Raw genomic sequence first — 57671 nt, forward strand, 5'->3', positions numbered from 1 at the left:
AGTGAGCTTGAGTTCGATCGTAGATCTGTCGCGGCGGCACTGAGACCATCGAGTCTCAGGCCGACCACGTGGCTGATTGAGGGCGCCACTACTCGTTGACGCCTAGCGCTCGGAAACGCTCTGCGGATCGGTCCTCGGCCCGACGGTATGCTTCGGCAGCTCTCTTCACCTGAGTTCCTAGTGCATCCAACTCCTCGGAGATTCCGTTCACGATGTCTTGCTGTTCGTGCGCGTAGCGTGCCAACCCGCGTCCCATGTCGCCACCCCGCATCGCCGTCGCACCATCCGACATCGTCGAGTCGACTCGCAGTTTGGCCAAATCGTCGGAGATCTTCCAGAACTCCCGCCCGGCCCGCTCGACGTCGCCGGGCTCGACCGTCACCTCGTCCGCCATGCGGCAAATTGTATCTCAGCTTGCATCCATCCAACCGCACTCGAATGCCAAGAAGACCGGCCGCATCACCTCGGGGTGACACGGCCGGTCTGTTGGCATAGGCGTTCTAGCGACGCAGGCCGAGGCGCTCGATCAGCGAGCGGTAGCGCTCGACGTCGACCTTGGCGACGTACTTGAGCAGGCGGCGGCGACGGCCGACGAGCAGCAGCAGGCCGCGGCGGCTGTGGTGGTCGTGCTTGTGCTGCTTGAGGTGCTCGGTGAGGTCTTCGATGCGCTTGGTCAGCAGGGCGACCTGCGCCTCGGGCGAACCGGTGTCGCTCTCGTGCAGGCCGTACTCGGCCAGGATGGTCTTCTTCTCGTCAGCGGTCAGCGACATGGCTGCGCTCCTTCGTGTTTTCAGTACCGTGTCCAAGGTCCTCCACCAGGAGGCGAGGTGCGCCACCACGGACTGCAGCAGCACCGAGGGGCCAATCTACCAGCGCCGCAGGTCGCGACCCAAATCCGGCAGCCGCGGGCGCCCCCTTACGATTTGTCCATGCGCACGATCCTTCAGCTCATCGCCGGCACCGTCATCGGCGTCTTCCTGCTCGTCATCGGCATCGGACTGCTCGCCAACGACGGTGCCCCCGACTGCGGCGGGCGGAAGATGAGCCGCGACGACACGTGCGTCACCACCAAGCGAGGTAAGTCGACTACGCGCACCTACGACCAGCAGAAATCCTCCGACCGCGGTGCGGGCATCGGAATGGTCGTGGTCGGCGGCCTGATGGCGCTGGGATCGGGCGGCTTCCTCATCGCCGGAGTCGTCGGCAGCCGTCGGAACAAGAACGCCGCCGGGGTCGCGGCATATCCGATGACGACCGATCCGCAGGCATACGGCCAGCACGGATATGCGCCGCAGCCCAGCTACGCCGCGCCACCCCGTCAGGCTCCGCAGGGTTACGCACCGCAGCCGGGCTTCCCCGCGCCCGCCGGTTTCACCCCGCAGCCGGGCTACGCGCCGCCGCCCGGACCATCCCAGGGCTACGGTTCGCCGCAAGGGTACGGCCCGCCACCTGGAGGCCAGCCGCCATTCGGGCCGCCGAATGGCCAGCAGCCTCCGCCCGGCCCGTTCTCGCCGCACACCCGCGGCCAGTGATGTCGAAGATCAGCCGCTGACCGAAACGCCGCTTCCGCCCGACAGCGAGATCCACACCACGAGAGTGGCTATCGCCGCCACCAGAACGCCTGCGCCGATCGCCGCGCCGAGGGCGAGACGCGAACGCGAACGCGAACCGCCACCAGCGGCCAGGGTTCCACCGATGCCGACGCCCACGGCAGCAACGCCCACGACGATGAGCAAGGGCAGAGCCGGCATGAGCGAGGAGATCTCCGACAGCGGTGTCGACGCGCCGAGCTGTCGAGAATCGAAGATCAAATGCGACCGGCCAACGACGGCCGCGAATGCCGCGACGAGAACGCCGGCGCCGGAACCGCAGGTGAGGATCAGTCCGGTCGACCGTCCGCCGATCGCGGCGATCCCGCCCGTGAGCATCACCAGTCCGAGGACAATGATCGCCCACCCCAGGCCGGGCGTGAGGTAGACGCCGTTGAAGTACCAGCCGATACCCGCCGGTTTGATGCCACCCAGGCCGATCGTCGCGAAGTCGAGCCAGGGCACGACGCTCAGCACCACCGCGACGACCCCGAGAATGATCGACGCGAACCCGCAGATGACTTGCGCGAGACGCGGACCCGCCACCGCGGCTACTCCGCGTCCCTGGCGAGGATCACCCGTGTCCGGTCCACGTCGTCGGCGATGGCCTTGATGAGGTCGTCGACCGAATCGAAATGCTCCATCGGCCGGATGCGCTCCACGAAATCGACCGCGACGTGCTGCCCGTAGAGGTCAGCCTCCGTGTCGAGGACAAAGGCCTCGACGGTGCGGGCGCGGCCGGAGAACGTCGGGTTGGTGCCGACCGAGACGGCGGCCTGGTACCGCTTGCCGTGCTTGACCTTGCCCACTTTCGCGCCGGGGCCAATCACCGTGAACCAGCAGGCGTAGACACCGTCGGCCGGGATCGCGGCATACATCGGCGGCGCGACGTTGGCCGTCGGGAAGCCGAGTTCGCGCCCTCGTCCGTCGCCTCGGACCACGACGCCCTCGACCCGATGCGGCCGGCCCAGCGCCTCGGCCGCCGACGTCACGTCGCCAGCGGCGACGCAGGAACGGATATAGGTCGACGAAAAGGTGACGGCGTGCTCGCCGAACAGCGAGATGGCCTGAACCTCGAAGCCGAACCGGGTTCCGAATTCGCGCAGCTTCTCCACGTTGCCCGCGGCCTTGTGCCCGAAGGTGAAGTTGTCGCCGACGACGACGTCGGCCGCATGCAGCGTCTCCACCAGAATGCTGTGGGCGAAGTCCTTGGGCGAACGCGAGGCGAGGGCCGGGGTGAACGGCATGACGCAGAAGACGTCGATGCCCATCTGCTCCGCCAATTCGGCGCGTCGCGTCAGGGTCGTCAGCTGCGGCGGGTGCGTTCCCGGCCGGACGACCTCGGCCGGGTGCGGATCGAATGTCATGAGCACCGACGGCAGGCCGCGTTCGGCGGCCGCCGTCGTCGCCGCTTTGATCAGCTGTGCGTGACCGCGGTGTACTCCGTCGAATACACCGATCGTGACCACACAGCGCCCCCAGTCAGCGGGGATGTCATCGAGACCTCGCCATCGCAACACTCCGTTCACCTTACTCGCCGTGTGGAAGCGAGAACCGGCGCCGCGGCATCACTAGACTGAACGCCATGCCACGCGGGAACGAACGGTCCGAGCTGACGTCGGTCGCCCAGGACTATCTGAAGGTCATCTGGACCGCACGAGAGTGGGGCGAGGTGAAAGTGACGACGTCGATGATCGCCGAGCGGCTCGAAGTCTCGCCGTCGACCGCGTCCGAGGGGATCCGCAAGCTCGCCGAGCAGGGACTGCTGGAGCACGAGAAGTACGGCGCCATCACCTTGACCGAAGAAGGCAGCCGGGCCGCGGTCGGAATGGTGCGCCGCCACCGGCTGCTCGAGACCTATCTCGTCTCCGAACTCGGATACAGGTGGGACGAGGTGCACGACGAGGCGGAGGTGCTCGAACACGCGGTCAGCGATCGGTTGATGGAGCGCATCGACGCGAAACTGGGTCACCCGCACCGGGATCCGCACGGGGACCCGATCCCCTCGCAGGACGGTGAGATCGCCAGCCCGGAGGTGTGTCTGTTGGCCGACCTCGCCGACGGTCAATCCGGCGTCATCGCCCGGATCTCCGACACCGACCCGGCGATGCTGCGCTACTTCGACGAGGTCGGCATCGCGCTGGACCGGTCGGTCCGCATCGCGGACAAGCGTCCCTTCGCCGGCACCACCACGATCAGCGTCGACGACGGGGAGCCGACCATCACGCTCGGCGACATCGCGACCCGCGCCATCTACGTCGCGACGAGCTGAACCGAACGCCGGGAGTGCGGCGACCGGGCCTCAGCCCCACGCGACACTAGTGATCCTGTTCCCCGATGCGGTGGACGTGGATGAGATTGGTGGAGCCGACCGTCGCGGGCGGCGCGCCCGCGACGATGACGACGGTGTCGCCCTGCGCCATCCGCCCGCTTTCGAGCAGGATCCGGTCCACCTCGTTGATCATGTCGTCGGTGTTGGCCACCCGCCCCACGATGAAGGTCTCGGTCCCCCAGCTCAACGCCAGCTGGTTGCGGATCTCCGGGATCGGTGTGAACGCGAGCAGCGGAAGCGCCGAATGAAGCCGTGCCAGACGTCGCACGGTGTCACCGGATTGGGTGAACGCGACCAAGGCCTTCACCGCTAGCCGCTCGCCGATGTCGCGCGCCGCGTAGGAGATCACGCCGCGCCGAGTACGGGGCAGGTGATCCAGCGGAGGCACCGAGCGCGGGCCCAACTCGACGGCGCGACAAATCCGGTTCATCGTCGCCACGGCTTGCACCGGGTACTTTCCCACCGACGTCTCGCCGGACAGCATGACCGCGTCGGCACCGTCGAGCACCGCGTTGGCGACATCGGAGGCCTCGGCGCGCGTCGGCCGGGAGTTCTCGATCATCGACTCCAGCATCTGCGTCGCGACGATGACGGGCTTGGCGTTCTCTCTGGCCATCTGGATCGCCCGCTTCTGCACCAGCGGAACCTCCTCCAGCGGCAGTTCGACGCCGAGATCGCCGCGGGCGACCATGATCGCGTCGAAGGCGAGCACGACCGCCTCAAGATTCTCGACCGCCTCCGGCTTCTCCAGCTTGGCGATGACGGGAACGTGGCGGCCGACGCGGTCCATCACCTCGTGGACCAGCTCGATGTCGGAGGGACTGCGCACGAACGACAGCGCCACGAGGTCCACACCGAGATTCAGCGCGAATTCGAGGTCGGCGATGTCCTTCTCCGACAGCGCGGGGACGGACACGTTCATCCCCGGCATGGACAGGCCCTTGTTGTTGCTGACCGGGCCGCCCTCGGTAACCGTGCAGACGACGTCCGAACCGTCGATGTCGGTGACCACGAGCCCGACCTTGCCGTCGTCGACGAGGAGCCGGTCCCCGACCTGGGCGTCACGCGCAAGCTGCTTGTAGGTGGTGCCGCAGCGGTCGTGGTCGCCGATCACATCATCGACGGTGATGCGGACGGTCTCGCCGGTGTTCCACACCGCTCGGCCATCGCCGCCGAACTTGCCGAGGCGAATCTTCGGCCCCTGCAGATCGGCGAGAATGCCCACGGCTTTGCCCGTGTCGGCCGCGACCTCACGCACGAAGCCGTACATCGCCGCGTGATCGTCGTGCGTGCCGTGGCTGAAGTTCAAGCGCGCGACGTCCATGCCGCTGTCGACCAGCGACTGGATCTTCTCGACGGAGGCGGTCGCGGGGCCCATGGTGCAGACGATCTTCGTTCGACGGTTCACGCAGCCCAGAGTAGACCGCTCCGCACCGGCGCCTCGCCGACACCTCGCCGCGACGATGAGCTGTCACAAACCATTCACACCGGTGTCACGCGGCGCGGGCTCATGCCTTGTCGGAATCCACCGGATCGTCGTCTTCGGTCGTCTCGGGCGTTGCCTCGTCCTTCGGCTCCACCGCCTCGTCGGCGTCGGCCTCCGGTTCTTCGCCGTCTTCGACGGAGGTGTCATCGACGGAGGTGTCGTCGACGCCGGTGTCATCGAGGTCGGCATCGTCCGCGACGGCCGGCTCGTCGGGCTCAGCCGGCTCGTCCGGCTTCTCCTCGGTGGGCTCGTCGGACTCGGCCGCCTTATCCTCGACCTCGGCTTCGGCTGAATCGATGTCAGCGGTGTCGCCTTCGCCCGCGTTGTCGTCGCTATCAGCGCTCTCGGCCCCGTCACTTTCATCGGCGCCATCGGCGCTGTCAGTGTCCTCGGCTTCGACGGTCTCGTCAGCCGAGCTGTCGTCAGCCGACGTGTCGTCGGGTTCTGCCTCGGTATCGGCGGCCGGGTCCGCGTCGACGTGCTTCACGATGTTGGGCCGGTCGTCGGCGTCGGCGATGTCGTCACCCGACGCCTTCGCCTCCGACTCCGCGACGTCGTCCGTCGCATCGGGCTCGTCGCTTCCCGCGTCGGCCTCGACGACTTCGGCGAGCCTGTCCAGCGAGGCCAGCAGCGACTCGGAGGTGGTGCCGCGGGCCCGCTCGATGCGCTTCGTCTCGTCGCTGGACAGACGTGTCCAGTCGTAGGTGTGGGTCACGCTCGTCGTTTCCTCGTCGACCGGCTTGAGTTCCCACCGCCACAGATGGCCGGGCGGCGCCTTGTCGACCTCCGACGGCAGCCACGCGATGACACGGTCCTCGACGAACTCGACGACCTTGTTGTCGCGGACACGGCCGCTGGTGTTCGTCATCCGGAACGAATCGCCGACAGCGGTCACGCGCTGCCCCTCGTCGGCCTCCTGCAGGTTCTCGTTCCCGTCGAAGCGCGGCTGCTGTGCGGGATCTGCGATGAGGTCGAAGATCGCCGAGGCCGGCGCAGCGATCTCCCGCGTCGCACTGACGATCCGAACGGCATCCTCGTCGACGTCTGCCGGTACGACCGAAGGCACGCTCGGCGCGGATTCGGGCACACTCGGCGCGGATTCGGGCACACTCGGCGCGGATTCGGGCACACTCGGCGCGGATTCGGGCACGGTCGGCGTGGATCCGGGCACACTCGGCGCGGAATCGGGCACAGTCGGCGCGGAATCGGGCACGGTCGGCGAATCGTCGGCCCACGGGTCGACGTAGCCGACCTTGCCCTCGGCGGCCAGCACCTCGGCGCGCTTCGGCCAGTACATCGAAAGACCCAGTTCTCGTCCGCGCGGCGCGGCGAGGAAGTACGCCAGTGCGCACGCGAACACCACGACCGCGACGATCGAGTTGACGCGAATACCCATCCCGAACGGTTCCGAGGCGGGGTCGTCGCGGACCAGCTCGATGAAGAAGCGGCCGAAGCAGTAGCCCATCACGTAGAGGGCGAACAGCCGTCCGTGGCCGATCCGGAAGTAACGGTCCACCGCCACGAGCACCAGCACGAAGAAGACGTTCCACAGCAGTTCGTAGAGGAACGTCGGATGAACCGGGTCCGGGTGCAGGACGCTGGGATTGCCGGTGGAGACACCGGCCAGATTGTCGAGCTGGCCCGACGAGTTGACGCGCTCGAAGATCTGCAGACCCCACGGCAGGTCGGTCGGGCGCCCGAACACCTCCTGGTTGAAGTAGTTGCCGAGGCGGCCGATGGCCTGGGCGAGCAGGATCGGCGGCGCGATCGCATCGCCGAAGGCGGGCAGCTTGATCCCGTAGCGGCGGCAGCCGATCCACGCACCGACGGCCCCCAGGGCCACAGCACCCCAGATGCCGAGGCCGCCGTCCCAGATCTTCAGCGCGTCGAGCGGCCCGCGCGTCGGGTCCAGGTCGGTGAAGTAGTACCGCCAGTCGGTCATCACGTGATAGGCGCGGCCGCCGATCAGACCGAACGGTACCGCCCAGATCGCGACGTCGAGCACCTCGCCGGGCTGACCGCCACGAGCGATCCACCGCCGCGATCCCCACCAGAGGGCGACGAAGATCCCGATGAGGATGCACAGCGCATACGCGCGGATCGGGAAGGGGCCGACTTGCCATACGCCTTGCGGCGGACTGGGAATGAGGGCGAGAACCTGCGCGGTCGACACAACAGTCACGGCCCAACCCTACCCAACGGGCCGAATCGCACAGGCCCGGACGCTCGGTGCGATCGCAACCGGCGCCCGATGGAACCTCAGTACTCCTTGCGGACGCCTTCGGCGAGTTCGGCCACCAGGCCGGACAACTCGTCGGGACCCTCGGCGGCAGCGGTGACCAGGGCCGACCCGACGATCACGCCGTCGGCGTAGGCGGCGATCTCGGCGGCCTGCTTGCCGTTGCGCACGCCGAGGCCCACTCCGATCGGGATGTCGGAGTACTCGCGCACGCGCGCACACAACTCCGGCGCCATGTTCGAGACGGCGTCGCGCGCTCCGGTCACGCCCATCGTCGACGCCGCGTAGACGAAGCCGCGCGACGCGTCGACGGTGAGTGCGATCCGCTCCGGCGTCGACGACGGCGCGACGAGGTAGATGCGGTCGAGGCCGTGGGCGTCGGAGGCCGCGTGCCACGCCGCGCCCTCCTCGGGAATCAGGTTGGGGGTGATCACTCCAGCTCCGCCCGCGTTGGCGAGGTCGCGGGCGAAGTTCTCCACCCCGTAGGCGAGGATCGGGTTCCAGTAGCTCATCACCACGGCTTGGCCGCCCGCCTTCACGACGGCCTCGCAGGCGGCGAAGGCGTCACGCACGCGGACGCCGTTCCGCAGCGCTGTGTCCGCGGCGGCCTGGATGGTGGGTCCGTCCATCACCGGATCGGAGTACGGCACGCCCACCTCGACGATGTCGCAGCCCGATTCGACCATGATCCGCATCGACTCGAGCGACTCGGCGACGGTGGGGTACCCGACCGGCAGGTAGCCGATGAGCGCCGCCCGGTCCTCCCGACGGCAGGCCGCGAAGGTTTCGGTCAGCTTCGAGGGCGGGGCGCTGTGGCGCGTGGTCGTCATGCGTCCTGCCCTTGCGGACGGTCGAATAGGCCGAACCATTTGCCAGCGGTGTCGACGTCCTTGTCGCCGCGACCGGACAGGTTGACGACGATGATCGAGCCCTCCCCCAGTTCCTTGCCGAGCTTGAGCGCCCCGGCGACGGCGTGGGCCGATTCGATGGCCGGGATGATGCCCTCGCGCCGCGACAGCAGACTGAGCGCGTCCATCGCCTCGGTGTCGGTGATCGGACGGTACTCGGCCCGGCCGATGTCCTTCAGGTAGGCGTGTTCGGGACCGACGCCGGGATAGTCGAGGCCGGCCGAGATCGAATGGGATTCGATCGTCTGCCCGTCCTCGTCCTGCAGCAGGTACGAATAGGCCCCTTGGAAGGCGCCCGGCGTGCCGCCGGTGAACGTCGCGGCGTGCCGACCGGTCTCGACGCCGTCGCCGGCGGCCTCGAAGCCCACCAGGCGCACCGATTCGTCGTCAAGGAAGGGGTGGAAGATGCCGATCGCGTTGGATCCGCCGCCGACGCAGGCGACCACGGCGTCCGGCAGGCGCCCGGCGTGTTCGAGGATCTGGGCACGAGCCTCCAGTCCGACGACGCGCTGCAGGTCGCGGACCATCATCGGAAACGGGTGGGGTCCCGCCGCGGTGCCGAAGCAGTAGTAGGTGTTGTGCGCGTTGGTGACCCAGTCGCGCATGGCCTCGTTGATGGCGTCCTTCAACGTGGCCGACCCGTTGTCGACGGCGATCACCGTCGCGCCCAGCAACCGCATCCGCGCCACGTTGAGGGCCTGACGGTCGGTGTCGACGCGGCCCATGTAGATGACGCATTCGAGGCCGAGCAGGGCGCAGGCCGTCGCGGTCGCGACTCCGTGCTGACCGGCACCCGTCTCGGCGATGACCCGGGTCTTGCCCATCCGCTGCGCGAGCAGCGCCTGCCCCAGCACGTTGTTGATCTTGTGGGAACCGGTGTGGTTGAGATCCTCGCGCTTGAGGAAGATCCTTGCGCCGCCGGCGAACTCACTCAGGCGCGCCGCCTCGTACAGCGGCGACGGCCGACCCGTGTAGTCGCGCTGGAGCCGGTCCAGCTCGGCGAGGTAGTCGTCGTCGCTGCGCATCTTCTCGTAGGTCACGGTGACCTCATCGATCACGGCCATCAGCGCCTCGGGGACGTGACGCCCGCCGTAGTCGCCGAAATGTCCGCCGGCGTCCGGCTCGATCGACGTGCGGCTCGCGACGCCCGCGCTAGCGGAAGGATACGACGACGCGCCCGGGGCGTTCGCGGATGCCATCGCTATCGAACGGGCTTGGGGCACGACGGATGGGTACCCGCGGTGACCAGTTCGGCAACGGCGGCACGCGGGTCACCGCTGGTGACCAGCCCCTCCCCGACGAGCACCGCGTCGGCGCCCGCGCCGGCATAGGCGAGCAGGTCAGCGGTGCCGCGGATGCCCGACTCGGCGATCTTGATGACCTCGGTCGGCAGTCCGGGCGCGATGCGGGCGAACGAATCCCGGTCGACTTCCAGCGTTTTGAGGTTCCGCGCGTTGATGCCGACGACCTTGGCACCGGCTTGGAGGGCCCGGTCGGCCTCTTCCTCGGTGTGCGCCTCGACGAGGGCCATCATGCCCAACGATTCGGTGCGGTCGAGCAGCGATTCGAGAACGTTCTGCTCCAGGGCGGCGACGATCAGCAAGATGACGTCGGCGCCGTGGGCGCGCGCCTCGTGGATCTGGTAGGGCCCGACGATGAAGTCCTTGCGGAGGATCGGCAAATCGACGGCGGCGCGGACGGCGTCCAGGTCGGCCAGCGATCCGCGGAATCGGCGCTCCTCGGTCAGCACGCTGATGATCCGGGCGCCGCCGTCCTCGTAGATCCGGGCCAGTTCGGCCGGATCGGCGATGTCGGCCAGTTCGCCGCGCGAGGGGCTCGCCCGCTTGACCTCGGCGATGACGCCGATTCCGGGCTGGCGCAGGGCCGCCATGGCGTCGCGCGGCGGCGCGGCGGCTTCCGACGCCCGCTTGATCGCCGCGTAGTCGACGACCGCTTCGCGGGCGGCGACATCGGCTTTGACGCCCTCGATGATCGAATCGAGCACTGTCTGCTCTCCCACTGGCGTCTCACCTCCTCGCTGGCGTTCCCGGGTTGATTTGCCTGATGTGTCACAGGGTAGCCGCGCCGCCCTGTGAGGAATCTGCGGGGTAGGTTCGCGACCCGTCCCGGCGTCGCGCCACCGCCTCGCTACTCGGTCGGGTCGACACCGCCGTCGAGACTGTCCCACAGGGTGCGCTCGTTGCCGTCGGCGCGTTCACCGGCCGCTTCCGCGCGCTTGCGACGCTCGTGTTCGGCGAAGACCTGGCGTTCCAGTTCCTCGCGCCTGGCCGCCGGCGACTGATACCTCGACGACATCCCGGCGCCCCGGGCGGCCCGCAGCGCGAACACGGCCGCCACGGCAAGCAGCGCGGCGGCGACGAGGATGACGACCGGGACCCACGGGTTCGTCGTGGTCAGCAGCACCCGGTACCGCGGCGACAAGTCGATCGCACGGGCCGCGTAGTCACTGCTGGGCGTGCTGCTGAGCAACGAAATCGCGGGGATCGCGATCACGACCGCGCCCAGCGCGAGCAGGATCGCGAACACCCGCAGAGCCCACCCGCGCAACGACCACACCACCGCGATGGATGCGAGCAGCGCCAGCGCGACGGGGGTCAGCCAAGGACTCCAGTCGGAACCCTTGACGGTGAAGGAGCGCATCGGCGAGAGTCCGTCCTCGGCTTCGACTCGCGCCCAGGGCAGCAGCGAGGACGCCCACAAGACGATCGCGGCCCCGGCCAGGAGCAGCGACGCGACGATCTTGCCGAACGTCTGGCGCCGACGGCGGGCCGCTTCGGCGGCTTCGGTTTCGTCGCTCATGTCCGCTCCTCGTTCAGCGGGCGCATCGTCTCCGCGGCCGCGACGGCGTTGAGCACCGCCGTCGCCTTGTTGCGCGCCTCGTTGTACTCGTATTCGGCTTGGCTGTCGGCGACGACGCCGCCGCCGGCCTGCACGTAGGCCTTGCCGTCGGTGAGCAGCGCCGTGCGGATCGCGATCGCCGTGTCGGCGTCGCCGGCGAAATCCAGGTAGCCGACGACGCCGCCGTACAGCCCGCGACGGGTGATCTCGTGCTCCTCGATCAGTTCCATCGCCCGCACCTTCGGAGCACCGGTCAGGGTTCCGGCCGGGAAGCAGGCGGTCACCGCGTCCAGCGCCGACTTGTCCTCGCGGAGTCGGCCCGACACCGTGGACACCAGGTGCATGACGTGGCTGTAGCGCTCGAGGTGGCGGTAGTCGCTGACCTTGACCGTGCCCGGCTCGCAGACCCGGCCGAGATCGTTGCGGCCCAGGTCGACCAGCATGAGGTGCTCGGAGTTCTCCTTCTCGTCGGCCAGCAGGTCCTTGCCGAGCAGGACGTCCTCCTCCTCGGTCGCGCCCCGCCAGCGGGTGCCGGCGATCGGATGGGTGGTCGCCACCCGATCGGTGACGGTGACCAGCGCTTCGGGCGAGCTGCCGACGATCGTCACCGGGTGCTCGCCCGATCCGACGGTGTCGGGCATCCGCAGCAGGTACATGTACGGGCTGGGGTTGGAGGCGCGCAGGACGCGGTAGACGTCGAGCGGGTCGGCGTCGGTATCCATCTCGAACCGCATGGACGGCACCACCTGGAACGCCTCGCCCGCCTCGATGTCGCCGACGAGCGTCTCGACGATCTCGCGGTAGTCGTCGAGGGTGCGCTGCGAGGCGTAGTCCGGCGCCGGACGGTCGAAGACGGCAACGGTCGATGCCGTGGGCGCGGCCAGCGCCGCCGTCATCCGGTCGAGCCGGGCGACGGCGTCGGCGTAGGCCTCGTCGACGCGCTCGTCGCTGCCGTTCCAGTTCACCGCGTTCGCGATGAGCGTGATGGTGCCCTCGTGGTGGTCCACCGCGGCCAGATCCGTGGCCAGCATCAGGAACAGATCGGGCAGTCCCAGATCGTCGACGGTGGTCTCCGGGAGCCGCTCCAGCCGTCGCACCATGTCGTAGGCCATGAACCCGACGAACCCGCCGGTGAGCGGCGGCATGTTCGGCAGCGGGTCGGTGGCCAGCAATTCCAGGGAGGCGGCGAGCGCCGCCAGCGGATCCCCGCCCGTGGGCGCACCCGCGGGCGTCGCGCCCCACCAACTCGCCTCCCCGTCGACGACGGTCAGTGCCGCGGGGGAACCGGCCCCGATGAACGACCAGCGCGACCAGGATCGACCGTTCTCCGCCGACTCCAGCAAGAAGGTCCCGGGACGGTCGCCGGCGAGCTTGGCGTAGGCCGAGAGCGGTGTCTCGCCGTCGGCGAGGACGCGTCGCGTCACCGGCACGACGCGATGGTCGACCGCGAGGTCGCGGAACTGCTCGATCGAGGTGGTGGTCAGGTGCGCGTGGCTTCTCATCCGAGCGGCTCGCCTCCGACGCCCCAGTGGTTGCGGGGCACTTCGGTGATGGTCACCCAGACCGAGTCGGGGTTCTTACCGGTGGCGCGCGCATACGCCTCGGTGACCGCCGCGATGGTCTCGCGCTTGATGGCGTCGGACAGGCCGGGGGTCTGGGAGATCTGGATCAGCGGCATGGATGTTCACGCTCCTGGGGAGTCTGGTCGGAAGAGTTCGTCGGTGTCGAAACAGCTGTGGTTGCCGGTGTGGCAGGCCGGCCCGGTCTGCTCGACGACGAGCAGGACGGTGTCGCCGTCGCAGTCGAGCCGGACCGACCGCACGCGTTGGGTGTGCCCACTGGTCTCGCCCTTCACCCAGTACTGCTGGCGCGAACGCGAGAAGTAGGTGGCGGCCCCGGTCGCCAGGGTACGGGCCAGCGCGGTGTCGTCCATCCAGGCCTGCATCAGGACGATACCGGTCCCCGCTTCCTGCGCCACGGCCGCGACGAGTCCCTCGGAGTTGCGCTTGAGGCGAGCGGCGATCGCCGGGTCGAGCCGATCGCCGTCGTCGCCTGGTAGATCGTTCGCGGTCACGTCCGTGCCTCCATTCCCGCGCGGCGGACCGTGATCCCCGCATCGGCCATCGCCGACTTGACCGCGCCGATCGTCAGCTCGCCGAAGTGGAAGACGGACGCGGCGAGCACCGCGTCGGCCCCGGCGCGCACGGCGGGCGCGAAGTCGTCGACCTTCCCCGCGCCGCCGCTGGCGATCACCGGCACGTCCACGACGGCGCGCACCGCGGTGAGCATCGCGAGGTCGAAGCCGGCTTTCGTGCCGTCGGCGTCCATCGAGTTGAGGAGGATCTCCCCCACCCCGAGTTCCTGTCCGCGCCGCGCCCACTCCAGCGCGTCGATGCCGGTACCGCGGCGACCGCCGTGGGTGGTGACCTCCCACCCCGACGCGGTCGGCGCACCACCGTCCGGAACGGTCCGCGCGTCGACCGACAGGACGATGCACTGGGAGCCGAACCGGCGGCTCATCTCGCTGAGCACCTCGGGCCGCGCGATCGCGGCGGTGTTGACGCTGACCTTGTCCGCGCCCGCACGCAGCATGGTGTCGACGTCGGCCACCTCGCGGATGCCCCCGCCGACGGTGAGCGGAATGAAGATCTCGTCGGCGGTGCGCTTGACCACGTCGATCATCGTCGCCCGCCCCGAACTTGATGCGGTCACGTCGAGGAACGTCAGTTCGTCGGCGCCCTCGGCGTTGTAGCGCGCCGCCAGCTCGACCGGATCGCCCGCGTCGCGCAGATTCTCGAAGTTGACGCCTTTGACCACGCGCCCGTCGTCGACATCGAGGCACGGGATCACGCGTACTGCCACACTCATCGGACCTCCCAGTCCTGTCCGGTCACGGAGTCAATAAGGTCGATCAGCTCGCCGTGGACCCCCGGTGCCGCGGCGACGACCGACGGGGACTCGACGCGCCACGGGTTGCCCGCGATGTCGGTGACGACCCCTCCGGCCGCGCGGACCAGGGCCGCGCCGGCGGCGTTGTCCCACGCGTGGCGACCGAAGGTGATGGCGCCCGAGTAGACGCCTGCCGCGGTGAACGCGAGGTCGACGCCGATGCTTCCCGACATCCGCAGCCGCGCCACCCGACTGCTCAGCGCGGCGAGCACCTCGATGCGGCGGGCCCCCGGATAGCGACCGCGCGCGCGTTCATTGAAGGCGCCGAAGCCGACCACCGAGTCGCGCAGCGACACCGGCGGCAGCGGGTCGGCGAGCCGGCCGTTGCAGCTGAGCCCGCCGCCCTCGTAGCCGACGTAGCGCAGGTCCAGCAGCGGCAGCCAGGTGAGTCCCAGCAACGGCTCGCCGTCGTGGCACAGGCCCACCAGGATCCCGGTCATCGGGTTGCCCGTCGAGTAGTTGAACGTGCCGTCGACCGGGTCGACGACCCACACCAGGCCGACGTCGGCCGGGGCACCGCCGAATTCCTCGCCGTGACACGGCAGGCCGGTGCGCTGGGTCAGTTCGGCGCAGATGAACCGCTCGAGGTCGAGGTCGACCTGCGTCGCGAAGTCCTTCTCGCCCTTCGCCACGACCCCCGGCGCGCCGACACCGGCCCGGAACTTGGGCACGGCGGCGTCCAGGATCGATGCGGCCGTCTCGGCGAGCCGGGGCAGGTCGGGGGCGGGCGGCGTCGACATCAGGCCCCGCGGACCGCCGCCAGTGCCTCGGGAAGCGTGAACCGGCCCGCGTAGAGCGCCTTGCCGATGATCGCGCCCTCCACACCTTGATCGCACAGTCCGGCGATGGCCGTGAGATCGGCGAGTTCGGAGATCCCGCCCGACGCGACGATGGGCGCGCGGGTGCGCGACGCCACCTGGGCGAGCAGGTCGAGGTTCGGACCGGACAGCGTGCCGTCCTTCGACACGTCGGTGACGACGTAGCGCGCGCAGCCGTCGGCATCGAGGCGAGCGAGCGTCTCCCACAGGTCGCCGCCCTCGGTGACCCAGCCGCGCCCGCGCAGTTTCCACGAGTCCCCGTCCGCGGTGACGTCGAGTCCGACGGCGATCTTGTCGCCGTATTCGGCGATCGCCGCCGCGCACCACGCGGGGTTCTCGATCGCGGCGGTGCCCAGGTTCACGCGGGTGCATCCGGTGGCCAGTGCCGCGGCCAGCGACTCGTCGTCGCGGATGCCGCCGGAGAGCTCGACGTCGACCTGCAGCTCGGCGATCACGTCGGCCAGCAGCGCCCGGTTGTCCCCGCGGCCGAAGGCCGCATCCAGATCGACCAGGTGGACCCATTCCGCGCCGTCGCGCTCCCACGCCAGCGCGGCGTCGCGCGGCGAGCCGTACGACGTCTCGGTGCCCGCCGCCCCGCGCAGCAGGCGAACGGCCTGGCCGTCGGCGACGTCGACGGCGGGCAGCAGTTGCAAAGCATCCGGCATGGGAGGGTGATGTCCTATCGATCGTCGGCGGGGGGCTGGGATTCCCGCTCATGTCTCAGTTGTTCGGCGGCCTTATCGATGACGCGGTTGGCGACGACGCCGATCGCCGCGACGATACCGACGACGGCGAGCAGCGCGACGGCCAGCCCCAGCCAGCGATGCACCTGCACCGCACCCCAGATCAGCGGCAGCGAGACGACGAGCACGGCCAGTCCGGCGCCCAAGGCGAGCAACGCGAGTTTGATGAAGGAGAACTCGTGACGATCACCGGTCATGACAGGCTCCTGCACCAGTTGGCCAGCAACGCCAATCCGACGTCGCCGGATTTCTCCGGGTGAAACTGGGTCGCCGCGAGCGCGCCGTTCTCGACCGCCGCCAGGAAGCGCGACCCGTGCGTCGCCCAGGTCAGCTTCGCCGCCGCGATCGGCGACGTCGCCTCGGTACCGAGTTCCCACGTCTGCGCCGCGTACGAGTGCACGAAGTAGAAGCGCTCGTCGGAGCCGATCCCGTCGAACAACACCGATTCCGCCGGTGTCTCGACGGTGTTCCACCCCATGTGGGGCAGGACCGGCGCGTCGAGCCGGGTGACCGTTCCCGGCCACTCCCCGCACCCCTGCGTCTGCACGCCGAACTCCACGCCGGCGTCGAACATGATCTGCATGCCGACGCAGATCCCCAGGACGGGGCGACCGCCGGCGAGGCGCCGGCCGACGACCTGCGGTCCGCCGACGTCGGTGAAACCGGCCATGCACGCGGCGTACGCACCGACCCCGGGCACCAGCAGGCCGTCGCATTCGGTCGCCGCACCCCGGTCGGACGTGACGGTGACCTCGGCGCCGACGTGCTCGAGCGCCCGCTGGGCCGAACGCAGGTTGCCCGACCCGTAATCGAGGATCGTCACCGACGGTTGGCTCACAGACTGCCCTTCGTCGACGGAACCCCGCTCACCCGCGGATCCGGTTCGCATGCTGCGCGCAGCGCACGCGCGACCGCCTTGTACTGCGCCTCGGTGATGTGGTGCTGGTCGCGGCCGTACTCCACCCGCACGTGCAGCGCGATGCGGGCGTTCAGCGCGAGCGACTCGAAGACGTGCCGGTTGATCACCGTCGAGTACGGCGCACCGGCCTTTTCCCCCTCCTGCACCCCAGGGATGACCGCGGTGAGCAGGTGGTCGGGTTCACCGGTGTGCACGAAGTAGGGCCGGCCGGACACGTCGACGGCGGCGTGGGCCAGCGTCTCGTCCATCGGGATCCAGGCATCCCCGAAGCGGCGGATGCCCTTCTTGTCGCCGAGAGCCTCGGCGAAGGCCTGGCCCAGCACGATCGCGGTGTCCTCGACGGTGTGGTGCGCCTCGATCTCGATGTCGCCGCGCGCGGCCACGGTCAGGTCGAAACTGCCGTGCTGGCCGAAGGCGGTCAGCATGTGGTCGTAGAAGGGCACGCCGGTGGCGATGTCGGTGCGTCCGGTCCCGTCGAGATTCAGCTCGACGGTGATCGACGACTCTCGGGTGGTGCGTTCCACCCGCGCGGTGCGCTCGGCACTGGTGCTCATCAGACCCTCACTAGGTCGGTCGGCGCCAGCTTCTCGCTGACGCGCAGGAATGCGTCGTTCTCGGTGTCCAACCCGATGGTGACACGGAGGCGGCCCTCGATCCCCGGATCGCGGATCAACACGCCGTCGTCGAGATACCGCTGCCAACTGGCCTCCGGGTCGGCGAACACGCCGAACAGCACGAAGTTCGCATCGGACGGTGCGACGTCGTAACCGAGTTCACGCAGCCTCGCGACCACCCGTTCGCGCTCGGCGACGATGCTGGCGACGCCGGCGAGCGTCTCGTCGCGGTGGCGCAGCGCTGCGCGCGCCGCCGCCTGCGTCTGCACCGACAGGTGGTAGGGCAACCGCACCAGCAGCAGCGCGTCGACGATGGCCGGCGACGCGGCGAGATAGCCCAGACGGCCGCCGGCGAACGCGAACGCCTTGCTCATCGTGCGCGAGACGACGACCTTGCTCGGGTAGCGGTCGATCAGCTCGACGGCGCTGCGCTGCCGGCTGAACTCGCCGTACGCCTCGTCGACGATGACGATGCCGGGCGCGGCGTCGACGATCGCCTCGAGATCGGCGTTGGGGATCGACGCCCCCGTCGGGTTGTTCGGCGACGTCAGGAACACGACATCGGGTGACAGCCGGTCGATCTCGCCCAGCGCGTAGTCGACGTCGAGGGAGAAGTCGGCCGCCCGCTTGGCCGCCAGCCAGGTCGTGTCCGTGCCGTCGGCGATGATCGGGTGCATCGAGTACGACGGGACGAACCCCAGCGCTGTCCGGCCCGGCCCGCCGAACGCCTGCAGCAACTGCTGCAGGATCTCGTTGGAGCCGTTGGCCGCCCAGATGTTCGCCATGCCGAGGTCGACACCGGTCGTCGCCGAGAGATACCCGGCGAGGTCGGTCCGCAGCGCGACGGCGTCGCGGTCGGGATACCGGTGCAACTGGGTCGCTGCCGCGCGCACCGACTCCGCCACGTCGTCGATGAGCGCCTGCGACGGCGGGTGCGGGTTCTCGTTGGTGTTCAGCTGAACAGCCACGTCGAGTTGCGGTGCGCCGTAGGGCGTCTTGCCGCGCAGGTTGTCGCGCAGCGGCAAGTCGGCCAGCGACGCCCGGCTTCCCACCGTGTTCACGACTGCGTCCGCGGCGCGAACCGGGCCTTCACGGCATCGCCGTGCGCGGGCAGGTCCTCGGCATCGGCCAGCGTCACGACCTGACCCGCCACCTCGCCGAGAGCGGCCCGGTCGTAGTCAATGATGTGGACGCCTTTGAGGAAGGTCTGCACCGAAAGGCCCGACGCGAAGCGCGCCGAACCCGACGTCGGGAGGACGTGGTTGGAGCCGGCGCAGTAGTCGCCGAGGCTCACCGGCGAATACGGGCCGACGAAGATCGCGCCGGCGTTACGGACGCGTTCGGCGATCGACGCAGCGTCGCGCGTCTGGATCTCCAGGTGTTCGGCGGCGTACTCGTCGACGACGCGCAGCCCCGCCTCCAGGTCGTCGACCAGCACGATGCCCGATTGCGGGCCGCCCAGTGCCTCGGCGACGCGCTCGGAGTGCTTGGTCGCCGCAGCCTGGATCGCCACCTGCTCGTCGACGGCGTCGGCGAAGGTTTCGCTATCGGTGACCAGCACCGAGGCGGCCATGACGTCGTGCTCGGCCTGGCTGATCAGGTCCGCCGCGACGTGGGCCGGGTCGGCCGACTCGTCGGCGAGGATCGCGATCTCGGTGGGTCCGGCCTCCGAGTCGATGCCGACGACACCGCGCACCAGCCGCTTGGCGGCCGTCACGTAGATGTTGCCCGGCCCGGTGATCAGGTCGACCGGGTCGAGTTCGGCGCCGTCGGTGTCCGCGCCGCCGTAGGCGAGCAGCGCCACCGCCTGGGCGCCGCCGACCGCCCACACCTCGTCGACGCCGAGCAGCGCGCACGCGGCGAGGATCGTCGGGTGCGGCCAGCCGCCGAAATCGGCCTGCGGAGGCGACGCGACGACCAGTGACGGCACGCCGGCCGCCTGGGCGGGGACCACGTTCATCACGACGCTCGACGGGTAGACCGCGTTGCCGCCGGGAACGTAGAGCCCGACGCGGCGCACCGGGATCCACTTCTCCGCGACGCGCCCACCCGGGGCGACCTCGGTGGTGACCGTCGCCCGCCGCTGGTCGGCATGGACGAGACGGGCGCGGTCGATGGACTCCCGCAGGGCGGCGGTCACCGCCGGGTCGAGCCCGGCCGCCGCGTCGGCGATGACCTGAGCGGGTACCCGGACGGTCGCCGGACGCACCTTGTCGAAACGCTCGCCGTAGTCGAGCGCCGCGACCGCCCCGTGGCTCTGCACGTCCTGCACGACCGGCGTGACCGTGGGCAGCACGGCGTTGACGTCGGTACCGCCGCGGGGCAGCGCGCGACGCAGCTGAGCTGCGGTCGGCGTCGAACCGCGGAGGTCGGTGCGCGAGAGCATCGTGACTCCTGGGTTGGTCGGGATGGACTTCTACCAGGATATGCGGTCGGGCAAAGTGGTTTTCGTCTCGCCCGGGTCAGGCCTTGGCCACGCGGCGCAGCCGCAAGTTCGCGAACTCGCCCAGGCCCCACGGGCCGAGCTCGCGCCCGTAGCCGGATGCCTTGACGCCGCCGAACGGCAGGCCGGGCAGCGTGGTGCCGTGCTCGTTGACCATGGCCATGCCGACGTCGAGCCGGTCCGCGAGTTCCCTCGCACGGTCGACGTCGGAACTCCACACCGAACCCGACAAGCCGTAGTCGACGTCGTTGGCGAGCGCGACCGCCTCCTCGTCGGTGCTCACCGAGTACACGACGGCCACGGGTCCGAAGATCTCCTCGCGATAGGCGTCCATCTCCGGAGTAACCCCGGTGAGAACCGCAGGAGACATGAACGCTCCGGGGCCGTCGAGCGGTTCGCCGCCGGTGTGCAGCGTCGCCCCCTGCTCGACCGCCTTGCGGACCTGCGCGACGACCTGGTCGCGTGCCGCCACCGAGGACAGCGGTCCCACCTGGGTCGACGGGTCACTCGGGTCCCCGACCGCCATGGCCGAGACGGCGTCGGTGAGCTTGGCGACGAAATCGCCGTAGACGTCGTCGTGCACGATGAACCGCTTCGGCGAGTTACACGCCTGACCGCAGTTCAGCATCCGCCCGGCGACCGCCCCCGCGACGGTCGCCTGCACGTCGGGGGTGTCGAGCAGGATGAACGCGTCGGATCCGCCGAGTTCCAGGACCGACTTCTTCAGGTGCTTGGCCGCGGTCTGGGCGACGGCGGCGCCGGCCCGTCCGCTACCGGTGAGCGAGACGCCCTGGACGCGCCGATCGCCGATCATGTCGGCGACCTGCTCGTTCGAGGCGTAGACGTTGATGTAGGCATCCGCCGGGACGCCGGCGGCGTGCGCGATCTCTTCCATCACGGCCGACGACGCCGCACAGATCGGCGCGTGCTTGAGGATGATCGTGTTGCCCAGCAGCAGATTCGGCGCGGCGAACCGGGCCACCTGGTAGTAGGGGAAGTTCCACGGCATGATGCCCAGCAACGGTCCGATCGGCTCGCGCGTGACGACGGACTCGGCCGCGCCCTGCGGAGCGAGCACTTCGGGCTCCAGCAGTGCCGGACCGTTCTCGGCGTACCAGTCATAGATCATTGCGGTGAGCGCCAACTCGCCCTGCGCCTGTGCGAGCGGCTTACCCATCTCTTTGGAGACCAGTGCCGCCAGTTCGTCGGCACGGTCCCGATACGCCTGCGCGGTCGCGCGCAGCATGGCCACTCGCTGTTCGACGGGAGTCTCGCGCCACCCCTGATAGGCGGCAGCCGAGCGCGCCAACACATCTTCGACGTCGGCGTCGCTCATGGTCTCGAAGGTCTGCTCCACGGCACCGGTCGCGGGGTTCTCAGTCACATATGCGGTCATGGTTTGCACCGTACGCCCACGCCCCCGCCGACCGTGCCCACTTTCCCGGCGACCGTGCCCACCTTCCCGTCGACCGTGCCCACCTTCCCGTCGACTGTGCCCACCTTCCCGCCCAGTGTGCCCAGCAAACCCCGACTCAGCGCGACGCCAGGCCGCGCACCCGATCAACCCTGCGATGAGTAGATCGGGCACGATCGGCGGAATCTTGGGCACGATCGGCACCGAAACCGGGCACGATCGGCAGAAATGTGGACACGGTCGGCGAGATTGTGGGCACGATCGGCGGAATCTTGGGCACGATCGGCGCTACGCGGGGATGTCGAGCCCCAGATCGAGCACGGTGACCGAGTGGGTCAGCGCACCGACGGCGAGATAGTCCACACCGGTCTTGGCATAGTCGGCCGCGACATCGAGGGTCAGGCCCCCCGAACTCTCCAGCTTCGTCTCCGGCGAGCGCGCGTCGCGCCGGGTCACCGCCATCTGCGTCGCCCACAGCGGGAAGTTGTCCAGTAGCACCAGGGAGGGTTCGAGTTCGAGCACCTCGTCGAGTTGTTCGAGTGAATCGACCTCGACCTCCACGGGTACATCGGGGGCCAGTTCGCGGACCGCCGCCAGCGCCGCGGCAACCGACCCCACCGCGGCGACGTGATTGTCCTTGATCAACGCCTCGTCGCCCAGCCCCATGCGGTGGTTCATCCCGCCGCCAGCCCGGACCGCCGCCTTCTGCAGGTAGCGCATCCCCGGCAGCGTTTTGCGGGAATCACGGATACGCGCCTTGGTGCCTTCGACGGCGTCGACCCAGGCGGCCGTCGCCGTGGCGATACCCGACAGGTGGCAAATCAGGTTCAACGCGGTGCGCTCCGCGGTCAGCAACTCCCGCGTCGGTGCGCGCAGCGCCAGCACGGTGTCTCCAGGGACCACGCGGTCACCGTCGGCCAGTTCGACGGTGACCTCGTAGCGGTCGGCGCCGATCACCTCGTCGAAGACCGCTCGGGCCACCGCCACGCCAGCGACAACCCCGTCGCCACGGCTGACGATCGCAGCCTCGGTCACAGCGTCGGCCGGGACCGTCGCCAGCGTGGTGACGTCGGGGCCGTAGCGCAGGTCTTCGTCGAGCGCGGTGCGGATGAGCGCCCTCACCTCGTCGGTGACCGCGTCATCCGCGCGTCGACCGGTCATTCGCCGGAGCCGGGGTTGCCGATCGAGATCATCTTCTCCACGCTGGCGCGAGCCTTCGCCGCGACATCGAGATCGACGTCGACCTCGTCCTGTCCGGTCACCAGGCAGCGCAGCAGCGCGGCGGGCGTGATCATCTTCATGTACGGGCACGACGCGCGGCCGTTGACCGGCTGGAAGTCGACATCGGGGGCCGCCTTGCGCAGCTGGTGCAGCATGCCGATCTCCGTGGCGACCAGGACCTGCGACGCCTTGGTCTCGCGTGCGGCGTCGAGCATGCCGCCGGTGGAGAGGATCTTCACCTTCTCCTCGGGCACCGCGCCCTCGCCCGCGAGGTAGAGCGCCGAGGTGGCACAGCCGCACTCGGGGTGGATGAAGAGGTCGGCGTCGGGGTGCGACGAGGCCTGATCGGCGAGTTCGTCGCCGTTGATGCCCGCGTGCACGTGGCACTCGCCCGCCCAGATGTGAATGTTGTCGCGACCGGTGACGCGCTTGACGTGTGCGCCGAGGAACTGGTCGGGCAGGAAGAGCACGTCACGGTCCGGGTCGATGGATGCCACGACGTCGACCGCGTTGCTCGAGGTGCAGCAGATGTCGGTGAGTCCCTTCACCTCGGCGGTCGTGTTCACGTACGACACGACGACCGCGTCGGGGAACTCGGCCTTCCACGCCCGCAGGTCGTCGGCGGTGATCGAGTCGGCCAGCGAGCAGCCAGCACGCGCGTCGGGGATCATCACGCGCTTGTCCGGGCTCAGGATCTTGGCCGTTTCGGCCATGAAGTGCACGCCGCAGAAGATGATCTCGTCGGCGTCGGCTTCGGCCGCGATCCGCGACAGTGCCAACGAGTCGCCGGTGTGATCGGCGATGTCCTGGATTGCCGGCAACTGGTAGTTGTGCGCAAGGATCGTGGCGTTGCGCGCCTTCGCCAGGCGGTGCACCTCGTCGGCCCACTCCGGGGTCGCCTCGATACCGGTGTAACCGGCCTGTCCATCCGTCCAGGTGAGGTCGCTGTGCAAGTCTGCGGTGATACTCATCGGGTCCTCCTTCGCCGCTGGGCTGGGCGATTCGGGTGTTTTCGACTGTCGGTCGAAAACCTCGTTCAGTTTAACACCTCGTCGTCGCGGATCATTCCGCGAGGCGGGTCAGCGCGCCACGCCCGGCCCGGTGGACCGGGCCCCTTAAGATCGGGCACGTGGCCTCCCCCGTCGATCCCGCCAGCGCCGAATCCGCACGATCCGCGGTGCGCCTGGAGGTCCGCTGTGCGGTGTTCCGCATCGGCGGTGGGCCGGCACCCGAGCTGCAGGTCCTTCTCGTCGACGGTGAGTCGCGCAGGCCTGACGTGGATCTCGCCGCGCTGCCCGGTGGCCCCATCGATGCGTCCGCCGACCTGGCGGATACCGCCCTGGCGTGTTTGGCCGAGCAAGCCGGCGTCGCTGATGTCGCTCACCTCGAGCAGCTGGAAGTCTTCTCGGCTCCCGACCGGGTACCAGGAACGCGCACCGTCGCGTCGACCTACCTGGGACTCGTCCGACCGTCCACGCCGGTCAACGGCGGGACCTGGCACTCCGTACGGACCCTGCCCCCGACGGTTGCCGATCACGCGGAGATCATCGCCGCCGCCCGCCATCGGCTCGCCGGCAAACTCTCCTACACCAACATCGCGTTCGCGCTCGCTCCGGCGGAGTTTCCGATGTCCGAACTCTCCGAGATCTACGGGGCCGCCCTCGGCTACGCGGTGGACACCACCAACCTGCTGCGCATTCTGTCGCGACGTGCCGTGATCACGGCGACCGGCGGCGTCCGGCGCAACGGCCGGGGCGGAGGTCGCCCGCCCGCGCTGTACCGGTTCACCGACTCGTCGTTGCGGGTGACCGACGAATTCGCGACGTTGCGCCCTCCCCTGATGTGATCCAGGTGCCCACTCGGCGGGTGTGAGGTGCCCACTCGGCGGGGGTGAGGTGCCCACTCGGCGAGGGCGTACACCGGGATCGGCGTCCAACTAGGGTTGGAGCCATGGACGACGCGATCAGGCTCGCCACCGTCGACGACGCCGCTTTGCTCACCCGCCTGCAGATCGACTTCGACACCGAGTTCGACTCGCCGGTGCCCGACGAGCCGGTTTTGCGCGCCCGCTATCGAGCGCTGCTGGCCGACCCCGACGGATTCGCCCTCCTGGCCGGAACCCCCGACAGCCCGACGGGTTTCGCGACGCTCACCTTGCGGCCGACCATCTACTGCGACGGTCCGCTCGCCGTACTCGACGAGTTGTACGTCGTACCCGGCCTGCGCGACCGCGGCATCGGGACGGCACTGCTGCTCGCGGCGATCGCCGAGGTCCGCGCCCGCGGCGGCGGCGAGATGCACATCAACGTCGACGAGATCGACGTCGACACGCGCCGGTTCTACGAGCGGCACGGCTTCGTCAACATCGAGCCCGGCACCGACTACCGGATGCTCTGCTACATCCGCGAACTCGGCTCCCGATAGCGACTCAGACGACCAGCGGATCGCCCGCGGCCCGATAGCCGTCGGCGTCATCGTCGTCGAAGGCCGAATCGGCGTCTAACGCCGGACTGTCGGCGAACAGCGCGTGGAAGAAGTACCCGAGCAGCGCCATCGTCGGCATGAGGATGAGCAGGATGCCGGGGGCGCCGACCGCGCCGTCGGCCGGTGCCGTCATCCAGAGATTCGGCGCATGCAGAAAGGTCTGGCCCGCGTCGAGGGTGAGCGGATCGGGCAGCCTGGTCCGCAACGTCGTCAGGGCGACCTCGATCGCCAGCCCGGAGCAGAACACCGTAGTCGCGGCGAGCACCAGCACACCCAGCGGCCCGCGCCACGTGCGCGCGGACCACCAGAACGCCGTCCCGGCGACAGCACCGAGCACCAGCAGACCGAGCGCGAACCAGGCGATGCCGTCGAAGTAGCGAGTCATCTGCTCGTTGGGCACCGCCGCGTAGCCGCGCCGCACGACGACGCCGGTCGGCATCGGCGCGACGAACGCCCACACGAGTGCGGCGATGCTACTCACCACGGCGACCCCGACGACGAAACGCACGGCCTGGGCGGCCACCAGTACGTTGGCCCGCCATGGCGAGGCGACATGGCCGGACGGCAACGGCCGGTCCGACGGCCCCGGGGCGAGAATCACCGGTTCGCTCATCGCTGCTCCAATTCGCTCGAATCGACCTCGCCGTGGCGCGAGCAGCGTGCCCACCACCCGTCCGGCCGCACCTGCACGACCATCCGGCGGCCGCACTGCCCGCAGAAACGCGGCGGCTCCAAGCCCAAGCGGGCCGTCGTGGGAATCGCGGCCTCGTCCTGCAACTCCATCGCGATTCCCGTGTAGACGCCGAATCGGTGCGGGGCGGCCAGCGGCCCCGGAACGGTGGCGCCGGGCGCGGTGTCGGGGCGGGTCATCGGCTCACAGCGTGTCGTTGAGCGCCTTGATGGGCATCGACAGGTTGTCCAGCAGGTCCAGGTCGGCCTCGGCGGGCCGGCCCAGCGTGGTCAGGTAGTTGCCGACGATGACGGCGTTGATGCCGCCCAGGATGCCCTGTTCGGCACCCAGATCGCCGAGGGTGATCTCCCGGCCGCCGGCGAACCGCAAGATCGTGCGGGGCAATGCCAGGCGGAAGGCGGCGACGGCCTTGAGCGCCTCGGCGGCCGGCAGGACGTCGAGATCGCCGAACGGCGTTCCGGGCCGCGGATTCAGAAAGTTCAGCGGTACCTCGTCGGGCTCCAGCTCGGCGAGGTTCGCGGCGAACTCGGCGCGCTGCTCCAACGACTCCCCCATGCCGAGGATGCCGCCGCAGCACACTTCCATGCCCGCCTCGCGCACCATCTTCAGCGTGTCCCAGCGCTCCTCCCAGGAGTGCGTGGTGACGACATTGGGGAAGTGTGACTTCGCGGTCTCGAGATTGTGGTTGTACCGGTGCACACCCATCGCGGCGAGCTCGTCGACCTGCTCCTGGGTGAGCATGCCGAGGCTGCAGGCGATCTGGATGTCCACCTCGTTGCGAATCGCCTCGATGCCGGCGGCGACCTGGCTCATCAGGCGCTTGTCCGGACCGCGCACCGCCGCGACGATGCAGAACTCGGTGGCGCCGGTCTTGGCGGTCTGCTTGGCGGCCTCCACCAGCGACGGGATGTCGATCCAGGCACTGCGGACCGGCGAGGAGAAGAGCCCGGACTGCGAGCAGAAGTGGCAGTCCTCCGGGCAACCACCGGTCTTCAGCGAGATGATGCCCTCGACCTCGACCTCCGGTCCGCACCAGCGCATCCGCACGTCGTGAGCCAGCGCCAGCAGCTCTTCGAGCCGCTCGTCGGGCAGCCGGAGCACGGTGAGCACCTGCTCCTGCGACAGTCCTTCGCCTGCCTCGAGCACCTGTTGGCGGGCGACGGCCAGGATGTCGTCGGCGCCGGCGAGCTCGTCGGGGGCGGTGGTGGAAGCTGAGGTCATGATCGGGCTCCTTCTTCTGGGCGGCGGTCGGTCGGTAGGTCTGGCGCGCCCGGCGGGGGCGGCACCCAAGCGGGGTCGAACCAGGTGGGCGCTCGTCGGACGAATTCGTCGTGGGGCAGCGAACCGACGCCTTCGGGCAGCGTACCGATGACCGGTACGCCGGTCACGCGCGGCAAGTCGTCGGCGTTGCAGCGCATCGCCAGGTCGGGGTCGCCCGGCCAGGAGCCGACGACCAGCCCGACCGGATCGAGGCGGCGGGCGCGGATCGCCGCGACCGTGAGTTCGGTGTGGTTGAGGGTGCCCAGCGCGGGCGAGGTCACGACGACGACCGGTGCGGCGAGATCGGCGGCGACGTCGAGGATGGTGAGCGGCCCACCGTCGCCGCCGGACTCGGCCAGCCGGACCAGCGCTCCCCCGGCACCCTCGACGATCGTCACGTCGCTGGTGGCCGCGGCGCCGGCGACGGCATCGACGACCTCGTCTCGGGACAGCGGGGGCAGCCCGGCGCGACGGGCCGCGGTGTCGGGGGCGAGCGGCTCCGTGTAGCGGACGCACTCGACCGGCGCGATCGGCCCGGCCAGTCGCTGCACGTCGGCCAGATCTCCTGGCTCGCTCGGCCCGACGCCGGTCTGCGCGGGTTTCACCACCGCGATCCGCTCCGCGCCTCGCGAGCGGGCCCGGGCGACCAGAGCCGCGGTCACGACCGTCTTGCCCACATCGGTTCCGGTGCCGGTGACGACGAGAATCATGCGCACACCGCCTCGCGGTGGTGGTTGACGACGGCGGCGACTCGCTCGATCGCGGCCGCATCGAGGTCGGCCCGGGCGGTGATCCGCAGGCGCGACGTTCCGGCCGGCACCGACGGCGGCCGGAAACAGCCGACGAGGACGCCGTCCTCGCGGCACCTGGCCGCGAGCGCGACCGCCTGATGCGGGTCTCCGATGATGATCGACACGACCGCCGCCTCGGGAATGTCGGCACCGCACGCACGCGCGATCGCCTCGGCGTTGCCGCGGACTCGATGCGGGAGTGACGGAACGGCCCGCAGAATGCGCAGCGCGGCATGAGCGGCCCCGACGGCGGCGGGGTTGAGCCCGGTATCGAAGATGAACGGTCGCGCGGTGTCGATCAAGTGGGCGCGCAAGGCCCGCGGACCGAGCACCGCGCCGCCCTGGGCGCCCAACGATTTCGACATCACCGTCGTCATCACCAGGTCGGGGACGCCGGACAGGCCGCTCTCGGCGATTACGCCCCGCCCGCCTGGGCCACGCACGCCGAGTGCGTGCGCCTCGTCGACGAGCAGGACCGCCCCGCGAGCCCGCGCCACCGCGTACAGGTCGGCGACCGGGGCGATGTGCCCGTCGATGCTGTACACCGAGTCGGTGACGACCAGCGCACGGCGCCAGCCGCCGGCCGCCAACGCGGCGTCGACGGCGGCGACATCGCCGCGATCGACGACGACCACGTCGGCTCGCGACAATCGGCAACCGTCGATGAGGGAGGCGTGTGCCCCGGCGTCGCTCACGATCAGGTCGCCGCGCCCGACGAGTGCGGTGATCGCGCCGACGTTCGCGAGGTAGCCCGAGGAGAAGGACAAGGCGGCCGCGAATCCGGCGAAGTCGGCCAGCTCGTCCTCGAAGGCGACGTGGGCCGACGTCGTGCCCGCGACGAGGCGCGACGCGGTCGAGCCGGCGCCGAACTCGTCCAGCGCGGCGCGAGCACCGTCGATCACGCGCGCGTCGCCCGACAACCCCAGATAGTCGTTGGAAGCCAGGTTCAGGAATTCCGCGCCGCCGCGCCGGACGAGCGGATCGCGGTGCAGTCCGGCCTCGGCTCTCGCGCGCGCGGCGTCGTCGAGCCAGTCGAGTGCGTCGCTCATGACCGCACCACCGCCTCGATGCCGCGGCAGATCGCGTCAACGTTCTCCGGCGTGCTGATGTACGGCGGCATCGTGTAGACGAGGTCGCGGAAGGGCCGCAGCCACACCCCCGCGTCGATCGCGGCGGCGGTAGCGGCGCCCATGTCGACCGGCCGGTCCAGTTGGACGACGCCGATCGCGCCGCATACGCGGACGTCTCGCACACCGGCCTCATGCGCCAGGGGCACCAGCCCCGCACGCAAACCGTCGCCGATGGCGGCCACCCGTTCGCGCCAGGGAGTCGACAGCAGCAGATCGATCGACGCACGCGCCACGGCGCACGCCAGCGGATTCGCCATGAACGTCGGGCCGTGGGCCAGGCCGCCGGCCTCGCCACCGCTGATGGCCTCGGCGATCGGCGAGGTGCACAGCGTCGCCGCCAGCGTCAGGTACCCGCCGGTGAGCGCTTTGCCGACGCACATGATGTCCGGCACCACCCCGGCGTGGTCGGCGGCGAACAACTCTCCGGTACGCCCGAAGCCGGTGGCGATCTCGTCGAATATCAACAAGACGCCCGCGTCGTCGCAGGCGTGGCGCAGCACGGTCAGGTACTCGGCGTCGTGGAAGCGCATGCCTCCCGCGCCCTGGACGACGGGTTCGACGATGACGGCGGCCAACTCGTCGGCGTGTTCGGCGATTTCCCGACGGAGCATGCCGGCGTAGTCGCCGTCGAAGGCGCTCGGCGGCGCGTCGACGAAGAACTGCTGCGCGAGCACGTCGGTCCACAGCGCGTGCATCCCGCCGTCGGGGTCGCACACGCTCATCGGGGTGAAGGTGTCGCCGTGGTAGCCGCCGCGCCACGTCAGGAGCCGCGTCTTTGCCCGCGCGCCCCTGGCTCGCCAGTACTGCAGTGCCATCTTCACCGCGACCTCGACCGAAACGGACCCGGAGTCGGAGAAGAACACCTTGTCCAGGCCATCGGGGGTGATCTCGACCAGCCGCGCCGCCAGCTCGATGGCCGGGCGATGCGTCAGCCCCCCGAACATCACGTGGCTCATCGACGCGAGCTGCCCGGTCGCCGCGGCGTCGAGCACCGGGTGGCGGTATCCGTGGATCGCCGCCCACCACGAGCTCATTCCGTCGACCAGGCGCCCCGCTTCGGTTTCCAGGTACACCCCGTCAGCCGCGTGCACCAGCAGCGACGGCACTGCCGCGGGCAGCGAACCGTAGGGGTGCCAGACATGGTCGGCGTCGAGTTGCGTCAGCGTAGCCGCGAGCGGCGGGACCATGGGCTCGTCCTCCTCGGCGTGGCGTGTGGGCTTCGGTCTGCTGGTCGGGGGTCCTGTACACCGTACAGGGCGGTGCGTGGCGCGCATCACCCACCCGCTACTGTTGGGGCGTGGCGATCAATCGAAGCGACGTGCTGAGCGCGGCGCGCGACATCCTCGGCGAGCACAGTCTCGCCGATCTCTCCATGCGCCGGCTCGCCACCGAACTGGGTGTGTCACCCAACGCGCTCTACTGGTACTTCCCCAACAAGCAGAGTCTGCTCGCCGCCCTCGGCGACGACATTCTCGCCGACGTCGTCGTGCCGAGCGAGGACCTGCCCTGGGACGAACGGCTAGAGGCACTCGCACACGCGATGCGAGCCAGCCTGTGCGCGGTGCCCGACAGTGCCGAGGTCGTCTCGTCGAGCTGGTCGAGCGGCCTGTCGTCGATGACGATGCTGACGCTGATGACCGATGCCGCCCGTTCCGGCGGCCTGCCCGAGCCGGCCATCCGCGGTCTCGTCACGGCGATCGCGCAGCTCGTCATCGGCCTCACCCTTGAGGAGCAGACCCGCAGGCAGATGGACCGCCTCGGGGTGACCGGACCGGTCGACCGGGACTTCGACGCCGAGTTCGCCGATGCCCTGGCGATCGTGCTCGCGGGCGCCCGCAACATCGATCCGGCGGCGGCGCTGGCCTGAGCGATCTCTCAGGCTGACCGTGGTATCTTCGCTCCCCGATGGTCGAGCCCCGAAGCAAGCTCAGCAACGAGCCTCCTACGAAGGCCACAGACAGTAAGCCGCCCGCCCTGCCGTACCGTTCCGATCTCGACGGCCTGCGCGGTGTCGCGATCCTGCTGGTGGCCTGTTTCCACGTATGGTTCGGCCGCGTTTCCGGCGGCGTCGACGTCTTCTTGACCCTGTCGGGCTACTTCTTCGTCGGGTCGCTGCTACGCCACACCATCGCCGTGCAGTCGCCGCGGGCGACCTACCGCGATGCCGGGAATCCGTGGCCGCGACTCAAGCGGCTTCTCAAGCGACTCCTCCCCGCGTTGTACGCGGTCCTCATCGGTGTCGCACTCCTCACCGTCGTGGTGATCCCGGAGAGCCGATGGAGCAACATCGGCAACGAGCTGATCGCATCGGCGCTGTACTACCAGAACTGGTTCCTGGGCTTCAATTCGCAGGACTATCTGGCGGCGAGTTCGGCCAACAGTCCGCTCCAGCACATCTGGTCGATGTCGGTGCAGGGCCAGTTCTTCCTGGTGGTGCTGATACTCGCGCTGCTCACCGCGGTACTCCTCAAACTCGTCGCCCACCCGCTCGCCCGGATGGGCACCGAGCGCAGTGTCCGCATCATCGTCGGCGTGCTCGTGCTCGGGCTGGCGGCGGTCTCGTTCTACTGGGCTGCCATGCGCCACGGCGTCGACCAGCCCTTCAACTACTACGACACTTTCGCGCGCGCCTGGGAGCCCCTGGCCGGGGGCCTGCTGGCCGTGTGGATGCCCAGGATGCGCGTGCCGAACTGGTTCCGCAACGTGGTGGGGCTGGTCGCGCTCGGACTGATCCTCTCGTGCGGCTGGTGGATCGACGGCGTCAAGGAGTACCCGGGGCCGATGGCCCTGGTGCCGGTCGGCGCGACGGTGGCGCTGATCTGGGTGGGTGCGACGGCGCTGTCCAAGCCGCTGCCGGACGGATCGGTGCAGCCTCAGCCGCAGGTGTCGCGTCTGCTCGCGACGCCGCAGGGCATCTGGCTGGGCAATATCGCGTACTCGCTGTACCTCATCCACTGGCCGCTGCTGATCTTCTACCTGACCTGGCGCGACAAGGACCATGCGAATGTCGTCGAGGGCACGGCCATCCTGCTCACGTCGGTGCTGCTGGCGTGGCTCTGCAAGCGCTACATCGAGGACCCGGTGCGCTACTCGCGCCGCCCCGAGCCCCTCCTGCGCGATCCGAAGCCGGCGCCCAACGTCACGCGCCGTCCCAGCCGCTGGCGCCGGGCGATCCTGTCCTACGGAAGCGTGGTGACCGTGCTTCTCGTGCTGGGCGTCGCCGCCGCCGGGGTGTCCACAAGGCTGTGGGAGCGGCATGTCGCGGCGCAGGAGGTGGATACGTCCACCCTGGACCCGCACCGGTATCCCGGGGCCCGGGCCCTCCTCGATGGCTGGCCGGTGCCCAAGGCCGACCCGCAGCCGGCGCCCTATCTCGCCGACCGGGACTACCCGGAGACCAGCACCGACGCCAAGATGGCCAACTTCGAGGATCCCAACATCACCGTCGGCGTCTACGGCGACGTAAACGCCAAGCGGACCATCGCGCTGGCCGGCGGCTCGCATTCGGAGATGTGGATCACGGCGCTCAACCTCCTGGGCAAGCGCCACGGCTTCCGGGTCACGACCTATCTGAAAATGGGTTGTCCGCTGTCGACCGAACGCGTGCCGAAGATATCGGGCACCGAGCGGGACTACCCGCTGTGCTACGACTGGGGCCAGCGCGTCATCGCCCGTATCATCGCCGATCGCCCCGACGCGGTGATGATGCCCACCACCCGGCCGCGGGAGCGCGCTCCGGGCGATTGGATGCCCGACTCCTACAAGCCCGTCTTCGAACGCTTCATGGAGGCCGGGATCGCCATGATCGGCATCCGCGACACACCGTGGCCTCGCGACCGGGCGGGCAACGGCTTCGTGACACCGGACTGCCTCTCCGACGGCGGGGACGCGGTCAGCTGCGGGACGCGGCGGGCGTCGGCCCTCTCACCGACCGACCCGGCGATCCCGTTCGCCCAGGCGCATCCGCGGATGTTCTACCGGCTCGACCTCACCGACGGCATCTGCGAACCGGAGATCTGCCCGGCGATCGTCGGCAACATCGTCGTGTACAAGGACTACCACCACCTTTCGGCGACGTATGTGCGCAGCCTCACCGACGAGCTCGGCCGACAGCTCCAACAGATACCCTGGATCGGCAAGCGCTGACCGGTAAAGTTGCGGCGTGGCGAAATACGTTGGCGCCGTGGCGACCTACCGCGTTCAACTCGGTTCAGGCTTCGGCTTTCCGGAGTTGCGAGAAGCGCTGCGCCCCATCGCCGCATTGGGCGTGAGCCACCTGTATCTCTCGCCGATCCTCGCCGCGATGCCCGGCTCGACGCACGGCTACGACTGGGCTCCGCCGGCCCGGATCAGTCCGGAACTCGGCGGGGTGGAAGGGTTCAGGCGCCTGCGCCAGTCCGCCGCACGCCGCGGCCTCGGACTCATCGTCGACATCGTTCCGCAACACGTCGGCGTCGCCGACCCGCGCGCCAACCCGTGGTGGGAGGACGTGCTCCGCCGAGGTCTGGAAGCTCCCTACGCCGAGTGGTTCGATCTGCTCCCCACCCCGGAAGGGGTAATCGAACTGCCCGTGCTCGGCGACGACGGGCTGGACGCCGTCGTCCTCGACGACGCCGGCAATCTGGTCTACCACGACCGGGTCTTCCCCACCGCCGAGAACACCGTGGCGCCGGGCGACTCGGCCGCCGCGGTAGCGGCTCGCCAGCACTACCGCCTGGTCCCCCACGCCAGCGGCCGCTATGGCTACCGCCGGTTCACCGATGTCAGCGATCTGGCCGCCCTGCGGGTGGAGTTGCCGGAGGTGTACGAGGCGACGCACGGGTGGTTGCTCGATCTCGTCGCCGAGGACCTCGTCGACGGCGTGCGCGTCGACCACCTCGACGGACTCGCCGATCCGGCCGCCTACCTGCAACGACTGCGCGCCGACCTGGGCCCCGACCGGCTGATCTACGTCGAGAAGATGCTGGCGCCGCTGGAACACCTCGACAGCGGATTTCCGGTCGACGGCACCACCGGCTACGAGCAGTTGGCGGTCGTCGGCGCACCGTTCACCTCGCACGCCGGATTGCGGGAACTCACCGAACTCAGCGACTTCACCACCGGTATCACCGGTGATGCCACCTGGATGGTGCTCGAACAGCAGCGACTCAAACGCGAAGCGCTCGCCGTGAACTACGCGGCCGAGCACGCGCGCCTGGCCGTCACGCTGGCCAGCGCCCTCGGTGCCGAAGCGCCGTCGATCGGTGACCTCTGTGCCGTCACCGCCGAACTCATCACCCTCATGCCGGTTACCCGCCCCGACCAGCGGGACCACGCCGGCCTGTTTCGCGAGATCGGCAATGTGGTCGCCGACGGCAGTCCGCGACTACGGGAGTTGATACCGGTCGTCGTCGATGCTCTCGAACAGACGCCGACGGCCGCCGCGCAGATCGGTCAGCTGTGCGCGGCGATCTACACGACCGCCGTCGAAAACACCCTCGCCTATCGCAACCCGCGGCTGGTCTCGCTCAACGAACTCGGTTGTCAGCCCTGGCTCGGGTTGCCGGAAATGTCACGGTTCCACACCGCCAACGCCGAGCGGGCGCAACGCTGTCCGCTGGCCTTGAGCGCGATGACAACGCATGACACCAAGCGCAGCGAGGACGTCCGCACCCGGATCAGTCTGTTGTCCCAGGTACCGCAACGATGGGCGCTGACCCTCGCCCAACTCACGCGTGCCGCGCCGCCCCCAGACCCCGCCACGGGAATGTTCTTGCTGCAGAACCTCTTTGGCGCGTGGCCGGTCGACGAGCACGGTCCGATCCAGCCCGACGAACCCTGGCGGGCCCGGATGCGCGAGTACGCGGTCAAAGCCGTCCGGGAGGCCGGCGAGCGCTCCTCCTGGGCCCGTCCCGACATCGCGTTCGAGGAACGCATTCGCGCCTGGATCGACGAGGTCACCGACGAACGCGTCAACACGCCGCTGGTCGACCTGGTCACCAACACCTTCGACGCCTGGCGCGCCGACGCGACCGCGCGCAAGGTCGTGAGTCTGCTGTGCCCGGGGGTCGGCGACATCTACCAGGGCAGCCAGTGGTGGACCGACTCCCTCGTCGATCCCGACAATCGGCGCCCGGTCGACTACCGCACCAGCCTCGACCATCCGAAGTGCCGGGCCATCATCCATGCGCTGAGCGTCCGGCGGCGCCACCCCGACGCTTTCGCCCCCGGGGCGACCTACGTACCCGTGGTCGCGGTCGGGGAAGCCCCCGACCGGATTCTCGCCTTCGGCCGGGGAACGCCCGACGACCCCGATCCGCGCATCGTCGTGGCCTGCTCGCGGCATACCTACAGCTTCGCGACCGAACCCAAGGAATCGACATTCCTCGAGTTGCCCGCGGGAAGCTGGCGGGATCGCCTCGGCGATCGCAAGTTCAGCGGCAAGGCCGCCATCGCCGATCTGCTCGGCCAGGAGAGTCCCGTGGTCGTGCTGGAACGCAAGTAATCCCGGTCAGTTGGGTGTCGCGGGGACCCCGGGTGCCCCCGGGGCGCCGGGCGCACCCGGTGCCGGGCTGCTCCCGGTGGCGCTGAAATCGCCGACGCCCTTCGACTCGGCGACCAGCCACTTGCCACCCTCCCGCCGCAGTTGCAGTCGCAGCGCGACCGTCCGCTTCTGCGGCGCTGGCATCAGGTTCGACGTACCGGTGGCCGTGACGATCATCAGCGTCGTCGCCTCGTTGCGGCCGAGGCTCTCCACCGCCGCCGAGTCGACCTTGGCCGTCGCCTTGAGGCCCTGGTTGCGGATCTCCGCGGACGGCGCGGCACGATCCTGACTCATCTCTTCGCGCATCTTGCCGGTGACCAGCGGTCCCTGAACCTCTTTGGCCTTGTCCACCTTGTCCGAACTCGTGTACTCGATGCTGGTCACGATGAAGTGGCTCGCCGCCGCCTTCACCTCGTCGAAGGCGCGCAGTTGCTGCCTGGCCGAGTTCCATTGCCACACGCCGAGGCCCAGGACACCCAGTAGCAGTATCCCGGCGAGGACGAAGGCCGCGATGCGCAGGGTGGAGCGGCTGATGGTCAGCGAGAAGTCGTCGCCGGACGAGCCCGCCGCAGACTTCTGCTTGCTGCCGGCGTCCTCATCGTCATCGGCGGCCGACGATTTCTCGTCGTCGGGGAACTGATCGGCGTCGGGGCCCTCCGACGTGGCTTTCGTCGCGGGCTTCGCCGCCGAGGACGAGCTGCGCGCCTTGCGCTTCACACCGGACAATCCGGCGTCCGTCTCCTCCGCGTCGACGGCCGCGTCGACGTCGTCGAATTCGTCGTCGCGGTCAGGATCGTTGTGCTGGGCAGACTTCGCCATGCATCCTTCTTCTGGTGTCGGTTGTCATCACCGCGCACCGGCCAGCGGGCTCACCGCGGGCCGGGCGGTGGTGGTCACGCTACTTGTCCAACGGGACCGTGCGCGCGTTGGGATCGAAATTCGGCGGCGGTCCGGCCGTGTCGTCCCCGGGCGGTCGCGGTGCGTTCGCCGCACCGCGAATCTGCTGGTCGGGATTCTCCGTCGCGCAGTAGAGGTTCAGCGGAATCGTGAGTTCCTGCAGCTTCGACGGACGCGTCGGCGTCACCGGGTAGGTGCACGCGGGGCGCGGGAACAGCGTCGCCATGGCCCACCAGGCTCCGTGATGGAACATCGCCATCGACTTGGCCGATCCGTCGCGGACCGCGGGCAGCAGCGCCGCGATGGCCGGCGCGCGCAGCGCCCCCTGCCTGGCGACTTCGCGGAATTGCTTCAGGACATCGGTCACCGGATCGCGGATCTCGTTCAGCGAACCGGTCAGGCTGCTCACCTGGGTGGCGCCGTTGCCCAGCAGGGTGCGCAGCTCCTTGTCGGCCGCCATCGCCGCGTTGATCACGGAGCTGCCACCGCTGACGAGGCGCTGCAGATCCGGCTGGATCCCGCTGGAGGTGTTCAGGATCGTGCCGGCGTTGTTGATCAGGTTCTGCGTTTGCGGCAGCACCTTGTACAGATCGGCGAAGATCGTGCCGGCGGAGTCCAGCAGGACTCGCAGATCGTTGGTGTCACGCCCGCGGCCAAGGGCGATGTCGAGCTGTTCGATCGTCGACGCCAGCTTCTTCGGATCGATTTGCTCGACCACGTCCAGGGTCGTCTCCAGCACCTTCGGGAAAGCCACGGCAGACTCGGTCTGCCTGGTGTCGACGACATCGCCGTTCTGGAAGTAGGGTCCGTCGGCGGTCGTCGGACGGAAGTCGATGAACTGCTCACCGGCGGCCGACAGTCCGCTCGCCCGCACCAGCGCGTTGCGGTTGATCTTGACCCCGTTGTCGATCTTCACCCGGATCGCGACGTGATCGGGTTGTACCCGGATTTCCCGGACGTCGCCGATCCGCGCTCCGCGCAGGTTGACGTCGGAGGTGGTCTGGACGCCGCCGGAGTTCTTGAAGTGGACGGTGAGGTCGTAGGTGTCGGTCAGCGGACGCCAGCGCAGCGACCCGAACGCCAGGTACGCCAGGCCGACGAGCATGACCAGCACCAGGGCGATATTGCCGAGGAGCACGGTGTGCTTCCTGATCCATGCCATTAGGAGCAGCACCCCTTCGTTCCGGTGAGCCGCCCCAGAATCCGCGTCAGCGTCTGCTGCAGCGTCTTGGTCGACTCGTCGAGGTCCTTGAGTTCGGGGAACCGCGAGGCCGCGTCGAACCCGGTGCCCGGCGTGAGGTAGTAGACCCGCGCCGAGACCGAGGCCGCCGACGACTGCGTCGACTTCGCCCACTTCGGCAACAGCAGGTGCAGGTTGTCGACCAGCGGTCCGAGCGTGTTGGTCGCGTCCTGGAGGCCGGCCAGCGCCACCGACAGCGACTCGACGAACTCGATCGTGTTCTGCTCGTTGGTGTTGAGGAAGTCGTTCGTGGCCGCGGTGACCTTGTTCGTCTTGTCGATGGTGGCCAGGATCATTGACATCTGGCTGTTCACCGCGTTGACCGCGGCCGGGAGCTTGGCGATCGCGGCCTGGAGTTGCGGACGGCCGTCCGAGAGCTGTGCGGTCAGGCTGCGGGTCACGGCCATCGACTTGTCGACCTCGGCCGCGTTGGCGTTGAGGCGGTAGATCGCGGTGGTGAACCCGCGGAGCACGCCGACGAGGTCGCGGTGGTCTTCCGGCGTCGTGCCGACCGCGGCGGACAGTTCGGTGATGATCGTCTGCAGGGAACCGAGCGATCCGCCGTCGACCGTCGCGGCCGCCGTGACCAACAGGTCCTCGACGGTCGCCGCGGCACTCGTATCACCCTGCAGCTGTCCCCCGTCGGCAACGAGGGCCCCCGCACCGTCGGTCGGCGGCTTCAGGGCGACGAAAACGTCGCCCAACGGCGTCGCCTGCCGCAGCTCAGCTCCGGTGTTCAACGGCAGTTTCGCGTCCTTGCTGACCTGCATCGTGACGATCGCGCGGTAGTCGCGGGCCTGGATCTTCGTGACGACGCCGACGTCGGTGCCGTAGAGCTTGACCTTGGCGTGCGACGGCAGGTTCAGCGCGTTGTCGAAGGAGGTCCGCACCTCGATCGAGTCGCCGATGCCACCGGGAGCGGGAAGCGGGATCTGCTCGACGGTCAGTCCGGGAAGCCTGCTGCAACCCGACAATGCCAGCGTGACCGCGACCCCGACGGTCAGCGCGGCACGCGCGCGCTTGTTGGCTGTCATTTCACCTTCTCCAAGATCGCCGAGAAAATACCCAGGTCCGGACCGAAGTCCTTCAGCTGACCGGTACGGCAGCCGTTCTTCTGCAGGTTGATCGACTCGCAGAACCGGGCCAGCATCTCGTTGTCGAGCAGCGCCTTGTCCAGGTGCACGCCGGCGCGCCAGGCGCCTTGTTCCTCCGAGATCGAGTTGGACAGGTTCTGGAACAGCAGGGGGCCCAGGTCGATGGCTTCGACGACCTGGCGCGAGTAGTCGCCGAGGTTCTCCGCCAGCGCGGCTAGTTTGGCGGTCGAGACGCCGATCGTCCCCGAGTTGTTGGCCAAGAACTCGCTGGTGTTGCGCAGCATCACGTTGAGGTCGGCCATGGCCGCGAGCAGACCGGGTGACTGCCGGTCCAGCGTTGCCGCCACGTTGGTCACCGAGTTGGAGAAGGCGCGCATCTTCGGATAGTTGGCGACCAGCTTCGAGGTGAGGTTGTTGATCATCTTGATCAGCTCGACCAGCGCATCCCCGTTGTCGGAGGCCAGCTTGCCCGCCTTGCTCATCTGCGTCACCGCCTCGGCGAAGCGCTGACCGTTCTCGGCCGTAATGCCGTCGGCCAGGCCGAGGAAGTCGGCCAGCGGGCCCTTGCCCGCGCCGTCGCCGGCGAACGTCTTCATCAGGCGGTCGACCGAATCGAACAACTCGGCGATTTCGACGGGCGCCTTCGTGTCCTTCACCGTGTCACCGTTGCCCAGCTTCTCGCCCTCCACGTACACCGGGGAGAGTTCGATATGACGAGTGGTGACGATCGAGGTGTTCACGATCGCCGCGGTGACCTCCTTGGGCACCGAGATCGACCGGTCGACCGTGAACCGGACTTTGACGCGCGCGCCCTCCGGTTCGATCTTCGTCACCCGCCCGACCGGCATGCCCAGCACGGCGACGTCGTTGCCCTGGTACAGGCCGGCGACGCTGTCGAAGTAGGCGGTGAGTTCATACGCCTGACCGAGTTTCGAGGCGATCCCGGCCGGCATCAGCGAGCACGAGGACATCAGCCCGGCCGCCAGCACCACGGCGACAGCCGCGACCGGCCGGCTCAACTTCTTCGTCAGCATCCGTCCACCACCCGGGCCGTGCACAGCCAGTTGTCCGGGAACAATCCCCACGGCAGATAGCTGTTCGCGTAGGGGCCGTCACCGGTGATGTTCACCGTCGCACGCGCGGTGATCGGCAGGATCTCCAGCAACTTGCGCAGGTTGTCCCTGTTCTTCTCCAGCCCCTGGGAGATCGTCTGGATGTTCGCCATGACGGGGGCGAGCTTGCCCGCGTTCTCCTGTCCGATGGCCTGCGCGTGGCGCGTCAGGGTCGCCAGACCGTCGAGCAGGCGCGTCACGAGCGCCTCCCGAGCGACGATCTTGCTGGCCAGCTGCTGGCCCTGGCCGATGATCATCGCGAGCTGCACCTGGCTGTCGTCGACGATCGACGTGACCTGTTTGGTGTCGGCGATCAGCTGGTTGATCTGGTCTTTACGACTGGTGATGACCTCCGACATGCGGGCCAGACCGTCGATCGCGGGGCGCGCCAGCGCCGGCGTGCCCTGCAACTGCCGGTTCAGCTCGGTCAAGCTCGACGAGAGATCGTCGGGGTTGATGCCGGCCAGGATCGGCGTGCCCGCCTCGATGGTCTTCTGCAGGTCGTAGGGCACCCTCGTGTCCTTGATCTGCGCGCCGTCCAGCTTGTCGGGAGCGTCGCCGAGCGCGATGTCGACGTAGCGCTGACCCAGCAGCGTCGACATCTTGATCTCCGCCGAGCCGTTGGACCGCACGTCGACCTCACGGTTCACCTTCATCGACACCTTGACGTGATCGCGTTCCAGGCTGGTCCCGGTCACCTCGCCGACGTCGATGCCGGCCACCCGCACTTTGTCGCCGGGACGGATTCCGCCGGCCTGTGCGAAGTCGCCGTAGTAGCTCTTCTTGCCCAGGTTGGCTCCGGCCAGCACGAAGACTCCGACGAGCAGCAGCACGAGCACGAGGGCGCCGATGACTCCCGTCCACAGCTGCGGGCGTTCGCGGTACATCGATCTCGCACTCATCGGCATGCCTCCGAATGCGCCGTGCCGCCGAGCTTGTTGAGCAGACCCGGTGGGAGGAGGACGTCGCCGAAGGCGATGTCGAGGTCGCAGGCATAGATGTTCAAGTGGGCCCCTTCACCCATCACCATCGGGAAGTGGGCGAGGAAGACGGGAAGCTCGACGGCCGCCCGGTCCAGCTTCGACCCCAGTTTGATGAGCTTGTTGGTCGCCGCAGCCGCATCGTTGCCCGCGGTGGCGAGGGAGTTCTGCGTCTGTCCGAGGATGTTGCCGAATCCGCTGGCGGTCCGGCCGATCTCGCTCACGGCCTTGCCGAAGGCGGCCGAGTTCGAGTTCAGGCTCGCGACCAGATCGCCGGTGCCCTTCACGAGGTCCGACATCTGGCTGCCCTGCCTCGACAGATCGCGCATGACCCCCGACAGGTGAGCGATGATCGACCCGATCACCTCGTCGCGGTTGGCCATGTCGTTGGCGAGCGTGCTGACCTGGGCGACGGTGTTCTTCAGCGAGACCTGGTCACCCTGGAACACCGCGATCAGGCCTTCGGACAGACCGTTGATCTGCTCGGAGGTCAGGGTTTCGAACAACGGCTGGAAACCGGCGAGCAGCCTGGTCACGTCGAAGGAATCCTCCGACTCCTGCTTCAGCCGCTCCCCCGCGGCCAGCTCGGTGCGCGGCTGGCCGTCGACGAGGCTCAGGGCGATGTACCGCTGCCCGATCAGGTTCTGATACCGGATGGCCGCCTTCGTCGCCGCGTAGACCCGTTGGCCGGAGTCGACGGTGAAATCGACTCGCGCCTTGCCGTTCTCCAGCTTGATCGTGCTGACGCGTCCGACGCGGACCCCGGCCATGCGGACGTCGTCGCCGCTCGCCAAACCGGCAGCATCGTTGAAGACCGCGGAATACTCGTTGGTGCTGCGCGGGCCGGACCGTTCCAGCGTCGACCAGATCGTGTAGGTCAGCAGGAGGGCCATCACCGCGAACAGGGAGAACCCGATCAGCGGTTTGCGGATGCTCATCGTTCTCCTTCCGATTGCTGGGGTTTGGCTTCACGTGGTTTCGCGTCGGGCCGCTTCGTCTGGGGCTTCTTATCCCGGTCGGACTTGCGGGCCGACGGTTTGCGCTGTCCCGGCGGTTTCGGAGCCCGGTCCGCCTTCGGCTTGGTCGAGTCGACCAGTGGGCCGAGCATCAGGATCTCGGCCGGCGAGGGATCGCGGCCCAGCATCTTGCGCAGCGTGTCGACGTCGGTGCCGGTCGTCACCGATCCGGCCGCCATCCGGCGCATGCTGGGCGGGAAGATCGCCAGCGGCCCGGAACTCGTCGGGCCGGTACCCGTGCCCGGTCCCACACAGCCCGGACCGCGCAGCTGGCCGAACTTCCCGCCGTTGTAGACCGGGCAGTTCTGGCGCGTGTAGCGCATGAAGACGCCGAAGCTGATGCCGAGGTTCAGCCGGACGTGGCCGTTGCTGCCGGTGAAGACCGTCTGGACGCGGGCGGCCAGCCGGTTCAGCGCGACGATTGCGTCGGGCAGGGCGCGCGGTTCGAGCACCGCGGCACCCACGACCTGCCGCATGTCGGACACCAGGTGCTTGCCGACGTCGCCGTTGGCCGCGAACAGCGCGAGGGTCTCGTCGGTGACTCCCTGGGCCGCCGACAGCAGCGCGGTCATGTTGCGCTGGTTCTCCGCGATCGTCGCCGCGGGGACCACGCTCTTGCCCAGCGCGTCGAGAAGCTGGGGCGCGGAGCGCGACAGGCCCATGACCGTGGCGTTGAAATCATCGAACCCCGGTCGCGCGCCGGCCGGGAACATGGCGTTGAGCTGCTCGAAGTACTCGCGCAACGATTCGGAGAACATCGCGAAGGTGGTGCCTCCGCCGCGCATCGCGTCGGCGATGGTGCCGAGCACCGCCGCGAACTGTTCCGGCGGCACGGCGCGCATGATGTCGCGCAGCTGGTTCTGCGCGTCCTGCAGCGCCAACGTGGCCATGGTCTGATCGGCCTCGATCTTCGCGTCGGAGGTCAGCTTGGTCGGCGTGGCCCCTTCGGGGGGCGGCAGCAGCTCGACCGAGTTCACGCCGAACAGGTTCGACGGCACGGTTCGAGCGGTGACGTTGCCCGGAATCCCCTCGGCCTGCTTGGGGTCCAGCTCGATCTTCACGTCGCGCATCTGGATGCCGTTCTTCCCGACGCGTTCGGACGGGGTGACTCCGGCGACCTCGCCGACGATGTAGCCGTTGTAGCGCACGTCGGCCGCGCTGACCAGCCCGTCGCCGACGTCGGTCAGCGTCGCCGTGACCGGGACGACCTTGTCAAAACGGCCCTGATAGCGCATGCCGAGCAGCGTGAAGAGCACCGCGAGGACCGCCACGAAGACGGCGCCGCGCAGGACATAGCTGGTCAGCGAGGGATTGCGCCCGCTCGTATCGATGAATGGCATCTGTTACCCCGAGATCCTGATTCCCGCCGATGTCCCCCAGAAGACCAGGGTCATGATCAGGTTTGCGAACACGATCACGATGATCGCCAAGCGGATGGCGTGACCCGCTGCCACGCCGACGCCCTCCGGACCGCCGCTGGCGAAGTAGCCGTAATAGCACTGGATGAACGTCGTGAGCAGCACGAACACGATCACCTTGAGGAACGAGAGCACCATGTCCCACGACAGCAGGAACTGCTGGAAGTAGTACAGGTAGGTTCCGTTTCCCTGACCACTCTGCACCTGGAACATGATCTGGCAGGCCAGGTAGTTCGCCGCGAGGGCGATCGCGTACAGCGGCACGATCGAGAGGACCGCGGCCATCATGCGCGTGGTCACCAGATAGGGCATCGGCCGGATCGCGATCGATTCGAGCGCGTCGATCTCCTCGCTGATCCGCATCGAGCCCAGCTGCGCGGTGAACCGACAGCCCGCCTGCGCCGTGAACGCCGTCGCGGCGAGCAGCGGTGCGATCTCACGTGTCGTGGCGAAGGACGAGATCGCGCCGACCACCGGGTCCATGCCCAGCAGGTGTAGTGCGGTGTAGCCCTCGATGCCGACCGTGGCACCGCCCATGATGCCCAGGATCACCATGACGCCGACCGTGCCGCCGCCGACGACGATGGCGCCGTTGCCCCACGCGATGTCGGCGAGCAGGCGCCACACCTCTTTGGAGTAGTGCTTGAACGTTAGCGGCACCGCGCCCAGCGACTTCAGCAAGAAGGTCAGCTGGTGGCCCATCCGGGCGAGCGCGTCGCGCGGCCCCCGGTACGCGCCCTTGGCGATCTCGACCGGCCGCAGGACCGGCGGCGTATACCTCGATGCGGTCATCTCACACCACCTTCGCCGGGATGATCAGCGCGAACACCTGGGTGAGGACCACGTTCACGGTGAACAGCAGCAGCACCGAGTTGACGACCGCGGCATTCACCGAGTCGGCGACGCCGGCCGGTCCGCCCTTCGTGTTCAGTCCCCGGTCACACGCGACGATGGCCACGATTGCACCGAATATCACGGCCTTGATCATGGCGAACCATAAGTCCGACGGAGCTGCGAAAGACGAAAAGGTACTCGTATAGGAACCCGGCGTTCCGCCCTGCATGTAGACGTTGAAGATGTAGCCGGTGATGAAGCCGACGAAGCAGACGAAGCCGCAGAGCAGGAAGCTGACGACCATGGTGGCCAGCAGGCGCGGCGAGATCAGACGCTGGATCGGGTTGACGCCCATCACCTTCATCGCGTCGATCTCGTCGCGAATCGTGCGCGACCCCAAGTCGGCGGCGATGGCCGAGCCGACCGCGCCGGCGATGATCAGCGATGTGACCAGCGGGGCGCCCTGGCGGATGACGCCCAACCCGGTCGCGGCGCCGGCGAACGCATTCGCACCGATCTGGCCTGCGATGTTCGACACCTGGATCGACACGATGACGCCGATCGGGATGGCGACCAGCAGTGTCGGGAACACCGACGTGCTCGCCATGAAGGCACACTGGCGGATGAACTCCCCGAAGGGGAACTGCCGTTTGCCGATATCGGTGAACAGTGCGCGAAAGACTTCGACGAACATGCCCAGCTGGCGACCGAACGTGTCGAACGACGCGACGATGTGCTCGCTCCACCACTTGCGCACCGGCGAAACCCGAGAGGGTTTCGCCGGTATGTCCGTGTTCGGAGTACTTGTGACCACGCCCCTGCCTTCACTAGTCCTCGGCCTGGGGCCGCCCCCGTCGGGGACCCCATCGTCAGCCGGATTCGCCCTCCGCGATGCTCGCTCGGCGATCCGACTCGTGAGTAATATACCTGGCTCGCGTCACCCCATTGCGATTTGGGTCACATGCCCTACTCGTGTCAGGTCAAATACCGGTACTCCGCCGAGTCCGGATGGAGTCGCTGACACTTCAGGCGCGACTCGTCCATCCGTTTGACCAGGGGGTCTAGCCCATCTGGCGATCCGAGTTCGATACCGACGAGCGCGGCACCGATCTCCCGGTTGTTTCGCTTGACGTACTCGAACAACGTGATGTCGTCGTCGGGGCCGAGCACTTCGTCGAGGAATCGCCGCAACGCACCGGGCTCCTGCGGGAAGTCGACGAGGAAGTAGTGCTTGAGACCGCGGTGCACCAGCGAGCGCTCGATGATCTCGCCGTACCGGGACACGTCGTTGTTGCCGCCGGACACCAAGACGACCACCGTCGAATCCTCGGTGAGCCCCGAACCCGCGAGATCGAGACCTTCGAGCGCGGTGGCGGCAAGCGCACCGGCCGGCTCGGCGATGATCCCCTCGTTCTGGTAAAGCTCCAGCATCGTCGAACAGATCGCCCCCTCGTCGACCTGTGTCAGACGCACCTCGCCCGGCGCCACCGGCGCGTCCTGCGCGACCAACCGGACCCCGGCGACACCGGTCGCGCGGTACTCGGCCAGATCCGGGCGATCCACGACCACGGCCCCGGCGGCCGACACCGCGGCGTATGCGAGAGCACCGACGCGGCGGACTGCCGCACCGTCGACGAAGGAATCGATCTCCTCGAGCGTCACCGGGCCCCCGGCGACCAGGGCGACGCCCAACGACGGGGCGCCCGCCGGCTCGACGCCGACGACCCGGGTATTCGGATCGTTGGCGCGCAGGTACGTCATGACGCCGGTGAGACAGCCGCCGCCGCCGACCGGGACAACCGTCAGCGACGGTGCGGCACCGAGCTGCTCGACGATCTCGCGTGCGATGGTTCCCTGCCCCGCCGCCGTGCGCGGATCGTCGAACGGGTGAATCCACACCGCACCGGATTCCGCCACGTCGGCCAGCGCTGCGGCCGCCGCGGCATCGTAGGTGTCACCCGTCTTGACCAGTTCGACGAAATCCCCGCCGTGCCACAGGATGCGGTCGCACTTCTGCTTGGGCGTGGTCGTCGGCACGTAGATGCGGCCCTTCACCCCCATCGCGCGACAGGCGAACGCGACGCCCTGCGCATGGTTTCCCGCACTCGCCGCGACGACGCCGCGGTCCAGTTCGGCCGGGCTCAGCTGCGCCATGACGTTGTAGGCGCCGCGGATCTTGTACGAGCGCACGGGCTGCAGATCCTCGCGCTTGAGGTATACCGTGACGCCGAACCGGGCCGACAACCGCGGGCAGTACTCGAGCGGCGACTGAATGACGACGCCCTCGATCCGCTCGGCCGCCGCGCCGATGTCGGCGACGGTCGGCAGGGCGGACGGCTGGGCGGGCTCAGGCGGTTGTACTGGGGCGTCGGTCACGACCCCAATAATCTCACGCGCCCAGGCACGACGGCCCGAGGAGGGCCTTCAGGTCACCCATGAGTGCCGACGACGGCGTGACCCGCAGCGATTCATTGAGCCGCAGGACGGTCGAGCGCTGCTCGCTGACCAGCGTCACATGCACGTCGGACGGCCCGGGATGACGGCTGAGCACCTGCTTGAGGTCGGTCACCCGGTCGGGGGTGCACAGCCTGGCGCTGATGGTCAGGGCCAGCGGCTTGGCCGCGCCGGAGGCCTTGAGATCCGGAACGGCGAGATCGTTCGCGATGATGGTCATGCCGTCGTCGCGATACTTGACCTGTGCGCGGACGAGCACGATGTTGTCCTGGGCGATGTCCATCGCGAACGCTGCATAGGCCCGCGGGAAGAAGTAGACCTCCACGCCACCGACGAGGTCCTCGACGGTGACCGCGGCGAACGACTCCCCCTTCTTGGTCACCCGGCGGTTCACGTTCGAGATGATGCCGCCGATGGTGATCTGGGTGCCGTCGGCGACGTCGCCCTCGAGCAGGCTGGTGATCGACGTGTCGGTTTCGGCGGCAATCGCGTGCTCGACGCCGGCCAGCGGATGGCCCGAGACGTACAGGCCTAGCATCTCCCGTTCGAGAGCGAGCTTGTGCTTGGATTCCCACTCCTCGTCGGGCACCTTCACCGCGAAGACCTCCGCCGCCGAATCGTCGCCGCCCATGTCGCCGAACAGGTCGAACTGCCCCATCGCTTCGGCCTTCTTCGTGCCGAGCACCGAGTCGACGGCGTCGGCGTGCACCAGGAACAGGCCTTTGCGCGGATGCTCCAGGGAGTCGAAGGCGCCGGCCTTGATCAGCGACTCGGTCACCTTCTTGTTGCAGGCGCCGACGTCGATCTTGGCCAGGTAGTCGGAGAAGCTGGCGAACTTTCCCTTGGCGGAGCGCGAGGCGATGATCGAGTCGACGACGCCGGTTCCCACGTTGCGGATGGCGGCGAGGCCGAACCGGATATCGGTGCCGACGGCGGCGAAGTTCGGCTGCGACTCGTTGACATCGGGCGGGAGGACGGTGATCCCCAGCTTGCGGCAGTCGGCGAGATAGATCGCCGACTTGTCTTTGTCGTCGCCGACCGACGTGAGCAGCCCGGCCATGTACTCGGCGGGATAGTTGGCCTTGAGGTAGGCCGTCCAATAGGACACCAGCCCGTACGCCGCGGCATGCGACTTGTTGAACGCGTAGCCGGCGAACGGCAGCACCGTGTCCCACAGCGCCTTGATCGCCGCCTTGGAGAAGCCGTTGTCGACCATGCCCTTGGCGAAGCCCTCGTAAGCCTCGTCGAGGACTTCCTTCTTCTTCTTTCCCATGGCGCGCCGCAGGTTGTCGGCCTGCCCCATCGAGTAACCGGCGACCTTCTGCGCGATCTGCATGATCTGCTCTTGATAGACGACCAGGCCGAAGGTTTCGGCGAGGATCTCGCGCAGCGGCTCTTCCAGTTCCGGGTGGATGGGCTTGACCTGCTGACGGCCGTTCTTGCGGTCGGCGTAGTCGTTGTGGGCGTTCATCCCCATCGGGCCCGGCCGGTACAGCGCGCCGACGGCGATGATGTCCTCGAACACGGTCGGCCGAAGGCGGCGCAACAAGTCGCGCATCGGCCCGCCGTCGAGCTGGAACACGCCCAGCGTCTGCCCGCGCGACAGCAGGTCGAACGTCGCCGGGTCGTCCAGCGGCAGCGTGTCCATGTCCAGCTCGATGCCGCGGTTGCCCTTGATGTTCTCCAGCGCGTCGTTGATGACCGTCAGGTTGCGCAGACCGAGGAAATCCATCTTCAACAGGCCGATGGCCTCGCACGACGGGTAGTCCCAGCCGGTGATGATCGCGCCGTCCTGGGGGCGCTTCCACACCGGGATCGCATCGGTCAGCGGCTCGCTGGACATGATGACCGCACAGGCGTGCACGCCGGCGTTGCGGATCAGCCCCTCCAGTCCGAGCGCCGTGTCGTAGATCTTCTTGACGTCGGGGTCGGACTGGATCAGGTCCCGCACCTCCGAGGCCTCGCCGTAGCGCTCGTGGGAGGGGTCGGTGATCCCCGACACGGAAATGTCCTTGGCCATCACCGGCGGCGGCAGGGCCTTGGTGATCCGGTCGGCGATCGCATAGCCCGGCTGCCCGAACTGCACGCGCGCCGAGTCCTTCAGTGCGGCCTTGGTCTTAATGGTGCCGAACGTGATGACCTGGGCGACCTTGTCCTCGCCCCACTTCTCGGTGGCGTAGCGCACCATTTCACCGCGGCGCCGATCGTCGAAGTCGATATCGATATCGGGCATCGACACGCGCTCGGGGTTGAGGAAGCGCTCGAAGAGCAACCCGTACGGCAGCGGGTCGATGTTGGTGATGCCCAACGCCCACGCGACGATCGACCCGGCCGCCGATCCGCGGCCGGGTCCGACCCGGATTCCGACCTCGTGGGCGTGCGCGATCAGATCGCCGACCACGAGGAAGTAGGCCGGGAAACCCATCTGGATGATGATGTCGAGTTCGAGGTTGGCCCGGTCCAGGTACTCCTGCGGAACGTCGCCTCCGGGGAAACGCCGCTGGGCCAGGCCGGTCATCACCTCCTTGCGCAGGAAGGTTGCTTCACTCTCGCCCTCCGGCACCGGGAACACCGGCATTCGGTCGCGGTGGGTGAACACCTCCTCGTAGGACTGGACGCGCTCGGCGATCTCCAGCGTCGAGTCACAGGCTCCCGGGACCTGCGCGTCCCACAGCTCGCGCATTTCCGCCGCTGATTTGAGGTAGTAGCCGTCGCCGTCGAACTTGAACCTCGTCGGGTCCGACAGGGTTTTGCCGGTCTGCACGCACAGCAACGCCTCGTGGGCGCCGGCATCGGTCTGGGTGACGTAGTGGCAGTCGTTGGTGGCGAGCGGCTTGATGCCGAGTTTCCGGCCGATGTCGAGGAGCCCGTCGCGCACCCGGCTCTCGATCTCGATGCCGTGCTCCATCAGTTCGAGATAGAAGTTGTCCGGGCCGAAGATGTCGCGCCATTTGGCCGCGGCCTCCAAAGCCTCCCGCTCGTGTCCGAGGCGCAGCCGCGTCTGCACCTCGCCCGACGGGCAGCCGGTCGTCGCGATGATGCCCTCGGCGTACTGCGCGATCAGTTCGGCGTCCATGCGCGCCCATTTGCCCAGCTGCCCCTCGATCGAGGCCAGCGACGATAGCTTGAACAGGTTGCGCAGGCCGGTCGCGTTCTCCGCGACCATCGTCATGTGCGTGTACGCTCCGCTACCCGAGACGTCGTCGGAGCGCTGGTCCGGGGTGCCCCATTGCACACGCTTGGTGGAGAACCGCGATTCCGGTGCGATGTAGGCCTCGATGCCGATGATCGGCTTGATGTCGTGACGTACCGCGACGTTGTAGAACTCGCTGGCCCCGTACATGTTGCCGTGGTCGGTCATCCCGATCGCGGTCATGCCCAGGCGCTTGGCCCCGGCGAACAGGGGACCGACCTTCGCCGCACCGTCGAGCATCGAATACTCGGTGTGGTTGTGCAGGTGGACGAAGGAGCGCGAGTCGGTCACGGCGTCCACTCTAGGTCGGCGGTCCGACAGTGGCAGCGCGGCACGCCAGCCCGTGACGAATGAGACGGGCGTGACTGCGGAGCCGTCCGACGACGACCCGAATCAGCCCTCCCGGAGCACGTCGAGGGCGTGCTGGAGATCGGCCGGGTACGGGCTGACGAAACGCACTTCGCGCCCGTCCGCCGGATGCGCGAACGACAATTCTCGTGCGTGCAGCCACTGCCGCTCCAGCCCCAGCCGGGCGGCCAGCACCGGGTCGGCGCCGTAGGTCGGGTCGCCGCAGCACGGATGGTGCATCGCCGAGAAGTGCACCCGGATCTGGTGGGTGCGCCCGGTCTCCAGTTTTACGTCGATCAGTGACGCGGCGGCGAACATCTCCAGCGTGTCGTAGTGGGTGATCGATGGCTTGCCGTTCGCCGTCACCGCGAACCGCCAATCGCTGCCCGGGTGGCGGCCGATGGGCGCGTCGATCGTGCCCGACGGCGGGTCGAGATGACCCTGGACCAGCGCGTGGTAGCGCTTGTCGACGGTGCGCTGCTTGAACGCCCGCTTGAGCACGGTGTACGCGTGCTCGGAGGCCGCGACGACCATCAGCCCCGACGTGCCGACGTCGAGACGCTGCACGATCCCCTGTCGCTCGTGGGCCCCGGAGGTCGAGATGCGGAACCCGGCGGCGTCGAGCGCACCGATCACCGTCGGACCCGACCATCCCTGCGACGGGTGCGCCGCCACCCCGACCGGCTTGTCGATGACGATGATGTCCGAGTCGTGGTAGATCACCTCCAGGTCTTCCACCGGAGTCGGCTCGATCCGCAGCGGCTCCGGCGGCGCCGGGAGCAGTACCTCGAGCAATGTGCCGGCGCGCAGTTTGTCGGACTTGCCGACGACGGCCCCGTCGACGGTGATGTCACCCGCCGCCGCGAGTTCGGCGGCCACCGTCCGGGAGATCCCGAGGATTCGCGCCACCCCCGCGTCGACCCTCATCTGCGCCACGCCGTCGGGCACCGGCAACGACCGTGATTCACGCACGGGCGTCGTCGGTCTCGTTGTCGTGGCGCTCGTCCCCCTCGGACCGGCGCCTGGCCGCCCAGCCGCTGCGGCCCCCGTCGTAGTCGTAGCCCAGGACCGTCAGCACGACCAGCAGGACCGCGCCGCACACCACCGCAGAGTCGGCGACGTTGAATACCGGCCACCAGCCGATGGCGACGAAGTCGACCACGTGTCCCTGCAGCGGTCCGGGTGCCCGGAACACCCGGTCGGTGAGGTTGCCCAGCGCGCCGCCGAGCACCAGCCCGAGACCCAGGATCCACCATCGCGAGCGCAGATTGCCCGCCAGGCGGATGATCGCCACGGCCACGACCGCTGCGATGATGCTGAGGATCCACGTGTAGCCGGTGGCCATGGAGAACGCGGCGCCGCTGTTGCGCAGCAAGAGCAGCCGCGCCCAGTCGGTGCCCAGCAGGTACACCGGGTCCCGCCCCTCCAGTTCGGCGACGGCCCACGTTTTGGTGAGGACGTCGAGAACCCAGATCGCGAGGGCGACCCCGAGCACGGTCAGGGTCGTCGAGTATCGCTTTTGCACGACGACCAGGGTACGTGGCGCGGGTGCGGGGCCCAGTACGCTGGGCCCGTGCTCACCCGGTTCGCCACCACGTCGACGCTGCGCCGTGCCGCCGCGATCCCGCTCGCCGGCGTGCTCGCCGCGCTGCTCGTCGCGTGCGGCGGCGGTGACGACGCGGTCGACGACGGCCCGTGCGCCACCGGCGCAACCACCGCCGATCCGGCCGTCCGGCCGATCCCGCTCGCGGCGCCGACGGTCGAATTGATCTCCGCGGGAGCGGCGCCGCACCGGGTGCTGCGAGCCGCCCCCGATCGCGCCAGCGCGCAGCAGGTGCGCGCGACGTCGACGACGACCGTGCTGTCGCGCCTGGCCGACGACGGTGCGGGTGCTCCGGCCGAGGGCGATGCGGCCTCGCGCGAGGATCAGACCGTGACGGTCGGTCTGACGGTGCGCCACCACTGTTCCGACGATCAGGACGTGGCGCTGCGCTTCGACACGCTCACGGCAACCGACCCGGTGCTCTCGGCCGATCTCGGCAAGGACGCGGGGTCGCGCGGCGGACTCACCCTCGGAGCGGGCGGCGTGCCGGTGTCGCTGCGGCTGTGGCCCAATCCCGGCGCGCCGACGACGGCGCGCGCTGTCATCGAGAACACGCTCGCGACGGCGCTGCAGAACCTCGTCGCGGTGCCGTCCGAGCCCGTCGGCGTCGGTGCGAGCTGGCGCGCGGTCCGCACCGTCCTCGGCGCGACTCCCGTGCGACAGACGGTCACCGCGACCTTGCGGGCACGCACCGGCGACACCGTCGACCTCGACATCTCCGTCGACGAGACACCGACCGGGTCGGACTACACGGTGCCGGGAACCGGCAAAACCTTGCGGATAGCGCGCTACACCGCACTGGGCAAGGGCACCGCGCGCCTCGACCTGCGCCGCGCCCTACCGGTCGGCGGCTCCCTGGACGTGCGCGGCGCCCGCGAACTGGTCGGGGCCGACGCGGGTCGGCCGCTGGTACAGCAAACCCGCTACCAGCTCCAGTGGAGCCGGTAGCGGGTTCGTCGTTCTGCTCGTCCTAGCCGGCCGGCTTGGGCGTGCGCGCGGACGGCTTCATCGTCGCCGGGCACATCGCGGTCTTGACGTCGTTGCCCTCCAGCAGCGGACACACGGTGTTCCTCGACAGCTTCCAGCGACCGCCGGTGTAGACGATGCTGGCCTCGGCCTTGGCCGGCGGGTTCTCGCCGATCTTCACCTGCACCTTGACGGTGGCCTTCTTGGGGCCGGCCGGGATGACCGGCGGGATGATCTTGTAGGTCGCGTCCGGGTTCTCCTTGCGGGCCTGGACCAGCTTGTCGAAGACGTCGGGGTCCTTCTCCGATCCCTCGACCAGTTTGGTCTTCTCCGCGTTGGGAACATCGGGGTCCAGCGCCGTCTCCAGCATCTGGTTCAGCACGGCGACCGTCGGCCGCTTCTTGGCATTGGTCAGTCCGCTCAGATCATCCGCGGCGCCTGACGCCGCAGGCGCCGACGCCTGCGTCGACGTGCTGATCGGAGGCAGCTCCGGCAGGCCGTCGTCGTCGTTGCCGCCACAGGCAGCCACCGACAGCGCCATTCCGGCCACCATCACACCGGCGAAAATCCTCGGTAGTTTCACAGTCCATTTCCTTCTCTGACGGCGCACAAGGTCGCGCACCACTATGCCAAAGCCCCCGTAGAGGCTAGTTCACCACGCCCGCAACCCGCGGTTCGCATGAGTCAACACGCCGTCAACGCTTGACCCCACCGGTTGGTTCCCACACGCTAGACCCATGGGGTCGAAGCGGATCGTGCTCATCACCACAGGCGGTACGGTCGCCGCACACCAGACCGCAGGCGGCGCGGTCCCGGTCCTTCACTCCGGCGACCTCATGAATCTGGCTCGGGAGGCCTCTGACCAGGCCGGTTCGGCAGAAACACCCGAGATCACGACCATCGACCTGATGACGCGCGACTCCTCGGCGCTGCGCACGACCGACCAGTTCATCATCGCCACCGCGGCCATCGGGGCGCTCTCGGATCCCGATGTGAGCGGGGTCGTAGTGACACACGGCACCGACACGATGGAAGAGACCGCCTACCTCGTCGACCTGTACGCCCACGACCCGCGGCCGATCGTGTTCACCGGCGCCCAGTTGCCCAGCGACCACCCCGATGCCGACGGACCCGCCAACATCGTGGCGGCCATCGCCTGCGCGGTCGATCCCGAATCGGCCGGCCGGGGCGTCCAGGTCGTCGTCGGCGGTGCCCCGCAGCCGGTCCGCGGATTGTTCAAGGTCAGTACCGACTCGCTGCGCGCCTACGACGTCGTGCACCCGTCGCTGGGACGCCCCCTGGCGGACCTGCCGGTACCCGCCGGCCGCACCGCCCGCGTCGACACCATCGCCCTCTACCCCGGCGTCAGCCCCGGGATCATCGCCGCCGCGGTCGCCCAGCACGCGGCCGGAATCGTCCTGTCGGCGACCGGGTCGGGAAACACCCATCCCGATATCACCGCCCAGGTGTCGCTGGCGGTACAGCAGGGGGTCATCGTCGTGGTCAGCACCCGGGTCCCCTACGGCGAAGTGGCAGCCCGGTACGGCGGCGGCGGTGGAGCCGTCGACCTGGTCGCAGCCGGCGCGATCGTCTCGGGCTGGTTGCGCGCACCGCAGGCCCGGATCGCCCTGGTCGCGCTGCTGACCGCCGGCGCCACCCGCGACCAGGTCGCCGACTTCCTGGCTCGCTCGGCTCCGGCGTAAGGTCGCGCCGCCGACCGTGCCCACATTTCCGCCGACCGTGCCCAGTTCCACGCCGACCGTGCCCACATTTCCGCCGACCGTGCCCAGTTCCACGCCGACCGTGTCCACATTTCCGCCGACTGTGCCCAGATTTTGCGCCGACCTACCCAACTCCGCACCCAACTGCCGCCGGGGTAGGTGAGTTCTAGACACTGCCGCGAGATTGTGGGCACGCTCGGCGAGAATGTGGGCACAGTCGGCAAGAATGTGGGCACACTCGACGAGAATGTGGGCACGCTCGGCGAGATTCCGGGCACGCTCGGCGAGATTCCGGGCACGCTCGGCGAGAATCTGGGCACGCTCGGCGAGAATCTGGGCACGGTCGGCGGGTTCAGTCGTCCCAGGCCAGCGAAGCGAGCGGATCGGCCACGTGCAGGGCCGGCTCGGGCAAGGAGAAGGTCCTTGCCACCCCCGGACCGGTCGCGCGGGTCTCGAAGCGAACCGTCACCACACCGTGTCCGGTCCCCTGCACCCAACCGTGTCCGAACTCGTCGTGGCGGACATCGGATCCGGTCGTCCACGACGGATCGGGCCCGTCGTCGTCGGACGCCGGAGTCGGCTCGTCGTCGGGCGCAGGAGTCGGCTCGCCGCCGAGCAGTGGGACCGGCCCGTTGGGCACCGGAACCGGCCCGTCGTCGGGCACAGGAACCGGCCCGTCGTCGGGCACAGGAACCGGCACGTCGGCCTGCTCGCCGGCACGGACCAGTACCGCCGCGCCGTCGAAGGCGCTGTCGAAGTCGTCCTCGTCGAGGTCGGGACCCGTCGCGACATCGTCGGGAGCACTGTCGAAGAGGGTGAACTGCTCGGCGGCGGTGAGACCGGTGTATCCGACCCCGACGAGCCTGATCGGCCCGACCTCCAACGGGTCCAGCGCGAGCCGCTGTGCGGCCGCCGTGAGGTCGTGCAGGTCGGAGGTACCGACGGGCAGGGTCGCCGAGCGCGTCAGCACCGACATGTCGGCGCGTTTGAGTTTGACCACCACCGTGCGGGCCAGCCGTCCGTCGGCCAGCAGCCGTCGGTGCGCGTCGGCGGCGGCGCGGGTGAGCTCCTCGCGCAAGGGGCCGAGGGCGACGATGTCGACGGCCAGCGTCGATTCGGAGCTGATCTGTTTCGCCTCGGCACGCTCGTGCACTGGGCGGTGGTCGACGCCCCTGGCCAGTTCGTGCAGTGCCGCACCGATTTTGGCGCCGAGTACCGAGGCGGCCTCGCTGGGGTCGAGCGCGGCGAAGTCGCCGATGGTCTCGATCCCCAGGCGCACCAGCCGGTCGCCGGACACCGGCCCGATCCCCCACAGTTTGCGCACCGGCAGCGCGTGCAAGTACGCGAGTTCCCGGTCGGGTTCGATAGCGAGCACCCCGTCCGGCTTGGCCGCGCCGGATGCGATCTTGGCGATCTGCTTGCCGCTGCCCAGCCCGACCGACGCGGTCAGCCCGGTGCGCCGGCTGATCTCGGCGCGCAGTTCCTCGGCGAAGGCCCGCGCATCGGCGACGCTCGCCCCGGCGAGCTCGGCGGGTTCCCCGAACGCCTCGTCGTAGGACAGCATCTCGATGACCGGGATGCGCGACCGCACGACGTCGAACACGCGCCCGCTCGCCGCCCGATACACCGCCCCTCGCGGCGGCACCACCACTGCTCCGGCGCCGACGAGCCGTCTGGCCTGGTGCATCGGCATCGCCGACCTCGCGCCGAACGCCCGCGCCTCGTAGCTCGCCCCGGCGACCACGCCCCGCCCGCCGCGACCGCCGACCAGGACCGGGCGCCCCCGCAGCGTCGGGCGCGTCAACTGCTCCACCGACGCGAAGAAGGCGTCCATGTCCAGGTGCAGCACCCACCGGTCACCGGTCGGGGTCATCGGCCCCGCCGGTTGCGCTCCCGGCGCCGTGCGCCGCCGCCGACCATGTCAGGCCTTGCGGATATCCGCGCTCGCACCGTCGCCGAGTTCAACCGAACCGGATGCGCCGCCGGCGTCGACCTCGAACTCGGTGGCCAGCACCTCGCCGGCGATGAGGCTCGCGTGCGTCCGCGCCCAGTCCGCGCGTTCGGCCGGGACCGCCAGGCGCACCGCGATCCGGTCGGACACGTCCAGATCGAGCTCGCGGCGTGCCTCCTGCAGTTCGCGGACCCGGTCCTTGGCCCAGCCTTCGGCCTCCAGCTCCGGGGTGACTGCGGTGTCGAGGACGACCAGCCCGGTCCCGCCGGGCAGCTCGGCCGTCGAATCCGGCGCGGTGGCGACCAGCTTGCGCGTGTATTCGCCGTCGTGCAGTTCGATGCCGTCGGCGACGACGACTTCGGACCCGTCGTCGGCCGCGACGACCGACCAGTCGCCGGACTTGACCGCCTTGATCACGCGCTGCACGTCCTTGCCGAGGCGCGGACCGGCGGCGCGCGCGTTCACCACGACCTCGCTGCGGCCGAACTGCGATGGATCCGTGTGCAGTGCAACGGATTTCACGTTCATCTCGTCGGCGATCAGATCCGTGTAGGGCGTCAGCCGCTCAGCCGTCGGCGAGGCGATGGTCAGCGCGGGCAGCGGCAGCCGGACGCGCAGATTGTTCGCCTTGCGCACGCTGGAGGTCACCGAGCACACCGCGCGCACGTCGTCCATCGCGGCCACGAGGTCGGCGTCGCCGCGCAATTCGTCGGCCGTCGGCCAGTCGGTGAGGTGCACCGAACGCTCACCGGTGAGGCCGCGCCAGATAGCCTCGGTGGCCAACGGCAGCAGCGGCGCGGCCAGCCTGCTGGCCACCTCCAGCACGGTGTACAACGTGTCGAAGGCGTCGGGGTCCTCGTCCTGGCCGGCCCAGAATCGCGACCGCGACCGGCGCACGTACCAGTTCGTCAGCGCCTCGCAGAACTCGCGGAACGACTCACACGCCCCGGAGATGTCGAATACGGCCAGCGCATCGGTGATCTCGTCGCGGGTCTGGGTCAGCTTGGCCAGGATGTAGCGGTCCAGCACGTTGTCCGAGTCGGTGCGCCACGTCGCCGGGCGCTCGGCGTAGAGCTGCAGGAAGCTGTAGGCGTTCCACAGCGGCAGCAGTGCCTGGCGCACCCCTTCGCGGATGCCCTGCTCGGTGACCACCAGGTTCCCGCCGCGCAGGATCGGCGAAGCCATGAGGAACCAGCGCATCGCATCGGAGCCGTCGCGGTCGAACACCTCGTTCACGTCGGGGTAGTTGCGCTTGGACTTGCTCATCTTCTGCCCGTCGTTGCCGAGCACGATGCCGTGTGCCGCGACGTTGCGGAACGCCGGCCGATCGAAGAGCGCGGTCGCCAACACGTGCAGGTTGTAGAACCACCCCCTGGTCTGGCCGTTGTACTCGACGATGAAATCGCCCGGGTTGTGGGCGATCTCGCCGGT

Annotated in this window: 55 protein-coding genes (1 of these 55 running past the window's edge); 9 read left to right on the forward strand and 46 right to left on the reverse strand. The window is 68.9% G+C overall.

The window, feature by feature from the left end:
• Window positions 1-88 precede the first annotated feature (88 nt).
• Window positions 89-394, reverse strand: coding sequence for a DUF6317 family protein (locus GOARA_RS09685; RefSeq protein WP_007322177.1), 306 nt, complete (start codon window positions 392-394; stop codon window positions 89-91).
• A gap of 106 nt (window positions 395-500) precedes the next feature.
• The gene (gene rpsO, locus GOARA_RS09690; protein WP_007322178.1) at window positions 501-770 is read right to left on the reverse strand and encodes a 30S ribosomal protein S15; all 270 of its coding nucleotides are present in this window, start codon (window positions 768-770) and stop codon (window positions 501-503) included.
• Between the two features lie 159 nt (window positions 771-929).
• On the opposite strand from rpsO, the gene GOARA_RS09695 reads away from it, so the two are divergent.
• Complete coding sequence (locus GOARA_RS09695) at window positions 930-1532, forward strand: hypothetical protein (protein WP_007322179.1); 603 nt, start codon at window positions 930-932, stop codon at window positions 1530-1532.
• Between the two features lie 9 nt (window positions 1533-1541).
• On the opposite strand, the gene GOARA_RS09700 is transcribed toward GOARA_RS09695, so the two are convergent.
• Both GOARA_RS09700 and GOARA_RS09705 read right to left on the reverse strand, forming a co-directional pair.
• Entirely contained in the window at window positions 1542-2135 is a 594-nt protein-coding gene (locus GOARA_RS09700; RefSeq protein WP_007322180.1) for a hypothetical protein, read from the reverse strand.
• A 5-nt stretch (window positions 2136-2140) separates the two neighbouring features.
• Entirely contained in the window at window positions 2141-3109 is a 969-nt protein-coding gene (locus GOARA_RS09705; protein WP_083834840.1) for a bifunctional riboflavin kinase/FAD synthetase, read from the reverse strand.
• Between the two features lie 65 nt (window positions 3110-3174).
• Between GOARA_RS09705 and GOARA_RS09710 the strand changes: the two genes are divergently transcribed.
• Window positions 3175-3861, forward strand: a complete 687-nt coding sequence (locus tag GOARA_RS09710) for a metal-dependent transcriptional regulator (RefSeq protein WP_007322182.1) — start codon at window positions 3175-3177, stop codon at window positions 3859-3861.
• Window positions 3862-3907: 46 nt separating this feature from the next.
• On the opposite strand, the gene pyk is transcribed toward GOARA_RS09710, so the two are convergent.
• The 20 genes from pyk to nadA form a co-directional block, all read right to left on the reverse strand.
• Window positions 3908-5329 (reverse strand): pyruvate kinase, encoded by a 1422-nt coding sequence (gene pyk, locus GOARA_RS09715; protein ID WP_040522582.1) that lies wholly within the window; start codon window positions 5327-5329, stop codon window positions 3908-3910.
• 100 nt (window positions 5330-5429) lie between these two features.
• Window positions 5430-7589 (reverse strand): prolipoprotein diacylglyceryl transferase, encoded by a 2160-nt coding sequence (gene lgt, locus GOARA_RS09720; protein WP_007322184.1) that lies wholly within the window; start codon window positions 7587-7589, stop codon window positions 5430-5432.
• A gap of 77 nt (window positions 7590-7666) precedes the next feature.
• Window positions 7667-8476 (reverse strand): tryptophan synthase subunit alpha, encoded by an 810-nt coding sequence (trpA, locus tag GOARA_RS09725; protein WP_007322185.1) that lies wholly within the window; start codon window positions 8474-8476, stop codon window positions 7667-7669.
• A complete protein-coding gene (gene trpB / locus GOARA_RS09730; RefSeq protein WP_007322186.1) occupies window positions 8473-9753 on the reverse strand; it encodes a tryptophan synthase subunit beta in 1281 nt (426 codons plus the stop codon). Before trpB ends, trpA begins: the two co-directional genes overlap by 4 nt.
• Before the next feature lie 2 nt (window positions 9754-9755).
• Window positions 9756-10574: an indole-3-glycerol phosphate synthase TrpC gene (gene trpC, locus GOARA_RS09735; protein WP_007322187.1), complete on the reverse strand. Its 819-nt coding sequence runs from the start codon at window positions 10572-10574 to the stop codon at window positions 9756-9758.
• 128 nt (window positions 10575-10702) lie between these two features.
• Window positions 10703-11374, reverse strand: a complete 672-nt coding sequence (locus GOARA_RS09740) for a TIGR02234 family membrane protein (protein WP_007322188.1) — start codon at window positions 11372-11374, stop codon at window positions 10703-10705.
• Window positions 11371-12915, reverse strand: coding sequence for an anthranilate synthase component I (locus tag GOARA_RS09745; protein ID WP_007322189.1), 1545 nt, complete (start codon window positions 12913-12915; stop codon window positions 11371-11373). The genes GOARA_RS09740 and GOARA_RS09745 overlap by 4 nt, the downstream gene beginning before the upstream one ends.
• Complete coding sequence (locus GOARA_RS09750; protein WP_007322190.1) at window positions 12912-13091, reverse strand: tautomerase family protein; 180 nt, start codon at window positions 13089-13091, stop codon at window positions 12912-12914. Before GOARA_RS09750 ends, GOARA_RS09745 begins: the two co-directional genes overlap by 4 nt.
• 6 nt (window positions 13092-13097) lie before the next feature.
• Window positions 13098-13487 carry a phosphoribosyl-AMP cyclohydrolase gene (hisI, locus tag GOARA_RS09755; protein ID WP_007322191.1) on the reverse strand — a complete coding sequence of 130 codons (390 nt, stop codon included), beginning with the start codon at window positions 13485-13487 and terminating at the stop codon, window positions 13098-13100.
• Window positions 13484-14281 (reverse strand): imidazole glycerol phosphate synthase subunit HisF, encoded by a 798-nt coding sequence (gene hisF / locus GOARA_RS09760; protein ID WP_007322192.1) that lies wholly within the window; start codon window positions 14279-14281, stop codon window positions 13484-13486. Before hisF ends, hisI begins: the two co-directional genes overlap by 4 nt.
• Entirely contained in the window at window positions 14278-15102 is an 825-nt protein-coding gene (locus GOARA_RS09765) for an inositol monophosphatase family protein (protein ID WP_007322193.1), read from the reverse strand. The genes hisF and GOARA_RS09765 overlap by 4 nt, the downstream gene beginning before the upstream one ends.
• Complete coding sequence (priA, locus tag GOARA_RS09770) at window positions 15102-15845, reverse strand: bifunctional 1-(5-phosphoribosyl)-5-((5-phosphoribosylamino)methylideneamino)imidazole-4-carboxamide isomerase/phosphoribosylanthranilate isomerase PriA (protein WP_007322194.1); 744 nt, start codon at window positions 15843-15845, stop codon at window positions 15102-15104. Before priA ends, GOARA_RS09765 begins: the two co-directional genes overlap by 1 nt.
• Window positions 15846-15859: 14 nt before the next feature.
• The gene (locus GOARA_RS09775; protein ID WP_007322195.1) at window positions 15860-16120 is read right to left on the reverse strand and encodes a hypothetical protein; all 261 of its coding nucleotides are present in this window, start codon (window positions 16118-16120) and stop codon (window positions 15860-15862) included.
• Complete coding sequence (gene hisH / locus GOARA_RS09780) at window positions 16117-16761, reverse strand: imidazole glycerol phosphate synthase subunit HisH (protein ID WP_007322196.1); 645 nt, start codon at window positions 16759-16761, stop codon at window positions 16117-16119. The genes GOARA_RS09775 and hisH overlap by 4 nt, the downstream gene beginning before the upstream one ends.
• Window positions 16758-17396, reverse strand: a complete 639-nt coding sequence (gene hisB, locus GOARA_RS09785; RefSeq protein ID WP_007322197.1) for an imidazoleglycerol-phosphate dehydratase HisB — start codon at window positions 17394-17396, stop codon at window positions 16758-16760. Before hisB ends, hisH begins: the two co-directional genes overlap by 4 nt.
• The gene (locus GOARA_RS09790; RefSeq protein ID WP_007322198.1) at window positions 17396-18517 is read right to left on the reverse strand and encodes a histidinol-phosphate transaminase; all 1122 of its coding nucleotides are present in this window, start codon (window positions 18515-18517) and stop codon (window positions 17396-17398) included. The genes hisB and GOARA_RS09790 overlap by 1 nt, the downstream gene beginning before the upstream one ends.
• Window positions 18514-19842 carry a histidinol dehydrogenase gene (gene hisD, locus GOARA_RS09795; protein ID WP_007322199.1) on the reverse strand — a complete coding sequence of 443 codons (1329 nt, stop codon included), beginning with the start codon at window positions 19840-19842 and terminating at the stop codon, window positions 18514-18516. The genes GOARA_RS09790 and hisD overlap by 4 nt, the downstream gene beginning before the upstream one ends.
• Window positions 19843-19918: 76 nt before the next feature.
• The gene (locus tag GOARA_RS09800) at window positions 19919-21295 is read right to left on the reverse strand and encodes an NAD-dependent succinate-semialdehyde dehydrogenase (RefSeq protein WP_007322200.1); all 1377 of its coding nucleotides are present in this window, start codon (window positions 21293-21295) and stop codon (window positions 19919-19921) included.
• Window positions 21296-21601: 306 nt separating this feature from the next.
• Window positions 21602-22474, reverse strand: a complete 873-nt coding sequence (gene nadC, locus GOARA_RS09805) for a carboxylating nicotinate-nucleotide diphosphorylase (RefSeq protein WP_007322201.1) — start codon at window positions 22472-22474, stop codon at window positions 21602-21604.
• Window positions 22471-23505 (reverse strand): quinolinate synthase NadA, encoded by a 1035-nt coding sequence (gene nadA / locus GOARA_RS09810; RefSeq protein ID WP_007322202.1) that lies wholly within the window; start codon window positions 23503-23505, stop codon window positions 22471-22473. Before nadA ends, nadC begins: the two co-directional genes overlap by 4 nt.
• Before the next feature lie 158 nt (window positions 23506-23663).
• Between nadA and GOARA_RS09815 the strand changes: the two genes are divergently transcribed.
• Together GOARA_RS09815 and GOARA_RS09820 are read left to right on the forward strand one after the other, a co-directional pair.
• Window positions 23664-24380, forward strand: a complete 717-nt coding sequence (locus GOARA_RS09815) for an NUDIX hydrolase (protein ID WP_007322203.1) — start codon at window positions 23664-23666, stop codon at window positions 24378-24380.
• Between the two features lie 104 nt (window positions 24381-24484).
• Window positions 24485-24958 carry a GNAT family N-acetyltransferase gene (locus GOARA_RS09820; RefSeq protein WP_007322204.1) on the forward strand — a complete coding sequence of 158 codons (474 nt, stop codon included), beginning with the start codon at window positions 24485-24487 and terminating at the stop codon, window positions 24956-24958.
• Window positions 24959-24962: 4 nt separating this feature from the next.
• Here GOARA_RS09820 and GOARA_RS18960 read toward each other — a convergent pair whose 3' ends face one another.
• The 6 genes from GOARA_RS18960 to GOARA_RS09850 are packed head-to-tail and all read right to left on the reverse strand — an operon-like array spanning window position 24963 to window position 30077.
• Window positions 24963-25631: a DUF2567 domain-containing protein gene (locus GOARA_RS18960; RefSeq protein WP_007322205.1), complete on the reverse strand. Its 669-nt coding sequence runs from the start codon at window positions 25629-25631 to the stop codon at window positions 24963-24965.
• A complete protein-coding gene (bsaP, locus tag GOARA_RS09830; RefSeq protein WP_007322206.1) occupies window positions 25628-25888 on the reverse strand; it encodes a biotin synthase auxiliary protein BsaP in 261 nt (86 codons plus the stop codon). The genes GOARA_RS18960 and bsaP overlap by 4 nt, the downstream gene beginning before the upstream one ends.
• A gap of 4 nt (window positions 25889-25892) precedes the next feature.
• The gene (bioB, locus tag GOARA_RS09835) at window positions 25893-26930 is read right to left on the reverse strand and encodes a biotin synthase BioB (RefSeq protein WP_007322207.1); all 1038 of its coding nucleotides are present in this window, start codon (window positions 26928-26930) and stop codon (window positions 25893-25895) included.
• A complete protein-coding gene (gene bioD, locus GOARA_RS09840) occupies window positions 26927-27679 on the reverse strand; it encodes a dethiobiotin synthase (RefSeq protein ID WP_007322208.1) in 753 nt (250 codons plus the stop codon). Before bioD ends, bioB begins: the two co-directional genes overlap by 4 nt.
• Window positions 27676-28809: an 8-amino-7-oxononanoate synthase gene (locus GOARA_RS09845; RefSeq protein ID WP_007322209.1), complete on the reverse strand. Its 1134-nt coding sequence runs from the start codon at window positions 28807-28809 to the stop codon at window positions 27676-27678. Before GOARA_RS09845 ends, bioD begins: the two co-directional genes overlap by 4 nt.
• The gene (locus GOARA_RS09850) at window positions 28806-30077 is read right to left on the reverse strand and encodes an adenosylmethionine--8-amino-7-oxononanoate transaminase (RefSeq protein ID WP_007322210.1); all 1272 of its coding nucleotides are present in this window, start codon (window positions 30075-30077) and stop codon (window positions 28806-28808) included. Before GOARA_RS09850 ends, GOARA_RS09845 begins: the two co-directional genes overlap by 4 nt.
• A gap of 110 nt (window positions 30078-30187) precedes the next feature.
• On the opposite strand from GOARA_RS09850, the gene GOARA_RS09855 reads away from it, so the two are divergent.
• The 3 genes from GOARA_RS09855 to treY are packed head-to-tail and all read left to right on the forward strand — an operon-like array spanning window position 30188 to window position 35374.
• Window positions 30188-30757: a TetR/AcrR family transcriptional regulator gene (locus GOARA_RS09855; RefSeq protein WP_040522590.1), complete on the forward strand. Its 570-nt coding sequence runs from the start codon at window positions 30188-30190 to the stop codon at window positions 30755-30757.
• A 38-nt stretch (window positions 30758-30795) separates the two neighbouring features.
• Window positions 30796-33036, forward strand: coding sequence for an acyltransferase family protein (locus GOARA_RS09860; RefSeq protein ID WP_007322212.1), 2241 nt, complete (start codon window positions 30796-30798; stop codon window positions 33034-33036).
• Between the two features lie 16 nt (window positions 33037-33052).
• On the forward strand, window positions 33053-35374 hold the full coding sequence (gene treY / locus GOARA_RS09865) for a malto-oligosyltrehalose synthase (protein ID WP_007322213.1): 2322 nt from the start codon (window positions 33053-33055) through the stop codon (window positions 35372-35374).
• A gap of 6 nt (window positions 35375-35380) precedes the next feature.
• On the opposite strand, the gene GOARA_RS18965 is transcribed toward treY, so the two are convergent.
• From GOARA_RS18965 to lspA, 13 genes are all read right to left on the reverse strand, one after another.
• Entirely contained in the window at window positions 35381-36232 is an 852-nt protein-coding gene (locus GOARA_RS18965; RefSeq protein ID WP_007322214.1) for a hypothetical protein, read from the reverse strand.
• 79 nt (window positions 36233-36311) lie between these two features.
• Entirely contained in the window at window positions 36312-37472 is a 1161-nt protein-coding gene (locus tag GOARA_RS09880) for an MlaD family protein (protein ID WP_007322215.1), read from the reverse strand.
• Entirely contained in the window at window positions 37472-38584 is a 1113-nt protein-coding gene (locus tag GOARA_RS09885; protein WP_007322216.1) for an MlaD family protein, read from the reverse strand. Before GOARA_RS09885 ends, GOARA_RS09880 begins: the two co-directional genes overlap by 1 nt.
• Entirely contained in the window at window positions 38581-39678 is a 1098-nt protein-coding gene (locus GOARA_RS09890) for an MCE family protein (protein ID WP_007322217.1), read from the reverse strand. The genes GOARA_RS09885 and GOARA_RS09890 overlap by 4 nt, the downstream gene beginning before the upstream one ends.
• The gene (locus GOARA_RS09895; RefSeq protein WP_373277743.1) at window positions 39672-40664 is read right to left on the reverse strand and encodes an MCE family protein; all 993 of its coding nucleotides are present in this window, start codon (window positions 40662-40664) and stop codon (window positions 39672-39674) included. The genes GOARA_RS09890 and GOARA_RS09895 overlap by 7 nt, the downstream gene beginning before the upstream one ends.
• Window positions 40655-41689: an MlaD family protein gene (locus GOARA_RS09900; protein WP_138947631.1), complete on the reverse strand. Its 1035-nt coding sequence runs from the start codon at window positions 41687-41689 to the stop codon at window positions 40655-40657. The genes GOARA_RS09895 and GOARA_RS09900 overlap by 10 nt, the downstream gene beginning before the upstream one ends.
• Window positions 41671-43092 carry an MlaD family protein gene (locus tag GOARA_RS09905; protein ID WP_007322220.1) on the reverse strand — a complete coding sequence of 474 codons (1422 nt, stop codon included), beginning with the start codon at window positions 43090-43092 and terminating at the stop codon, window positions 41671-41673. The genes GOARA_RS09900 and GOARA_RS09905 overlap by 19 nt, the downstream gene beginning before the upstream one ends.
• Window positions 43093-43095: 3 nt before the next feature.
• On the reverse strand, window positions 43096-43962 hold the full coding sequence (locus GOARA_RS09910) for an MlaE family ABC transporter permease (protein WP_007322221.1): 867 nt from the start codon (window positions 43960-43962) through the stop codon (window positions 43096-43098).
• Between the two features lies 1 nt (window position 43963).
• Complete coding sequence (locus GOARA_RS09915; protein WP_007322222.1) at window positions 43964-44761, reverse strand: MlaE family ABC transporter permease; 798 nt, start codon at window positions 44759-44761, stop codon at window positions 43964-43966.
• Between the two features lie 218 nt (window positions 44762-44979).
• Entirely contained in the window at window positions 44980-46332 is a 1353-nt protein-coding gene (gene ilvA / locus GOARA_RS09920; RefSeq protein WP_212763466.1) for a threonine ammonia-lyase IlvA, read from the reverse strand.
• A 61-nt stretch (window positions 46333-46393) separates the two neighbouring features.
• Window positions 46394-49942 carry a DNA polymerase III subunit alpha gene (gene dnaE, locus GOARA_RS09925; protein ID WP_007322224.1) on the reverse strand — a complete coding sequence of 1183 codons (3549 nt, stop codon included), beginning with the start codon at window positions 49940-49942 and terminating at the stop codon, window positions 46394-46396.
• A 102-nt stretch (window positions 49943-50044) separates the two neighbouring features.
• Window positions 50045-50971 carry an RluA family pseudouridine synthase gene (locus GOARA_RS09930; RefSeq protein WP_007322225.1) on the reverse strand — a complete coding sequence of 309 codons (927 nt, stop codon included), beginning with the start codon at window positions 50969-50971 and terminating at the stop codon, window positions 50045-50047.
• The gene (gene lspA, locus GOARA_RS09935; protein WP_138947634.1) at window positions 50964-51560 is read right to left on the reverse strand and encodes a signal peptidase II; all 597 of its coding nucleotides are present in this window, start codon (window positions 51558-51560) and stop codon (window positions 50964-50966) included. Before lspA ends, GOARA_RS09930 begins: the two co-directional genes overlap by 8 nt.
• A 12-nt stretch (window positions 51561-51572) precedes the next feature.
• Here lspA and GOARA_RS09940 point away from each other — a divergent pair, with 12 nt between their 5' ends.
• Entirely contained in the window at window positions 51573-52550 is a 978-nt protein-coding gene (locus GOARA_RS09940) for a hypothetical protein (RefSeq protein ID WP_007322227.1), read from the forward strand.
• Window positions 52551-52572: 22 nt separating this feature from the next.
• On the opposite strand, the gene GOARA_RS09945 is transcribed toward GOARA_RS09940, so the two are convergent.
• Window positions 52573-53151, reverse strand: a complete 579-nt coding sequence (locus GOARA_RS09945) for a WKL family lipoprotein (protein ID WP_007322228.1) — start codon at window positions 53149-53151, stop codon at window positions 52573-52575.
• Window positions 53152-53305: 154 nt separating this feature from the next.
• Here GOARA_RS09945 and GOARA_RS09950 point away from each other — a divergent pair, with 154 nt between their 5' ends.
• Window positions 53306-54271: an asparaginase gene (locus GOARA_RS09950; protein ID WP_007322229.1), complete on the forward strand. Its 966-nt coding sequence runs from the start codon at window positions 53306-53308 to the stop codon at window positions 54269-54271.
• A gap of 370 nt (window positions 54272-54641) precedes the next feature.
• On the opposite strand, the gene GOARA_RS09955 is transcribed toward GOARA_RS09950, so the two are convergent.
• Together GOARA_RS09955 and ileS are read right to left on the reverse strand one after the other, a co-directional pair.
• Window positions 54642-56162: a DNA polymerase IV gene (locus GOARA_RS09955; RefSeq protein ID WP_007322230.1), complete on the reverse strand. Its 1521-nt coding sequence runs from the start codon at window positions 56160-56162 to the stop codon at window positions 54642-54644.
• Between the two features lie 48 nt (window positions 56163-56210).
• On the reverse strand, window positions 56211-57671 hold the 3' end of the coding sequence (gene ileS / locus GOARA_RS09960; RefSeq protein ID WP_007322231.1) for an isoleucine--tRNA ligase. The gene runs 1713 nt beyond the window's last position; 1461 of the gene's 3174 nt are visible here — the last part of the coding sequence; the start codon falls outside the window, past its right edge — the gene reads right to left on this strand; its stop codon occupies window positions 56211-56213.

Source organism: Gordonia araii NBRC 100433 (assembly GCF_000241265.1).
In the GTDB taxonomy this organism is placed as follows: domain Bacteria; phylum Actinomycetota; class Actinomycetes; order Mycobacteriales; family Mycobacteriaceae; genus Gordonia; species Gordonia araii.

Excerpts from the sequence above, each read along its gene's own strand:
- GOARA_RS09845 (WP_007322209.1), bottom strand. The coding sequence starts at position 28,809 with ATGAGCGACGCACTCGACTGGCTCGACGACGCCGCGCGCGCGAGAGCC.
- GOARA_RS09950 (WP_007322229.1), top strand. The coding sequence starts at position 53,306 with ATGGGGTCGAAGCGGATCGTGCTCATCACCACAGGCGGTACGGTCGCC.
- GOARA_RS09695 (WP_007322179.1), top strand. The coding sequence starts at position 930 with ATGCGCACGATCCTTCAGCTCATCGCCGGCACCGTCATCGGCGTCTTC.
- GOARA_RS09895 (WP_373277743.1), bottom strand. The coding sequence starts at position 40,664 with ATGCCGATGAGTGCGAGATCGATGTACCGCGAACGCCCGCAGCTGTGG.
- rpsO (WP_007322178.1), bottom strand. The coding sequence starts at position 770 with ATGTCGCTGACCGCTGACGAGAAGAAGACCATCCTGGCCGAGTACGGC.
- bsaP (WP_007322206.1), bottom strand. The coding sequence starts at position 25,888 with ATGACCCGCCCCGACACCGCGCCCGGCGCCACCGTTCCGGGGCCGCTG.
- priA (WP_007322194.1), bottom strand. The coding sequence starts at position 15,845 with ATGCCGGATGCTTTGCAACTGCTGCCCGCCGTCGACGTCGCCGACGGC.
- GOARA_RS18960 (WP_007322205.1), bottom strand. The coding sequence starts at position 25,631 with ATGAGCGAACCGGTGATTCTCGCCCCGGGGCCGTCGGACCGGCCGTTG.
- GOARA_RS09820 (WP_007322204.1), top strand. The coding sequence starts at position 24,485 with ATGGACGACGCGATCAGGCTCGCCACCGTCGACGACGCCGCTTTGCTC.
- GOARA_RS09775 (WP_007322195.1), bottom strand. The coding sequence starts at position 16,120 with ATGACCGGTGATCGTCACGAGTTCTCCTTCATCAAACTCGCGTTGCTC.
- GOARA_RS09685 (WP_007322177.1), bottom strand. The coding sequence starts at position 394 with ATGGCGGACGAGGTGACGGTCGAGCCCGGCGACGTCGAGCGGGCCGGG.
- trpB (WP_007322186.1), bottom strand. The coding sequence starts at position 9,753 with ATGGCATCCGCGAACGCCCCGGGCGCGTCGTCGTATCCTTCCGCTAGC.
- GOARA_RS09750 (WP_007322190.1), bottom strand. The coding sequence starts at position 13,091 with ATGCCGCTGATCCAGATCTCCCAGACCCCCGGCCTGTCCGACGCCATC.
- GOARA_RS09710 (WP_007322182.1), top strand. The coding sequence starts at position 3,175 with ATGCCACGCGGGAACGAACGGTCCGAGCTGACGTCGGTCGCCCAGGAC.
- nadA (WP_007322202.1), bottom strand. The coding sequence starts at position 23,505 with ATGAGTATCACCGCAGACTTGCACAGCGACCTCACCTGGACGGATGGA.
- bioD (WP_007322208.1), bottom strand. The coding sequence starts at position 27,679 with ATGATTCTCGTCGTCACCGGCACCGGAACCGATGTGGGCAAGACGGTC.
- GOARA_RS09890 (WP_007322217.1), bottom strand. The coding sequence starts at position 39,678 with ATGCTGACGAAGAAGTTGAGCCGGCCGGTCGCGGCTGTCGCCGTGGTG.
- GOARA_RS09740 (WP_007322188.1), bottom strand. The coding sequence starts at position 11,374 with ATGAGCGACGAAACCGAAGCCGCCGAAGCGGCCCGCCGTCGGCGCCAG.
- hisF (WP_007322192.1), bottom strand. The coding sequence starts at position 14,281 with ATGAGTGTGGCAGTACGCGTGATCCCGTGCCTCGATGTCGACGACGGG.
- GOARA_RS18965 (WP_007322214.1), bottom strand. The coding sequence starts at position 36,232 with ATGGCGAAGTCTGCCCAGCACAACGATCCTGACCGCGACGACGAATTC.
- bioB (WP_007322207.1), bottom strand. The coding sequence starts at position 26,930 with ATGACCTCAGCTTCCACCACCGCCCCCGACGAGCTCGCCGGCGCCGAC.
- GOARA_RS09860 (WP_007322212.1), top strand. The coding sequence starts at position 30,796 with ATGGTCGAGCCCCGAAGCAAGCTCAGCAACGAGCCTCCTACGAAGGCC.
- trpA (WP_007322185.1), bottom strand. The coding sequence starts at position 8,476 with ATGACGACCACGCGCCACAGCGCCCCGCCCTCGAAGCTGACCGAAACC.
- GOARA_RS09765 (WP_007322193.1), bottom strand. The coding sequence starts at position 15,102 with ATGTCGACGCCGCCCGCCCCCGACCTGCCCCGGCTCGCCGAGACGGCC.
- nadC (WP_007322201.1), bottom strand. The coding sequence starts at position 22,474 with ATGACCGGTCGACGCGCGGATGACGCGGTCACCGACGAGGTGAGGGCG.
- GOARA_RS09850 (WP_007322210.1), bottom strand. The coding sequence starts at position 30,077 with ATGGTCCCGCCGCTCGCGGCTACGCTGACGCAACTCGACGCCGACCAT.
- GOARA_RS09955 (WP_007322230.1), bottom strand. The coding sequence starts at position 56,162 with ATGACCCCGACCGGTGACCGGTGGGTGCTGCACCTGGACATGGACGCC.
- GOARA_RS09745 (WP_007322189.1), bottom strand. The coding sequence starts at position 12,915 with ATGAGAAGCCACGCGCACCTGACCACCACCTCGATCGAGCAGTTCCGC.
- GOARA_RS09880 (WP_007322215.1), bottom strand. The coding sequence starts at position 37,472 with ATGGCATGGATCAGGAAGCACACCGTGCTCCTCGGCAATATCGCCCTG.
- GOARA_RS09905 (WP_007322220.1), bottom strand. The coding sequence starts at position 43,092 with ATGCCATTCATCGATACGAGCGGGCGCAATCCCTCGCTGACCAGCTAT.
- GOARA_RS09885 (WP_007322216.1), bottom strand. The coding sequence starts at position 38,584 with ATGACAGCCAACAAGCGCGCGCGTGCCGCGCTGACCGTCGGGGTCGCG.
- GOARA_RS09910 (WP_007322221.1), bottom strand. The coding sequence starts at position 43,962 with ATGACCGCATCGAGGTATACGCCGCCGGTCCTGCGGCCGGTCGAGATC.
- GOARA_RS09800 (WP_007322200.1), bottom strand. The coding sequence starts at position 21,295 with ATGACCGCATATGTGACTGAGAACCCCGCGACCGGTGCCGTGGAGCAG.
- hisD (WP_007322199.1), bottom strand. The coding sequence starts at position 19,842 with ATGCTCTCGCGCACCGACCTCCGCGGTTCGACGCCGACCGCAGCTCAG.
- hisB (WP_007322197.1), bottom strand. The coding sequence starts at position 17,396 with ATGAGCACCAGTGCCGAGCGCACCGCGCGGGTGGAACGCACCACCCGA.